Below are 52443 nucleotides of genomic sequence, written 5' to 3'. Positions count from 1 at the left end.
GTTGCAACTGTGACCGTTGGCGGCATGGATGCCGTCGTCGAGCCCTCAGGGACGAGTTTATGGCGAGTCACAGGGGAAACAATGACAATTCATGCTGCAAACTGACAACAAAGTTATCTTGCTTTGGGGCAATAGCTTTTTCGCAGAACGGCAGCGAGAGGGTTGGTTAGGATTGGCATTGTTGCACCTGTGGCCTTCTAAAACAGGATGTTTTAGTTGAGCCCTCAGGGACGCTTTTTGTTAAACAAAGAGGTGGTGAGTCACAGGGAAAACAATGATAATGAATGATGCACAACTGACGATACCATTATCTTGCTTTGGGGAACCCAAATTGCAGGCATAAAAAAACCGCTGGGTAGCGGTTTTTATATTTTGCAATCTTAACGGGTTTTAATCGAAACCGATTATAGACCCGCGTCAGCGCGCAGTGCTTCAGCTTTGTCCGTTGCTTCCCAAGGGAATTCGTTACGACCAAAGTGGCCATAAGCGGCAGTCGCTTGATAAATTGGACGTGCTAAATTTAGCATGGCCGTTAAACCGTATGGACGCAGTTCGAAGTGTTGACGTACTAACTTGATCAGCAAATCTTCAGACACTTTACCCGTACCGAAGGTCTCGATGCTGATAGAAGTCGGCTCTGCCACACCAATAGCGTAAGACACTTGGATTTCACAGCGATCAGCAAGACCTGCTGCAACGATGTTTTTTGCCACATAACGGGCAGCGTAAGCCGCGCTACGGTCCACTTTTGATGGATCTTTACCAGAGAATGCGCCACCACCATGACGGGCCATGCCGCCATAGGTATCAACGATGATCTTACGACCGGTTAAGCCGCAATCGCCTACTGGACCACCGATAACAAAACGGCCAGTTGGGTTGATAAAGAACTTAGTGTCTTTGTTTAGCCATTGAGCCGGTAATACTGGCTTGATGATGGTTTCCATCACGCCTTCAATTAAGTCGGCTTGTGAAACGTCATCTCTGTGCTGAGTCGACAATACTACAGCATCGATACCGACAATTTTGCCATCATCATAGGCAAACGTGACTTGGCTTTTCGCATCTGGGCGTAACCAAGGTAGCGTGCCATTTTTACGCACTTCAGACTGACGCTTCACTAATGCGTGGGCATAAGTGATAGGCGCTGGCATTAGCACGTCGGTTTCGTTGTTGGCATAGCCAAACATTAGCCCTTGGTCGCCAGCACCTTGCTCAGCAGGGTCGGCGCGGTCTACACCTTGATTGATATCAGGTGATTGCTTACCAATGGCGTTTAATACCGCGCACGAGTCTGCATCAAAACCCATATCTGAGTGGGTATAACCAATTTCACGCACGGTTTTACGGGTGATTTCTTCGATATCAACCCAAGCAGAAGTCGTGACTTCGCCACCGACTAATACCATGCCAGTTTTGACATAAGTTTCACACGCCACGCGTGCTTTTGGATCTTGAGCCAGAATTGCATCTAGCACAGCATCAGAAATCTGATCTGCAATCTTATCGGGATGACCTTCTGAGACCGACTCAGAAGTAAACAAGTGCTTTGCCATAGTAGGAAAATCTCGTCGTTAGCATTCAAACGTGTAGAAGCATCTACATCTAGACGGCTATTTTAGTTTAAATCCGATTGCCGATCACCCCCAGTGAGAAAAAATCCTCTCAGATTGTGACCTGAAAACGACTATGTTCAGTCTTGAAGTGGTTATTTTTCTTATATTTCATAGCATTAAGTTTACTCGATTTTTGAGAAATTTATTTCTCCATTACAAGTGATCCTTGTGATGCCCACTCAAGTAAACGCCAGTAAAGTGACTAGCTTGTTTCTGCGAGTTTACGATTCGGCCATCTTTTGCTGAGTGAATGATAATTTTAGTTTGCGTCACACTGGCATGTAGGGGAAAATATGCATCCAAATTGCCCGCTAGACCCCACAAACAAGCAGGAGAGAGCATGTCTTCCCGTAAAGTACTCGCAAACGCAATCCGTGCGTTAAGTATGGATGCAGTTCAAAAAGCAAATTCAGGCCATCCCGGCGCCCCAATGGGTATGGCAGATATTGCTGAAGTGCTGTGGAATGATTTCCTTAAGCACAACCCGACCAATCCTAAATGGGTTGATAGAGACCGTTTCGTCCTTTCTAACGGTCACGGTTCAATGCTGATCTACTCTTTACTTCACCTGACAGGTTATGAATTACCAATTGAAGAGCTGAAACAGTTCCGTCAATTGCATTCAAAAACCCCGGGTCACCCAGAATACGGTTACACCCCAGGTGTTGAAACCACAACGGGTCCACTCGGCGCGGGCATCAGCAATGCTGTCGGTATGGCGATTGCTGAAAAAACCTTAGCGGCACAGTTTAACCGTGATGGTCACGATATCGTTGATCACTACACTTACTGCTTCGTCGGCGACGGCTGTTTGATGGAAGGTATTTCCCACGAAGCCTGTTCATTAGCCGGTACTTTAGGTCTAGGCAAACTGGTCGCATTTTGGGATGACAACGGTATTTCTATCGATGGCCATGTTGAAGGCTGGTTCACCGATGATACGCCAAAGCGTTTTGAAGCTTACGGCTGGCATGTGATTGCCGGTGTTGACGGTCATGATAGCGCGGCAATCCGTGCTGCTATCGAAGCGGCTAAAGCGGTGACCGATAAACCAACCATGATTTGCTGCAAAACCATTATCGGTTTTGGTTCACCCAACAAATCTGGCAGCCACGATTGCCACGGCGCGCCATTAGGCGATGCGGAAATCGCCGCAGCCCGTGAATTCCTTGGCTGGCCATATGCACCATTTGAAATCCCTGCTGACGTTTATGCGGGTTGGGATGCCAAAGAAGCTGGTGCTGCCCGTGAAGCGGCATGGAACGAGAAGTTTGCGGCTTATAGCGCAGCTCACCCAGAACTGGCTGCTGAATACGAGCGCCGTGTACTGAAAGGTGAATTACCTGCTGATTTTGAAGAAAAAGCGCAGGCATTCGTGCAAGCATCACAGGACAAAGCCGAAGGTATTGCGAGCCGTAAAGCCTCACAAAATGCCATCGGTGCTTTCGGTGCTATGTTACCTGAACTGTTAGGCGGCTCTGCTGACTTAGCGGGTTCTAACCTGACACTGTGGTCAGGTTCTAAAGGCATTCAAGACGATCCTGCCGGTAACTACATTTACTACGGCGTGCGTGAATTCGGCATGAGCGGCATTATGAACGGTGCTTCGTTACATGGTGGTTTCATCAACTACGGCGCAACTTTCATGATGTTCATGGAATACGCCCGTAACGCAGTTCGTATGTCGGCGCTGATGGGCATTCAAAACATCTTCGTTTATACCCATGACTCTATCGGTCAAGGTGAAGATGGTCCAACGCATCAGCCAGTTGAGCAATTAGCTAACTTGCGTATGACGCCAAATATGGCCGTATGGCGCCCATGTGATGCGGCAGAAACGGCGGTTTCTTGGAAAGCTGCGATTCAACGTCGCAATGCGCCAACGTCACTGATTTTCAGCCGTCAAAACCTCAAAGCCCAAGCGCGTACCGCTGAGCAATTAGCCAACGTGGCTAAAGGTGCTTATGTACTGCAAGACTGTGCGGGTACACCAGAACTGATCCTGATCGCAACCGGTAGCGAAGTACAATTGGCGATGGATTCTGCGGCTGCATTAACTGAGCAAGGTAAACAAGTTCGCGTAGTCTCTATGCCATCGACAACTGAGTTCGATAAGCAAGATGCAGCGTATAAAGAATCGGTATTACCACGTGCTGTGACTAAACGTGTGGCTATCGAAGCTGCGCATACCGACTTCTGGTACAAGTACGTCGGTTTTGAAGGCACTGTTGTTGGCATGACCACTTTTGGTGAGTCAGCGCCGGGTAACGTGTTATTGAATCACTTCGGTTTCACCGTTGAAAATGTGCTGAATGCTGCAAAATCATTGGGCTAATCGCTCAAGGGATTAGATTCAATACAAAAGGTTAAACTTTTTAAGTGTTAATCTGTATAATGCGGCCTGCAATCTTTTGCAGGCCGTTTTTGTATTTAGAGGAAATTGAGACCTCAATGATCCGAGTCGCTATCAATGGTTATGGCCGTATCGGCCGCTCTATTCTTCGTGCTTTGTACGAGTCTGGAAAACGGCAGCAAATGCAGATTGTCGCGATTAATGAATTAGCTAAACCTGAAGCCATTATTCATCTGACCCAGTACGACACCACCCACGGTCGGTTTGCGCACAAAGTGAAACTCGTCGATGATCACATGCTGATTGGCGACGATGCGATAAAAATTCTCCACGAGCCCGATCCCACAAAACTCCCTTGGCATGAGATGGACATAGACATTGTCTATGAGGCCACAGGTGTATTACTCGATCGTCAAAGCTGCGAAGCCCATATTCATGCCGGCGCTAAACAAGTGCTGATAAGCCATCCATCCTCAGCCGATGTCGATGGCACGATTGTCTATGGTGTGAATCACGATTTACTCCGCGCCGAACACACAGTCGTTTCCAACGCTTCTTGTACAACTAACTGTATCGTACCTGTGATCGACGTACTCGATCGCCACTTCGGCGTTAAAAGCGGTGCCATTACCACTATCCATTCGGCGATGAACGATCAGCAAGTGATTGATGCTTATCATGATGACTTACGTCGTACCCGCGCCGCCGGCCAATCGATTATTCCAGTAGACACTAAGCTTGCCCGCGGTATTGAGCGAATTTTGCCGCACATGAAAGATAAGTTTGAAGCGATTTCGGTGCGCGTGCCCACCATCAACGTGACGGCGATCGATTTGTCTGTGACGCTTGAGAAAACCGTCGATATTGCCACTGTAAACCAGGTGCTGGAATCGGCCGCCAATGGGCGATTTAACGGCATTTTGGGTTATACTGATGAGCCCTTGGTTTCATGTGATTTCAACCATGATCCGCGCTCCAGTATTGTTGACGGTACCCAGACCCGTGTCAGCGCCGGTCAACTGGTGAAGCTGCTGTTGTGGTGCGATAACGAGTGGGGTTTTGCCAATCGTATGTTAGATACGAGTTTGGCGATGATCGCAGCCAAGCGAGGCTGATAAAAAGTAGATTATTCACCGGTGGGTCACTCAGTTATATGCCAATTCGACGGGATGTCGAGCGCCTAGCGGCAGTAAACTGATACCGGCCATGTGTGAAACCAGTTTGTTTTTTGATTATAAAAGGAAGCGTTACTATGGCAATTATCAATATGTCAGATTTGGATCTACAAGGTAAGCGCGTGCTTATTCGTGAAGATCTCAATGTGCCTGTTAGCAACGGCGTCGTCACCAGTGATGCACGTCTGCGCGCCTCTCTACCAACTATTGAGTTGGCCCTTGCTAAAGGCGCCGCTGTGATGGTGATGTCGCACTTAGGTCGTCCGACCGAAGGTGAATACAATCCCGAATATTCTATGCAACCTGTGGTTGACTACTTGGCTAAAGCCTTGTCGTGTCCTGTGCGTTTAGCGACGGATTATTTAGACGGCGTCGACGTTGCCGTCGGTGAAGTGGTTGTGTTCGAAAACGTGCGTTTTAACGTAGGCGAAGGCAAGAACAACGAAGCGCTGTCGCAAAAAATGGCTGCACTGTGTGATGTCTATGTTATGGACGCCTTTGGTACTGCACATCGCGCCCAAGCATCGACTCACGGCGTTGGCATGTTTGCCCCCATCGCTTGTGCCGGTCCATTACTGGCGCAAGAATTAGATGCCTTAGGCAAAGCGTTAGATAATCCTGCGCGTCCTATGGTGGCGATTGTCGGTGGCTCTAAAGTATCAACTAAGCTTACCGTGCTAGAAAGCCTTTCAGGTATCGTTGACCAGTTAGTGGTTGGTGGCGGTATTGCCAATACTTTCATCGCGGCGGCGGGTTACAATGTCGGTAAATCACTATATGAAGCGGATTTGATCGACGAAGCTAAACGTTTAGTGGCCAATGCTAAGAGCCGTGGCGCCGATATTCCTGTGCCGACTGATGTAGTCGTGGCTGGCGAGTTTAGCCCAACGGCTGCGGCAACCTTAAAATCAGTTAGCGAAGTCGCTGATGGCGAAATGATTTTTGATATTGGTCCAGATAGCGCTGAAGCTCTAGCTAAAATCATCGAATCTGCTGGCACTATCGTGTGGAACGGCCCTGTGGGCGTATTCGAATTCGACCAATTCGGTGAAGGTACTAAACGTATCGCCCAAGCGATTGCCGATTCAAAAGCCTTCTCTATCGCCGGCGGTGGTGACACTTTGGCTGCGGTTGATAAGTACGGTATTGCCGATAAAGTGTCTTACATTTCGACTGGCGGCGGCGCTTTCCTCGAGTTCCTCGAAGGTAAAGAGTTACCGGCTGTGGCTATGTTAGAAAAGCGCGGCGCTTAATCATCAAGTTTTAAAATACGCGGCGCATAAGACGCCGCGATAGGCTCTGATAACATCAAAGCTTGATAATAAATAAAAGAATTATAAAAAAACCGCCCGTGTTTATTTTAGATATTTATTTCAGGTACTTATTTTAGGTGCTTGTTTAAGGTATCTAGCTGAATACGGGTATAAAAATCCATCCAAACGATAGTGACCTCGGTGACCAAGCGTTGCAGAATGTGACAGTCACCCTATTATTGGAGTTAAAAAATGGCGTTAATTTCCCTACGACAACTACTCGACCACGCGGCAGAACATGGATACGGTGTGCCTGCGTTCAACGTTAACAACTTAGAGCAGATGCGTGCCATCATGCAGGCCGCTGAAGCAACAGACAGTCCTGTTATTGTGCAAGCTTCTGCTGGCGCGCGTAAATACGCTCGCCCACAGTTCTTAAAATATTTGATGGCAGCGGCTCTTGAGCAGTACCCAGATATTCCTGTGTGTATTCACCAAGACCACGGTACCGATCCTGATATCTGTCAGCGTTCTATCCAATTAGGCATGTCATCAGTGATGATGGATGGCTCTTTGATGGCTGACGGCAAAACACCAGCATCTTATGACTACAACGTCGATGTTACCCGCCGTACAGTGGCATTTGCCCATGCGTGTGGCGTGTCAGTTGAAGGCGAAATCGGCTGTTTAGGCAGTTTAGAAACTGGCCAAGCAGGCGAAGAAGACGGTGTTGGCGCGGCAGGTATTTTAAGCCACGATCAAATGCTGACTACCCCTGATGAAGCGGCGCGTTTTGTTGCCGATACCCATGTCGATGCACTTGCCATCGCAATCGGTACTAGCCACGGTGCTTATAAGTTCAGCCGTAAACCTACGGGCGATGTACTGCGTATTGACCGCATCAAAGAAATCCATGCGCGTATTCCTAACACACACTTAGTGATGCACGGTTCATCTTCTGTGCCACAAGAATGGTTACAGATCATCAACCAATACGGTGGTCAGATCCCAGAAACCTACGGCGTGCCATTAGAGGAAATCGTAGAGGGTATCAAGCACGGTGTGCGTAAGGTGAATATTGATACTGACTTACGTTTAGCATCAACAGGTGCGGTACGTAAGTTCTTAGCAGAACACCCAAGTGAATTTGACCCACGTAAATTCTTGAAAGCGTCAATGGAAGCCATGGCAGACATCTGTACTGTTCGCTACGAAGCTTTCGGTTGTGCTGGTCAAGCATCTAAGATTAAGCCATTGTCTTTACAAGCAATGTATAAAGCGTATCAGTCTGGCGCGTTAGATCCTAAGATCAACATGTAAGCGTTATCGCTAGGACAAAAACCCGCTAATGCGGGTTTTTTTATGCTTAAAATAGATGCAATTTTCATTTTTTAATCGTCAATGCTAATATTGCGCAGATTTTCAGGGGAAAAAACTAACCCATATTAATATGTGCTTATCCAGCTTCGCTGGAAGAACAGATATTTATAGGGATTGGATTTAACGGAACAGGAACGGATAAACATGAAAAAAGTACTGACCGCAGCGATATTAATGACTGCACCTTTTATGGCGACTGCAGGGGCCGATTTTGTAAAAGGCGACAAAACGTTCGCTGGTGAAGCAGAGTTAGGTGCCACCTTAACTACAGGTAACACTGAAACTTCCTCATTTAAGGGACGTTTAAATCTTAAGCATGAGCTAGGCGATTGGGAAAATCAGTACTTACTAGAAGGTTTATACAAAGAAGATACCGGTTCTGTCACCGCGAAACGCTATTTAGCGGGTGCACAGGGTAACTACAAGATGACAGATAGTAGCTACCTGTTTGCGAATGCCAGTTATGAAGTCGACCCGTTTACTGGTTATGACTATACCCTATCTGGCGCAGCGGGTTATGGTCATAGACTGTATGACACCAGCAAGACCTTTTTAGATGTCGAAGTGGGTCCGGGTTATATCTATCAACGTCTGGATACTGAGCAAGCGCTTATCGAAGGTTATGACACCAACGACAGCGTTGTTGCCCACGGCGTGATTAACTTTGAAACTGAAATCACTGAAACTTCTAAATTCCAACAGCGTTTCGTTGCCGATTACGGTGACAAGTTAGATGCCCGTTCTGAAACTTCATTAACGGCAAATATTATTGGCGCATTGGCGATGAAGTTTGCCATTATTGTGCGTTACAACAGCGAGCCGCTGGATGATAAGAAAAGCACAGATACCGAAACCAATATGACCTTGTTGTATGCTTTCTAATGCTGTGACACTGATTTAAAACAAAAAAGCACCTTCGAGGTGCTTTTTTATTGGCTGTTTTTGGACTAAGTTGAATATACGTTAAGCTTTTCTTTATTAGTAACATCTGTAGTTATACAAAAATTAATGTTTTAAATGCCTTTGGTTATAGGGTAATGCATAGAAAGTTGCGTTTTATCAACATTTGCTATGCCGAAGCTATGGTAATTTTCGACTAATTTCCTACGTAGAGATGAACTTTAATGAAATTACAGCGGTTGTTTAAAGGCAGTGGAATGGCGTTGTGGAGTCTATTCTGCGTTGCAATATTGAGCGGATTCTCACCTGCAGCATGGGCTATGACAGAAGGGGCAGATCGGCTTAATTTAACCGCCGCGAGCGTGGGTTATGTCGCTGTCTGTGTGTTTGTGCTGGCTTACGTATTGGTGATGGCTGAGGAGACATTACATTTACGCAAGTCGAAACCTGTGCTCGTTGCGGCAGGGATCATCTGGGGCATGATAGGTTTTGTCTATATGCAAAACGGCATGTCCGAAGTGTCGGAAGCGGCATTCAAGCAAAACTTGCTCGAATACGCCGAGCTACTGCTCTTCTTGCTGGTGGCGATGACGTATATCAATGCCATGGAAGAACGTAATCTGTTCGATGCGATCCGTGGCTGGCTGGTGGGCCGTGGTTTTAGCCTGCGAACCGTGTTTTGGTTAACGGGATTTATGGCGTTTTTCATCTCGCCCGTGGCCGATAACTTAACCACAGCTTTACTTATGTGCGCTGTGGTGATGAAGGTTGGGGCAGGGCAACGCAAGTTTATTACCCTTGCCTGTATCAACATTGTCGTAGCCGCCAACGCGGGTGGCGCGTTTAGCCCCTTTGGTGACATCACGACCTTAATGGTATGGCAAAAGGGCCTAGTGCACTTTGGCGATTTCTTTAATCTGTTCATTCCCGCCCTCGTTAACTTTGCCTTACCCGCCGCCATTATGAGTGTGTTCATCCCGCATTTTGTGCCCGAGCCTGAAAAAGAGCATGTGTACACTAAGCCCGGTGCTAAACGTATTGTAGGGCTGTTTTTACTTACCATTGCTACGGCAGTGTGTGCCCATTCCTTCTTAGGTATGCCGCCAGTACTGGGCATGATGACGGGATTAGGCTTCCTGCAATTCTTTGGTTTTTACCTGCGCAAAACCTTCAATCGTTCCGTTGCCCGCGAACGTGAAAAGGCGGAATTAAGACAAGACAAATTACGCCTGCAGCAACTTGGCAGTGTGGTGCCATTTGATGTGTTCAGCCGCATTTCCCGCGCCGAGTGGGATACTTTGTTGTTCTTTTATGGCGTGGTGTTATGCGTCGGCGGCCTAGGTTTTATGGGATATTTGAGCTTAGTGTCTGAGGCCATGTACTCGCACTGGGATGTCACCTATGCCAACGTTGCCGTGGGTTTACTCTCGTCAGTGATTGATAATATTCCTGTGATGTTTGCGGTATTGACCATGAATCCCGATATGGCATTGGGACAGTGGTTATTAGTTACCCTGACAGCGGGTGTGGGCGGCAGTTTGCTCTCGATTGGCAGTGCGGCAGGAGTTGCCCTGATGGGGCAAGCGCGCGGCATTTACACCTTTGGGGCACATCTGCGGTGGACGCCTGTGATAGCTTTAGGTTATGTGGCGAGCATTTTAGTGCACATGTGGTTAAACGCCGCGATGTTCTAACACTGCGTTAGCTTGATTGTCGTTTATCGAGACATGCCGTTTATCGAGACAGGCTTGCGGCTTGTCTCACGAAAATTAACTATTTGCTGGCTTGGGTTAGCAAGATCACATTAATCATTGGTTGGCTTGCATAGACTTAACTCCGTGTTTTTATGGAGTTGAGTTAATGTGTATGCAATTGGGAGACTGCAGGTTTGATCGAGAACGAGGCATGCTGATTGAGTTGTCTCGCGATGAATCTTGGCATCTTTCTCGGGCCGAGTTACAAGTGCTCACGTTATTGCTTGAACACCAAGGTCAGTTAGTTTCAAAGCACATGCTAAAAACGGGAGATGGACAAGGTCCGCCATTAACCGATGCCTCTGTGTCCCGCGCTATATCCACGCTCCGCTCCTTTCTAGGCCCTCAGCACGAGGGCTTGATCGAAACCGTTAAAGGCCAAGGTTATTTATTGCGGCCATCAAACGGCAGCGAATATCGAGGCGTCAATTACCTCAGACTACACACTGTGCCTTTGTGGAGTGCCTTAGTGTTATTTGGGGTGATGTTGGCGTTTTCGGTGTTTTATCTGAAACACACAGATCACAGCAAGCCGACCCAAGCTTTGATGACGTCGATACTGTCGTTAGCCTCGGGTCAGCAAGTGCGCTTGAACTTATATGCCGACTCCAGTGCGAGTAACACCTTACTGTTCGAAATGGGCGAGCGCTTAAGCGCGGGCCTCATTGCCTGTGGCAAGAGCGATTGGGCGGATGTTTATGCGTCTTTATCCCATGACAAACAAGTGCTTAATATGACGTTTCGCGGTGAAAAACTCGACCAGTCAGTGCTCCGCAATATTAGCATCAGCGATTTTTCTCGCCCCAAAGCATTCATCGACTCTGCCTGGCTGCGCGAGGTGGATATCTGTGGCTAAATGGCTCAAGTGGACCATCAATATTGTTATTTTGTCGGCCTTGATTGCGGCTTGCGGGGTGATTTATAAACAGTCGGCAACGAGCCGGACCATGATGTTGAGTTGCAGTTCAGAACTGTTTGATCGCCACTTGAGTGTGAATCCAAGTGTCAGCGCCAGTGTTGGTATTGCCAGCAGTGACAATAAATTTTACCTGCTTGTGGACGTATTGATTGCCGCCGACAAAGCGCAAATCAACTACCGTTACTTTAATTTTGATGGCACCAGTGCGGGCCATATTTCGATGCGTGGCAAGGTCGACAGCATTGAGGCCAATAGCATGACTTACAGGGTTGCAGTGGAGACGAAAACTGAATCGGAAATGGAAAAGCAAAAAAATTGGCCAGAACACATGAAATATCTATCTAACATCAGTAGTTTACCGTTTCGCGATTCTGGGGTGAATAATTTCAGTATTGAAGTGTTAGATATGGATGACACTAAGGATTATGCCGTAGTGTTATTCCAACCCAGCAATACGATTTGTGGATGCCGAATCGTAAATAGTCGAATTTAATCAGTGAATTTGAGTTTATTTCAGTTAAGATTAGTGCTCATTGATTTATGTCTACTGCGATGAGTCTCTGTGAGGGCTCATGAAAAGGGTGTTGTGTCTAAGATACGTGTAAAGCAAGAAGAATCCCTGTCGATTAAGTTCAGCCATCAGATGGAAAAGGGCGATAATCGTCAGCTTGATCTCTATTTCTTTTTACCAAAGGAAATGGGCATAGGCTCGCACACGCTCAATGAAGAAGAGTACTACTACAGCGCGATTGTCGGTCGTCGTTCTTACTATTCAGAAGGCTTACACTTACCTTTGGTACAGGGCCGCTTTGCCAGTTTAAATCGCCGCACCGTTGAAGAATTCAGATTGTACTTGAATCTGTTCGCCTATCAGTTTGCCGTTGCAGTCGAAAACGACGTTAAAGAACTCAATCAAATCACAGATGTAACCCATTTTTATTTTGCCCTCGACGAATTACGCGAACAAGTTGGCCAGTTGCTGAAAAAGTTTCGCCGTAACGAACCGGGCGATCCTAAATGGAAATCCTACTTCGAAAATGCCGACAACTACCTATCTTGGTTCTGCGAGCAGCAGTTACTAAAAGTGCTCGCCCATGCTACAAGAACCAGTGATTTCAACGATATCCAAGAACGGGTACTAACACTGTGTCGCAATGAGTGCGCCTATCGGGATGAGCATAACTACAACTCGGCGCAAACTAAGCAAGATCCTAACCGCATCTCAAACAAGATGTTGTTGTTACGACGTTTAATCCAACAAGGTGTGGTACTCAAAGAAGAGTTAAAGCCCTTAGGGATTGGCCTTAAAAAGTTCACGACGGGACTGGCGACGGCGTTAGTGATGTTGGTGGTGTCGGCGTTGATAATTCAAGCGCAGGGCGCCTTCAGCGGCTTTACCATTGCCTTAGTGCTGACCTTGGCGGTGATTTACGGCTTCAGGGAAATCTTTAAGGATGACGTGCGTAATGCCATGTGGCGTTTTATTCAGCGGGGCAGGCCACGCTGGAGCCGGATTTTGCGTGATACCACTAGTCAGGCGGTGATTGCTAAGCAGTTAGTATGGCTTGAGTTTATGCGCCAGCAAGATCTGCCCGATAAAGTCAGCGAAATTCTAAAGCACAGGCATAGCCAAAATAAGGTCGATGCGGAAATCCTGCACTATAAAATTGCCACTAAGGTGAATCAGAGTGAGTTCCAAGCGGGATACTCCACCATTCAAGAGCAAGTGAACTTTAGCTTAGTGCCCTTTGCCCGCTACTTAGAGCGGGGTAAGGCGAAGATTTATAAGGAAGTTGAAGGCAAAATCAGTCACGAATCCGTTGAGCGACGCTATCAAGTTAACTTGATTTTAGTGCTGCGCGATGGCCGCGAAGCCCCGCAGTATATTCGCTACAAAATCACCATGAACCGCTCGACGATTATTGAGATTACCCAGAGCCAATTGCCCGATTCGGTCAACATGCCCGAATCTACGATTGATGACGAGTAAAGGCCTGACCGATATTTTGATCGTTATTCTGTTTCGCCCGTTTTAGGGCGACTTCGGCATTATTCAGATACTGCTCAAGTGTCTGGCCTTCTTGATAACCCGCAATACCGATACTGATCCCTTCGCCTAAGCCATTGCCATTGAGCTTTTCCATCATATTGAGGGCAAAGTTGTGCGCATGGGTCGCATCTGTGTCAGGTAACATCACAATCAGTTTCCCGAGTTGCCAATGCAAAATCTGATAATTAGCCGGAATTTCAAGCAGTAATTGAACTTCGACTTCCTGCTGGCGGTTTGCCAGTTGGTCGATGTCACTCATGTGGCTCAGCAAACCTTCGGGGTTGATATCCATTAGCAGTAGGCTTGAACTCAAGCGGCTTGGCGGCGGCAGCGAGTTAAAGTAACGCTCTAAATCAACTAAGCTCAGCAGAATCGTGCTGCGATGGGGCACAAGACTGCGTTTCTCTGTGCCTCGGCCGCGTTCGGCGGCTTGCTCTAAGGTACAGACGATATAATCAATCTCACCATCGGCGGCCACATGGCCCTTCAAGGTGGCTTGTAAACAATTGGAGTGCGCCTGTTTAGGTGAGCACAGAATTTGCCCCTGCCACTGACCTTGCATGGCAATTTGAGCGCTAATTCTTTGCCATTGATTACCTAAATCGTTGGCGAGCAGCGAGGCTAAATCTTGATTTAAATCGCCATTGAGTTGCATTAGCGCATCAAATACGGGGTTGATTTTAATCAGTTTACCATTGGCATCTGTCAGCGCTGTTGCCACTGTGCTATCGCATAAAAGCTCACTGAGAAATGCTTGTTCTTTACTGCTGACTAATTCACTGATGTCTTCAAGGGTGATCAATAGATGCGGTGACCCTCGGCTCGCCCTTGGCGCTTGGCGGATATGTACCCGCAGCGTTGGGCCATTGATACTTTCTAGGCTGATTTCACCAGACCATTGACCGGTTTTATGCACTTGCTCCATCAGCTCGGCATAGGTTCTGTCATCGAGGCATAAGGTGCGTTGTAGGCTGCGGTCCGTGAGTTCATCGAGTGGCACTAAGGTCGCTTCTGCCGCCTTGGTGTTGGCGCTGATCACTCTGGCGTTTTCGTTGACCATCATAAAGCCGATATCACTGTTAAATAAGCCATTGGCGACATCGATACTGTATTGGCGTGAACGCTGTTGTAAGCGATACATGTGGCTGAGTAACACAACCCAAGCGGCGAGTACGGTTAAGATTAGCGATGCCACTATGACAATGTTTTGCCACTGGGAAAAACGTGCGGCTATGTCGGAGTTACGCACATAGGAGAGTAAAAAGTATTCTCTGCGGGTTTCTGGCTGGGCGGTAAGCTCGATCTTAAGGTAAACAAAGGTGGCTTCTTCACCGTGGAATTGACCAAAATTACTCATGGACATATCACGCCACAGAGCGGGATAACTTTGTCTTAAACTTGCCCCTAAGGTTTCTGGCATATTGCTTAACGGGGCGAGATCGCTCGCGCCAGCATAGAGTAATCCCTGGGTGTCGAGCACTAACATAGGCGATTTGTTACTCGAAAAAGCCGGCTTGATGGCTTCGAGCATTTGCACCATAGAGTTGTATGTCACCAGATAACCCATAGAACTCTGATCGGGCTTTTCGAGCCACGCCATTTGATACATATAGGGTTCTAGCATGCCTTCAATCGGAACAAACTCGAGTGGCGAGGTGTAAACCTCTTTACCGCCCATGTTACGACTCGCACCAAGTAAGGTCGGCGGTAAGGCATCTTTGCTGAAATTAGAAGGGGTAGAGAACTTATAATTGCCTTGGGGATCGTATAGCGCAATGCTGAGCAGCTCAGGAATATGCTTCACCAGATCCTGCCAGCTTTCCTGTAATTTGAGTTGTTGCTTGGTGGTCGGATTGCTTAAGTACTGCTTTAGCAGTTCACCATTGGCGAAAATTTGGGTGCGAAATTGCTGAAAAGACACTTTATCAGTGATCAGTGTGCCTATGGTTTGCAGTTCACTGTATCTCTGTGTCGCCCATTCTTCCTGTAGGCGGCGTTCACCTAAGGTAATGATTAAGTTAGTTAAAATGATCATGCCAATCACCAGCATAGAGAGCTGGCTTGCAACGGCTAATAAGCGTTGATGCGACCAATGGATCCCTTGAGTCAAAGAGAGCAGCGGCGCTAGGGGATACGTGCTTGGGTTATTCTTCAGCATGAACCGATAATGAGTGGGTGATCTGTTAATTTCGCTATGTTAACACGAAAGAATTGTTACGACAGTGCCAAGTTACTCAGCAAGATTTCTTGAGTAAAAGTTAAGACGATTCACACATGTACCACTCTCGTCATCGACAGTGTTATTTGCTTGGGTATTTCAGCCGATTTTGGCTTTTTAGAATGCCGTTTAGCCTAAAGCGCCAAGTACCCTATGCTTAAATTCGCAGCCGTAGGACTCCACTTGTTCACGGCAGATATCGATATCGACCCCCGTTAATCCTTCGATGGCGGAGACTTGCACCGTTTCAATATAGTGTGGCGCTAAGGCAATAAAGGCATGCACGGCGGCGTAGGAACCGGCGAGTTTTGGGCGGCAATGTTCAATATAGGCTGCTTCATTATCCGCATTGAGTGAAATCGATAAGCTATCAACGCAGTCGGCAAGCTCTGGTAGAATATTGCGTCTATGGACCAGATTGCCTAAGCCATCGGTATTAATCCGGACTCGTCCGCCCCTGCGTTTGATCTCTTTTGCCACAGTGAGTAGAGTTGGAAGATTTAAAGTGGGCTCGCCATAACCGCAAAACACGTATTCTTCGAAGTCTTTAACATCGCCAAGCAGAGGGATAATTTCCTCTGGCTTAGGTTGATGGCACAGGGCGAGTTGGTATTCGTGGATTTGTTTACTGCCATTATGTTTCGGACAGAAAGCGCAGCGCAGGGTGCAGCGACCAGTGATATTGAGGTAACGACTGCGGCGAATATCATAAACTAGCGTTTCGGTCGCACAGGTTTCATTTGTGCAAACTTCATCTGTGATATGGCCATTTTCTAAGGTTTCAGTGGTGACAACTTGCAGATTATCAAGGTGTTGCTTATGCAGATGCTCAGACATAATGATGGCTTCATTCTAACGATAACTGACGACTTGGGCACAGTGTAGCGAAAGCCCGATGGCATAACTGTCAGCTAGATCGCAACTTGAAAGCTCAAACCCACTCACGGCAAAGTGACTTTGATGCTGATGTGGAATTGAGTGAGCACAGGCAATAAAAAAGAGAGCCTAAGCTCTCTTTTTAAGGATAAGACATTGATTAACTGTCTATTGCTAACTGCCTATCGCTAACTGTCTGTCGTTAACAGCCTATAAATAGTCTTTCTTATAGTCAGTCGTGACAGCTTGCTCAAAATCCGGATGCTTAACGTCATCATCATTGGTTTTTTTAGGCTGCCACCACCAGTTGAAGAAGCGGCTGCTAGAGCGGCTAACATCGTCGAGTATGATGTACAGCAGCGGCACTAAGATCAGCGTCACTACGGTCGAGAACAGGATACCGAAGGCGAGGGACGTCGCCATAGGGATCACAATTTGCGCCTGCAAACTGCGCTCGAGAATAATAGGCACTAAGCCGACAAAGGTAGTGAGTGACGTGAGGATGATCGCCCTAAAGCGATAACAGCCCGAATCCACTGCCGCCTGTCTAACCGATTGACCTTGCTCCCGCGCACGGTTAACAAAGTCGACCAAAATCAAAGAGTCGTTCACCACCACACCCGCGAGTGCCACTATGCCGCAGAGACTTAATACGCTCATCGCGAGTCCCTGAATCAAGTGACCGAACAGGGCGCCGATAATCCCGAAGGGGATCACTGACATGATGATCAACGGCTGACTGTAGGATTTTAGCGGGATTGCCATCAGGGCATAAATGGTAAACAGCGCAAAGAAGAAACCTTGCATCAAACCGACCATAGCATTCTGTTCATCTAAACTGCCGCCATCTAACGCGGTTTGGATTTTAGGATACTTGGCCTGTAATTGTGGCAGGTAATCTTTTTGGATTTCCTGTACCACTTTTGAAGGTTCGACTATGTTTTTGTTGGCATTTGCCGTGATGGTGATCGCCCGCTTACCGTCAACACGGGTAATTGAGGCGTAGGATTCGCCTTTCTCAATTTGTGCCACAGTCGAGAAGGGAACCGAGGTGCCCGTTGGCGTGCGGATCAGCATGTTTTCCAGATAACCCACAGTGCGGCGCTGCTCTAATGGGTAGCGCACCATTACCTTAATTTCTTCTTTATTACGCAAAATACGTTGGGCTTCATAACCATAGAAACCGTAACGCACTTGGCGGGCTAAATCGGAAAGGGTCAGGCCAAGGGCTTCAGCCTCTGGACGTATCTTCAGGCGAATTTCATGGCTGCCCGAGGAGAAGTTGTCGGCAATATCGTACACGCCTTCATAGCTGGCGAGTTTTTGCTTCAACTCTTTAGAGGCAGCGGACAGTTCATCGAGATCGCTTGAGGTCAACCTGAAGGAAATATCGCCACCGGCATCATTGGTGCTCGCGTTAAAGCTGAGTTTTTTGACCGATAAAAGCTCGGGCAATTGTTCACGCCACGCGGCAGCAATCGTCACACCGTCGACTTCGCGGTCTTCGCCTTTCGTCAGTTCGGCAAAAATAAAGGCAGAGGTGCGGGAGCTCATATTGATAAAGCTGTGTTTCACCACTTGATAGCCGTTATCTTGCTCCATTTTGTCGTTCATCTTGTACAGGGCTTCTTCTATGCTCTGCACCACTTTCAAAGTGTTCTCTTCCGAGCTGCCTTCGTCCATCTCAAGCTGAACTTGAATAAAGTCCGATGGAATATCTGGGAAGAATACCCAACGCACTTTGCCACTGGCGACTAAGGCAATGGAGAGGATCAACACACCGATAAAGGCCGCGACCACGTTGTATCTTTGCTTGATACAGCGCTCGAGGAAGTTGCGATAACTGTGGTGAATAAAGTGCTGCACTCTGTCGTTAAAGTTGGCTTTGAGGCGACCAAAGAATCCCCTTGGCGCACCGGGCTTTTTAAACTTCATGTGCGCTAAATGCGCTGGCAGGATGAACTTAGATTCGACCAGCGAGAAGGCCAAACAGAGGATGACCACCATGCCGATGGATTTCCAGATAATTCCCATAGGGCCAGAAACCATCAACATTGGAATAAAGGCCGCAATTGTGGTTAATACTCCGAAGGTCGCGGGCATTGCCACCTTTTGCGCGCCGCGGATCACGTTTTCAACCGAGTGACCGTGGCGTTCGACCTCTGTGTAGGCGCTCTCGCCGATGACAATCGCATCGTCCACCACTATCCCGAGCACTAAAATAAAGGCGAACAAGGTCAACATGTTGATCGTCATCGAGAAAGGTTCGAGCGGCATGATCAGCATAGTGCCGAGGAAACACACCGGCAGACCCATCATGACCCAAAACGCCAACTTAAGATCGAGGAACATAGCTAGGATGATAAACACCAACAAGGCACCGTAAAACATGTTCGACATCATCATGTTTAAGCGGCCCTTGAGGTAGTGAGTCATATCACCCCAAGTATCGAGTTGCGCGTTGGCAGGAAGCGTCGCGCGGCGATCCTCGACGTATTGTTTCACTTGAGCGGCAATGTCTAAGGCATTTTGATCATCAACACTGGTGACTTCGATAATCGCGGCCGGTTTACCGTTAAAGCGGGTATATTCTAACCTTTCTTCAAAGTCATCTTTGATGGTTGCCACTTGCGGCAACATCACGCGGCTACCGTCGGGGCGAGTGGTGACGACGATATTCGCAAAGTCATCACCCGTGTAGGCTTGGCCTTTGGTGCGCAGCAGGATGTCGCCATCTTGGGCGCGAATCGAACCGCCGGGTAAGTCAAAGGAAGAGTTTTGCACTGCTAACGCGACCTGTGTAAATGTTAGGCCGTATTCGCGTAGTTTATCTTCTGATACTTCGATGGCGATTTCATAATCGCGCACCCCAGTCACCTTGGCACGGGTCACGGCTGGCAGTTGGGTTAAATCGTCACGCACTGACTTAGCCAACTCCTTCATATCGTGCAGTGTCATATCGCCATAGACAGACACCCAAATGACGTTATTTTCAGGTTTAATCTGATAGATATTGGGTTTTTCGATGTTCACTGGGAAGGTCGAAATCGCATCTAATCTTAGTTTGGCTTCATCGAGCACGGTTTGTACTTCGTAACCGTCTTCGACTTCAACCGTAATCGAGCCTACCCCTTCGCTAGCCACTGACGTGACCTTCTTGATACCGTTGATATCTTGGATGGCTTCTTCAATCTTGATGTTGATGCCTTCTTCGATTTCCTGCGGCGCCGCGCCCGGATAGGCGACGGAAATATTCAGTAAATTGAGTTCGAAAGAAGGAAAAACCTCTTTATTGATCAAGACAGTGCTGAACAAACCGCCGACGAGCAATGCCCACATTAACAGGTTCGCGGCCACACTGTTGCGGGCGAACCAGGCTAAGATCCCTTTTTGAGTGTCCATTATTTCACTCCAGTGGCCGCAAGACTCGACTCAGGCGTGTCTTCTTTTGGCGTCTCAGTCGGCAATGCCGCTTCACCTAAGACCTTGACCAGTTGACCGTTTGCCATGCTGTTGAAGTGAGTGGTGGCGACGCGCTCGCCCGTTTTTAGACTGTCCTTGATATACACATTGTCGAGATCGCTACGAACGATATTCACATGGCGCATTTCAACAATATTTTTGTCGTCCACTAAGGCGACATGATCGTTACGAACCACATGGCGGGGTAGTTTAACTATGCCATCGACGGTGCGACCTTTAATGACAGCATTGACGAAGCTGCCATATTTAAGCGGTAAGCTGCCAGCAACTTTATTGGCGCGCAGGTATGGGTCTTTGATTTCAGCGACTAAATACACCATGCGATTTTCAGCATCGATCACGCCTTCGCTGCGGATAATATTGCCAACCCAAGTATTTTCTTTACCCGCCAAAGAAGCGCTCAGCGTCACTTGAGTATCGGGATTATCAACCGATTCTAGGTAGGCTAAATCATCATTTGAAATCGGCAAGCGGATCTCAGCCACGCTAGTGTCATAAAGCTCACCTAGGTTTGTTCCTAAGCTAACATACTGACCTAAATCGACATTACGGGCTTTGATTATGCCATCGAACGGCGCGCGAATAACTGTGCGCTCAAGGTTACGTTGGGCACGCGCCAGTGCGGCCTGCGCATATTTAACGTTGGCTTGCTCTTTTTTAAGCTGTGGAATACGCAGACCTAACTCTGGGGGTAAGCCCTTGTCATAGCCTTTGAATTCGATTTTAGCAACTTCACCGCGGGCAATTTCTTCGTTCAGCGCGGCGGTAGCTTGGGCCAGTGTTGCTTCGGCTTGCATTAAATCGGCCTCGTAATCTGAGGGCTCGATTTGTGCGAGTTGGTCGCCTTTTTTGACTATGCCACCCGCCACAAAATCAGCGGAAATACTCAGCATTCTGCCTTGAACTTCGGTCACAAGCTGGGTTTTATATTTTGGGGTAACCACACCGTAGGACGGTAAGTTTAGCGATACCGTTTGCTGAGTCACTTGCGTGACGTCAACGATAGGAATGGGCATCTCTTCCGGTTTTTGTTCTGGGGCCTCCTTGGTTTGCATTAATATTTTAGCGCCTAAGCCAAACAGCAGCAAAATTAATAAAGGAGATGCTCTCCTCAGTAAGGTCTTCATCATATTATTGTTACATCCATGCTAATCGCTTAATGGGGTTAAAGTAGCAGAGTCGGCCGCGCCAATAAATTTATTTTTGTAAATTAAATGTGTCTAAAAGTGATGGTTTGACGCAGTTGCTCACTAGGAACCGATATTTTGGTGGAAATTAGAACAGATAAAGGGTGAAAGGTTCACTTAGGTAATTGGAATATATTGAAATAAGGAACAATTAGCTTGCGGATTGGCAGAGCTAAATAGGCCGTATTCCATGCTCTATATATTATGACTAGCTTTTACTCGCCAGTTGATTTATTGCATTGAGTTAAATTTAGGTAATAAAAAAGCCGCATATAGCGGCTTTAGTTGGATTATTGCAAGCTGGCGTTACTTCTTCTTGCGGGCGATTTTACTCGCTTTCTTTGCCGCTTCTTTCTTGCTGGTTTTCTTCGCTGCTTCTTTCGCTTTCACTTTGGCTTTTTTCTTACCCGGTGTCCGCGCTTCTTTGTTCTTTGGACGCAGCTCTTCGATCACGCGGCGTTTCAACGGTTGCTCGATATAACGCTCGATTTTACCGACGATACGCATGTCGTGTGCTTCGGCCAACGAAATCGCAGTACCTTTTGCGCCAGCGCGGCCAGTACGACCGATACGGTGAATGTAGGTATCGGCAGAGCGTGGCATGTCGAAGTTGATCACATGGGTGATATCGTCGATATCGATACCGCGTGCAGCCACATCGGTTGCCAGCAAGACGTTCACTTCACCTTTGGTAAAGCGGCTCAAAGCTTGGAAACGTTTTTTCTGTTCCATATCGCCACGCATGAAGGCGCAGGCAATACCGACTTTAAGTAACTGGCCTTCTAAGCTAGAAACGATGTCGCGGGTTTTTACGAACACGATAGTCCGTTTCACATCTTCTTGGCGCAGCAGATGACATAACAGGGCAAATTTATGCTCTTTATCATCGGCTAAGTGGATCCATTGGTGGATCTTGGCTTTTTCACTGCGAGGGGCTTCAACATCGATTTCAATCGGGTCGTTTAACACTTCGCGGGCAAAACGTTGCACGCCGCCGCCTTCTAAAGTGGCAGAGAACAGCATGTTCTGTTTGCGGCCTTGGGCTTCGATAGCAATCGCTTGCACTACAGAAGAGAAGCCCATGTCTAGCATGCGGTCGGCTTCGTCGATAATTAAGATATCGACTTCTTGGGCGTTGAAATTGCCTTTGTCTAAATATTCCATCAGGCGGCCAGGGGTCGCGACCAGAATATCGACGTTGCCCGCTAAGGCTTCTTCTTGTGGTCCGTAAGGCACACCACCAGTCACTATCGCTATGTCTAAACCTTGGCCTGTGGCTAAGTGACACGCATAACGGTGGATTTGGCTGGCTAACTCACGGGTTGGTGTGAGGATCAGGATACGTGCTTGCCCAGCGAAACGACGGGGGAAGTCGATTAAATGTTGCAACGATGGCAGTAAAAAACTCGCTGTTTTACCTGTTCCTGTCGGGGCGCGCGCGAGAATATCTCTTTGCTCTAGGGCATAAGGGATAGTTTCTTGCTGAATAGTGGTGGGTGAATGATGCCCCATGGCATTAAGCGACTCTAATAAGCTAGGGTCAAGCTGGAAATCTTCAAATTGCATGCGCAGCGTCTCGACGGATAATAGCGAAGCATTATAAAGGTTATAGCGGTTAACTTAAATAACTTAATCTGAGCGGGGATAAACTTATGTCGCTCAGTAGTCTGTTTCGCTAAAAAATAGTGAGATCTCAGCAGCTTTTGTGCTGGTTGAGTGGTTATGAGTGTTTAGTGCAGCTCATTCGTGCCGCTGTTTTGCAGTTATTCCGCACTTCGCTATCATCAAAGGGGCAGACATTTTTTTAAACTTCTATAAGATACTGCGAATATAATGAAGATAGGCTGTTGTTAAGGTTTATTTCGATGGATTGAGTGATGTGTTTTTAGGAGCCTTGGCATAAATATTTATCCACTTACTAGCGTTATTTAAAGTGGGTTCCTGAGCGTTAGCCCTGCTCGGGAAGATAAGCAAACAGGTTTTGATTGGATTTTATGTTTCTGATAGATGGGCTGAAAACGATATGACATTCGATGGGTTATCACATTTTTTTATCTCGTCTCAAGACAGTCTGTTACTAAACGTCTACTACAATCCCTCGCTGGTTGCTCTGTCTATTTTTATTGCGATTTTTTCAGCCTTTATGACCTTTCAGGTTGCAACGCAAGCGGTCACGAGCCAATCCCATTTCCGTAAACAGATCATGTTGTTCACAGGGAGTCTTGTGTTGGGGGGCGGAGTTTGGTCGATGCATTTTATCGGCATGCTGGCTTTTGATTTGTGTTCGCCCGTGAGTTACAACTTTGCGCTGACAGCCCTATCCTTGTTACCTAGTATCGCTGCTTCATGGGTGGCGTTGAATCTATTAGCTAAACCTAGCTTTCGCTTCTCACAGGTGTTGATCAGTGGCACCCTCGTTGGCGCGGGGATTGGCACTATGCATTACGTTGGCATGGCTGCGATGGACATGGCGCCGCTACTGCGTTACGACCCATTAATATTTGCGCTTTCTATCATAGTGGCTGTATTGCTGGCTATTATTGCATTGTGGGTCAGGACTGGCGTAAATAAATTAATCACGCTAAATATCAATCCGATAACGAGTAACTTTCTCGCCAGTATCTTAATGGGACTGGCGATTTCAGGTATGCACTATACCGGTATGGCGGCTGCGCGTTTTGTTAAGCCTGAAGGGTTGGAGTTAACTCAGCAAACCTCTGAAATCTCTTTCTATCTCGCCATTGGCGTGTCCGTCATTACTGTCACCATTATCAGCCTAGTGTTAATCGTAAACCTGATCTTCAAATATAAAGATCTGACTCAGTTGGCAAAATCCAATGAAGACAGAATGCGCGCCATGATGAATACGGCAATCGATGGGATTATTACTATTGATGGCAAAGGCATTGTTGTCAGTGTGAACAAAGCTGTGACCGTGATTCTAGGTTGGCGAGCCGATGAGCTGATGGGCTTTAACGTGAAGAAAATTGTGCCAGATGCCATTCGTGAAGAGCATGATGGCTATTTAGCTAAATACGTTGAAACACACAAAGCTAAAATTATTGGGCTTGGCAGAGAGGTTGAAGCGCAGCATAAAGATGGCTCCCAAGTGCCGATTAACTTAAGCATTGGCCATGTAATGCAGGGGAAAGATCATTATTTTGTCGGTTTTATCACTGATCTCAGCAAGCGTAATGAAATGGAGCTTGAGCTTAAAAATAATGAAGCCAAGTTTAGATCTTTGATCGGTAATATCCCTGGCATTGCTTATCGTTGTAAAAATACTCAAGGCTGGCCAATGGTTTACATTAGTGATGCGGTATTAAACATCACAGGTTATCCGGCTGCAGATTTCGAGTTGCCTCATCCCCAACGGTTTTTCTCCGATCTTTATCATCCTGATGATCTTGATACTATTTATTACAGTGCACAGCCACCGACGTTTTCAATGGAATATCGCATTATTCGTCGAGATGGTGAAGTGCGTTGGTTATTTGAACATGGCAACTACATAAACGATGAGTCCAATGGTGAGCTTTGGATAGATGGGTTTGTGATGGACATTACCGAACGCAAAAAAATGGAGCAGGACTTAGTTACAGCAAAGAATAATGCTGAGCAAGCCGCTGCTGCACGTTCGGCATTTTTAGCCAATATGAGCCATGAAATTCGCACACCAATGAATGCCATCATAGGCTTTAGCGATATTTTATTAGAATCTAGACTAGAACTTGAGCAGCAAAAACAGTTAACTACCATTAATCGCTCCGCCAAATCCCTGTTACATTTGCTCAATGATGTGTTGGATAGCGCCAAATTAGACAAAGGTAAGCTTGAGCTCGAAAGTCGCGTTTTTTCATTAACCGATGAAATCGACACTGTTATCTCGACACTTTGGTTGCAAGCTAAAAACCAGAACTTGTTTTTAGGCGTGGATATCGCGCCATCTATGGCAAGCAACTATGTCGGCTCACCAGAAAGGATCAGGCAGGTGCTGATTAACTTAGTGGGCAATGCGGTAAAATTCACGTCTGAAGGTGCCGTCACTGTCCGCGTTTATCCTGAACATGACCAACAGGTGACCTTTGAGATTGCGGATACTGGGATTGGTATGTCGCCGGATCAGCTTCAGCATGTATTCGATGCTTTCTCGCAGGCCGATGCGTCCATGAGCCGCAAATACGGCGGCACAGGTTTAGGTACGACTATCAGTAAACAGTTGGTTGAGTTGATGGGCGGACACATTGAAGTTCAAAGTACGTTGGGCAAGGGCAGTACATTCCGTTTTACGATTCCCTTAAAAGTCAGCTGCGAAACCTTATCAAAACAACAATCTGACATCACGGCTTTGCCTCCGTTGACCATATTAGTGGTTGACGATATTCAGCAGAATATTGATTTACTGACGGTACTATTCACCCGTTTGGGGCATAAGGTGATCACTGCTCGTGATGGTCAGCAGGCCTTAGTTCGCATGCAAAAAGGCTCGATTGACATCACCCTGATGGATCTGCAAATGCCGATTATGGATGGATTAACCGCTGCTAAAATACGTCGTCAACAGGAAGCTGAAGAGCAACTGGTGCACATGCCGATTATTGCCTTAACGGCCAGTGTATTAGAGCAAGACCAAAACGCCGCAGTACAAGCAGGTATGGATGGCTTTGCCAATAAACCTATTGATTTTGCGCACTTAAGCCGTGAGATTGCCAGAGTACTTAAACTCGAGCCGCTGACGACTGTGGTGGAATTGCCCCAGTCAAATCGGTATCTCGTGATTGACGAGCAGCATGGCATAAAGCTGTGGGGGAGCTTGTCTATATACATCAAAGAGTTGACCAAGTTTGTTGCCCAGTGGCCTGACAAAAGCCAGCAATTACAAGACGCAATCAATCAAGATGATCTCCAGCGGATAAAGCAGTTGAGCCATGGTTTAAAGGGCATCAGTGGCAACTTAGGTTTGTCAAAATGGATGCAGTTGTTTAGCCAAATGGAAAGTGCCGAACCTGAGTCGATACCGCAGATATTTGATGACGTTTGTGCCTCATTTGGCGAGATAGAAGCCTATATTGCGGGTGCAACATTACCCGAACATTCTGCCTCGAATAACCTATCGAAAAAGGCCGATTACGCGCAGCTTATCTTGCCCCATATCGATGCGCTTCTTGCGGCGATTTCCCATCACTCCTTTGATGAGGCGGAGCTTATCGCGCTACAGAAACTCACTGATGATGCAAATAGAGCCGCGATAACCAGTATTGTTAATGCCTTAGATGACTTTGATTTTGATATCGCCTACAAGGCGTTGATGGCACTCAGGGTCGCTATCTCCATACATGAGGAGTGGTAATGCAGACAGCAACTGAATCGAAACAAACCTTATTGCTAGTGGATGATGAACCGGTCAATTTACGGGTGTTGAAGCAAATACTGCATCAAGACTATCAGCTCATTTTTGCTAAAAATGGCGAGGAGGCACTGCGCTTAGCACAAATCGAAAAACCGTCACTGATACTGCTCGATATAATGATGCCAAATATGACGGGTTTTGAGGTATGTCAAACACTGAAGACTATGACTGAAACCCAGTCTATTCCGGTGATTTTTGTGACGGCACTCAATGACGAACACGACGAGGCTGCAGGCTTTGCCGCGGGAGGTATGGACTATATCGCCAAACCTATTTCAGCGGCGATCGTCAAAGCTAGGGTAAAAACACATTTGTCGCTGGTTCAGGCTGATGAGTTAAAACGAACGCGTCTGCAAGTGATTCAGCGCTTGGGCAGGGCAGCGGAATACAAAGATAATGAAACCGGCACCCATGTGCTTAGAATGAGCCATTATTCGAGAATATTGGCGCTGGCCTACGGCTTAACGGAATCGCAGGCGGATGATTTGTTGCATGCCGCGCCTATGCACGATATTGGCAAAATTGGTATTGCCGACAGCATAATGCTCAAGCCTGGAAAGTTAACCGACGAGGAGTTTGAGATCATGAAAACTCATCCTCAAATTGGTGCTGAAATTATTGGCGAGGTGGATTCTGAGTTATTGCGTTTAGCTAAATCAGTGGCACTTACTCATCATGAGAAATGGAATGGCACGGGTTATCCCCATGGGCTGCAAGGTGAGCAAATCCCCTTAGAGGGCAGAATTGTGGCCTTAGCCGATGTATTTGATGCGTTAACCAGTAAGCGACCATACAAAGAGGCGTGGTCAGTCGACAAAACCATGGACTACATTCAAGCGCAAAGCGGCGTGCATTTTGATCCTGTATTGGTCAGATTATTTGCCGAAAACTTACCGAAAATAATAGAAATCAAAGAGAAGTGGAACGACCGTTAAAGCCCTGTGCTACAAGGCTTTAACCTGATGTCATCTTAAATGCAATGCAGTTTACTGCTTGAAATAAAAGGCTATTTAACTTAACAGCCACTTTAGATAGTGGCCTTTATAGCTTGAGGTAAAAATCTCGAGCGAGTTCGATCATCTGCTCTGTGTACTTGCCTTCACTATTTCGAATCGTCAGCTCCCCGTGTTCAGTAGGAGTTTGCCGATCTTTGCTGACCACAATTAATACCCGATTCGCCTCCTTGGTACTCACACTTTTGGCTGGTACTTGTTTGGCAATAGCGAGTGTCGACGACTCTGCAACATATGCAGCAAAGCGCGGCAGACTTTGCATTGGCAGAATCAAGGTAGCTTGACCTTGGGGCGAGAGGCATAAATCTATGGCATTGAGTAGCGCGGCAAAACTTAAGCTATCTGTGTGACGGGCCATAGCGCGCTGGGATTGTATCGCCTGCGTGCCTTGCTCAAAATAGGGCGGATTACAAATGATGTGATCAAAATACCCTTGGTACTCAACCTGTTGGCAAAAGTCTTGGATACTGCTGTTGACTAAGGTGAGTCGATTCGCCCACGGACTATTGTGGAAGTTATGCTGGCAAGCCTCGGCTGCACTGGCGTCTAACTCGACACTGGTAATGTGTGCTTGGCTGCGCTGCGCTGCCATTAAACTGAGTAAGCCGCTGCCAGCACCAATATCTAAAACTGTTTTTGCTACGGTCAGTTGAGCCCACGCGCCTAGGACGACACTGTCTGTGCCTACGGCCATGCCGCAATTCATATCATTGATATGAAATTGTTTAAAAGTGAATGCCATGGAGAGTTAATTTTTGCCGTTCTAAGGTGGTTAGGCCCAATATTGGGCGGGCAGTATTCTAATTCTAGCCCTCGTTTTTAGCCAATGCTTTTAAACAGAAGATGTTGCCCTAGATGTATGAATTTGTGTCGGCATAAGATTTTTTTTTAAGGCGCAATACAGATTTTACTTAATTAACGCTTTATTTTATTGCCTTAGAAACCTTTTATTAGCAGTTAATTAGCATTATTTCGCTTTTTTTATCCTAATGGTCTTGTTGTCTTGTATTAGCACTTTAAGTCTGGTATTAGTTTCGCCCCCATTTTTAATCACTTTTATGATTAACGGATAGGTAAACGAGTTTAGTGGTGAATTAGTAGTCAGTACGGCTGCGCAAAAGTTCGTCATAGATTATAAACTCGACAGATATCGAACATATTTACCACGGAATTGTGTAAACAAAAATTTGCACTCCGGATGGGCTTTGTTTTAGCTATGGCTAATCGACACATAATCACTTAAGTTTGTAAAAAAACAATAAGACAAGATGGGGCTTCCAGTGCAAGACAATCAGATGAGTATCGCAGATACATTGGGCTTAGGTTTTATGACCTTCGCATTCTTTTTAGGGGCAGGTAACCTAATTTTTCCACCGTTCGCGGGAATGTTAGCGGGCGGTAATATGCCCCTCGCCATGTTGGGTTTTTTGATTACCGCCGTAGGTTTACCTTTAGTTGGACTGATTGCTGTCGCTAAGGCTCAAGGTAAGGTTATGGCTATGCTGCCAGTATTTGCAGCAACGACATTGGCTATCGCGATTTATATCATTATCGGCCCTGCGTTTGCTGCGCCGCGTACCGGTTTAGTGGCTTACGAGATTGGCGCTAAGCCCTTTATCGATGACACCACGGCCACATTTTTACTGGGCAGTTTAGAACTGAATCTGTCGCAACTGCTATTCACCATGTGTTTCTTTACCGTCACTATGTTATTGGCGCTTTTCCCTGGCAAGCTGCTCGATAGCGTAGGTAAAGTATTAACGCCTATTTTATTGATCTTGTTAGTTGGATTGGCTGCATCTGTGATGTTTTTACCTGCCTCCGAAGTGGGCCAAGCCGTAGGCGATTATCAAAACCATCCGCTGACCAAAGGTATTTTGGAAGGCTACAACACTATGGATACGTTAGCGTCCTTGATGTTTGGTATGTTGATTATCGATATCCTGCGCAAAAAGGGGATTGAACAACCGAGTGCTCAAACTAAATATCTGATCCGCGCCGCCTTTATTGCTGCCGCTGGTTTAGCCTTTGTGTATGTGTCGCTGTTCTTTTTAGGTGCGACCGCAGGCGATATCGCCATCGGTGCTAAAAATGGCGGCGAGATTTTAACGAACTATGTGACCCGTGAATTTGGTGATTTAGGCTCAGTCTTGTTGTCATCGGTCGTGACTTTAGCTTGTTTAACCACAGCGGTTGGCCTTGTGAGTGCATGTTCTGAGTTCTTCAATGAGCTGATGCCTAAACTGTCTTACCGTTTCCTGGTGATCTTCTTAAGCGTGATTTGTGCTGTGATCGCTAACGTGGGCCTTACGCAGCTTATCGCCATCAGTATTCCTGTGTTGATGACAATTTATCCTGTGGCAATCGCTTTAGTGGTCATCACTTTCTTGACCGCTTATTTTGCGAATCCGCAGTTTGCACACCGTGCAGTACTGAGTGTGGCACTGTTTTTCGGTATCTTCGATGGTCTTAAAGTGGCAGCGAAAAGTTTGACTGACGCTGATGGTCAAGCGGTGAATGGCTTCGCGCAGGGCTTTATCCATGTCGTGGATGTGATGTCTCCCGTGTTATCTAAGCTGCCACTCTATGAAGAAGGCATGGCTTGGTTACTGCCAACGATTGCAACCATAGTACTGTGTTTAGTGTTTGGTCGTGGTCGTGATCAAACGGCTGCTGCTTAAGCCTTGTACTCGCGTTTTTACGCGGGACTCAGTTAAGCTGATGTAGGCTTAAATCTAGTTAAGTTAATATCAACGGCGTATCATTTGATGACGCCGTTTTTTTATGGAGTTTTTGTGCCTAAGACATATCAGCCCGATCCGCTCATTGATGTTTTTCTTGATGATCTCTGGTCGAGCAAGGGACTGAGTGACAACACCTTATCGGCCTATCGCACCGATCTGCGCCATTTTGATCGTTATCAAGCTCAGCAAGGGGTAACGCTGCTCGCGGTTTCTCAGGCGGATGTCAGAGCGTATTTAGCCTTTAGAGTTGAGCAGGATTTTGCACGCACCAGTAGCGCTCGGCTGCTCAGCAGTTTACGGCGTTTCTATACCTATTTAGTGCAGACCAAGCAGATTTCAGCCGATCCTATGGCCCTCGTCGAGTCGCCTAAATTAACCCGCCATTTACCCGATTCATTGAGTGAATCACAGGTCGATCGCTTGTTGTCTGAGCCCAATGTGGAAGATGCGGTCGAATGTCGCGACAAAGCCATGCTAGAGCTGTTGTATGCGACAGGTTTGAGGGTGAGTGAGCTCATTGGCTTGACGATGGAGCAGATGAGCCTGCGCCAAGGTTTAGTGCGCATTGTGGGTAAGGGCGGTAAAGAGCGTCTTGTGCCGCTGGGTGAATTAGCGATTACCGAGGTTGAGAACTACATGAAGTTTGCGCGCCAAGAGTTGCTCGGCAATAAACAATCCGATGTGGTGTTTCCGTCAAAACGCGGGCAGATGATGACGCGGCAAACCTTTTGGCATCGGATTAAGTTGTATGCCCTGCGTGCTGGGATTGAAACCGCATTATCACCGCACACATTGCGCCATGCTTTTGCTACCCATTTGCTCAATCACGGTGCCGATCTGCGGGTGGTGCAATTGCTGTTAGGCCATAGCGACCTGTCGACCACGCAGATTTATACCCATGTGGCGCGGGCAAGGCTGCAGGAATTGCATCAACAGCATCATCCAAGAGGCTGAAAAAGGATTTAGTTACAGCATAAATTTGCTTTCCGCGCGGCTTGTCTGTAACTTTTTGCCACCATACGGGGTCTATTAAGTATATCGCGTTTGAACGACCTCAAAATCTCCTCGTCGAGACCCAATTTATAGGATGTCCCATGAAGTTAACCCGAGCATTATCTTTAATTTTTGCCCTTGTTGTAGCTCCTCTTGCTCACGCCGCAACAGCGACCTCGCCAGATACCGCTGCTATTAAGCAAAAACTGACTGAGATGTTGGATGTTGAAGTCATTTCTATGCAGGATTCGCCGATTGAGGGTTTGTATCAAGCCATGACCAACCGCGGCGTGCTCTATATTAGTCGTGATGGTTCAAAACTGTTCCACGGCAGTTTGTATGACCTAGATAAAGGCATGAAAAACTTAACGGAAGCGGCATTAGCTGGCCCACGTTTAGAAATGATGAAGCCGCTTGAAGACCATATGTTGGTTTACAAAGCTAAAAATGAAAAACACGTGGTCACTGTATTTACCGACGTCAGTTGTGGTTATTGCCGTAAATTGCATAGCCAAATGGCCGATTACAACAAGCTTGGCATTACCGTGCGTTACTTAGCCTTTCCGCGTGCGGGCGTGCCGTCAGCCAACGCCGACGAAATGCAAGCCATCTGGTGTGCTAAAGATCCATTAAAAGCCATGACAGACGCTAAAGCGGGCAGCAAAGTTGCCGCAGCAACATGCGATGCTAAAATTGCCGAGCAATATGCTTTAGGCACCACCTTTGGTGTGAATGGTACGCCGGCAATCGTGTTAGAAGATGGCAATATGATCCCAGGTTATCAACCCCCTGCGGACTTATTACGCACCTTAGAAGCGCGTCAGTAACAGTCAAAATAGTAAAATTTATCCCACGAAAGGTGAGCTTAAGGCTCACCTTTTTGTTATCTTATCGCCACGATTTCATGAGAGTTTGAGTCCCTTGATCCATAAGATAGTCCGTCGCCCAACCGTTGATGATAGCCATTTACCTGCTCATCTTTCGCCGCTATTGAAGCAGCTTTACGCTCGCCGCGGTGCGCTCAGCCACGAATGCGAACTTGTCCTTAAGGGTCTATTAAGACCTGAAACCATGAAAGGCTTACCCGAAGCTGCGGCGCTTATTGCCGATGCCATGCAGGCGAATAAGTCGATTCTGATCGTCGGTGATTTTGATGCCGATGGTGCGACCTCAACTAGCGTGTGTATGCTGGCGCTACGGATGATGGGCGCGGTGAAAGTGGACTATTTGATCCCCAATCGCTTCGATTACGGCTACGGCTTAAGCCCTGAAATTGTTGCGGTTGCGGCGTCTAAACAGGCTGAAATGCTGATCACTGTCGATAACGGTATTTCATCGATTGATGGCGTTGCTGCGGCCAAAGCCTTTGGTATGCAAGTGGTGATTACTGACCATCATTTACCCGGACACGAGTTGCCTGCTGCTGATGCGATAGTGAATCCGAACCAACCCGGTTGCCCATTCGCGAGTAAATCGATTGCTGGTGTTGGCGTCGCCTTTTATTTGATGACGGCATTAAGGGCTGAACTGCGAACGCGAAACTGGTATCAAACGCGCGGTATTGCTGAGCCCAATTTAGGCACGCTGCTCGACATCGTTGCCCTTGGCACCGTTGCCGATGTGGTATCGCTGGATGCTAATAATCGGATTTTAGTCGAAGCGGGTTTGCAGCGCGTGCGAGCGGGCCGCTGCCGTGTGGGGATTACCGCACTGCTTGAAGTGGCGAAGCGAAATCCTGCGCGTATTGTTGCTTCCGACTTTGGTTTTGCTGTGGGCCCAAGGCTTAATGCCGCAGGCCGGCTCGATGAAATGGCGCTTGGGGTCGAAACCTTACTCTGTGAAGACATGATGTACGCGCGGCGTATGGCGGCCGAGCTCGATGGGTTAAACCAAGAGCGTCGTGAGCTGGAAGTCGGCATGCAGCAGGAAGCCTTAAAAAGCCTTGAGCACTTAAAGCTCAACGAAGACGAGTTACCTTGGGGTATCGCGCTATTTCAAGAAGATTGGCACCAAGGCGTCATTGGTATTTTGGCCTCGCGCATTAAAGACAAATACCACAGACCCGTGATCGCCTTTGCCGATGCCGGCAATGGTCAAATTAAAGGCTCGGCGCGTTCAATCAAAGGCTTGCATATGCGCGACTTGCTCGAGCTGGTCAACACGCGCCACCCAGGACTGATTATCAAATTTGGCGGCCATGCGATGGCGGCGGGCTTATCACTCAAAGCTGGCAGTTTTGCTACGTTTGCCAAAGCCTATGATGATGCGGTGCGCGAACTGCTCAAACCTGAACTGCTAACTGGCGAGCTGTGGTCCGATGGTGAACTCACTCCCACGGAACTGAATCTTGAGATGGCCCAGTTACTGCGCAATGCCGGGCCTTGGGGACAAGCCTTTGAAGAGCCACTGTTTGATGGCTATTTTACGATAGTGCAGCAACGCCTCGTCGGCGAGCGCCATCTTAAGCTTGTACTCGAAACCCAGTGCGGCACTGTGATGCTCGATGCGATTGCTTTTAATGTGGATTTGCACACTTGGCCCGATGCGACCATTCGCCATGCCCGTATTGTTTATAAGCTTGATGTGAATGAGTATCGCGGTAATTTCTCGCTGCAACTCATGGTTGAGCAGATCGAAGCTATGTAGTCGCTGTAATTGATAACGTGGTTATAGCCTAGGTATTGAATGCCAAATGCTGCACTTAATTGGGGATAAAAGGGAGTGGAGTCATGCCGACATATAGTGTGAGTTGTGATCAAGCGGAAATGGATTTTGAGGTTATTCATGGTTTTATCAGTAATAGCTATTGGGCTCAGGGCATGCCAAAGGCATTGTTGCGTAAAGCGTTAGCCAATAGCCTGTGTTTTGCTGTGCTTGATAGTGAAGCTAAACAAGTGGCCTTTGGCCGCTTAATCACAGATAAAGCCACCTTTGCTTACCTTGCCGATGTGTTTGTACTTGAGTCGCACCGTGGCTTAGGCTTAAGCAAGTTGATGATGACATCAATTATGGAACATCCTGATTTACAGGGATTAAGGCGCATAATGCTCGCCACCCGCGATGCCCATGGACTCTATGCCCAGTTTGGTTTCAACGCAGTCGATACGCCTGAAACCTTAATGCAAATTCGGCTTGAGAATCCCTACCTTTAGGCTAGATTTTATTGACGTAAATTCTATAAATATCAAGATAAGGACATCTGTTATGACAGGAAAAACTCAGCCAACGACAGTAGCCGATAGCGTGAAAGTGAAAGGCCCCGCATCATATTTCCCTTCTATCGAGAAAACCTATGGTCAGCCGATCGCCCACTGGCTAACGCTTTTGCAAGGTCTCGAAGGCAAAAAGCATATGGAAATGGTGGCTTGGCTTAAGAGTGATCACCAACTCGGTCATGGGCATGCCAATGCGCTGGTGGCGTATTTTTTAGCCTCTAATCAGTAGATAAATAATATTACTCAACTAGGTATCTTGCTTAACATTTAGATAGTGTTGAATTGCTTAAGGATAGGTATGGCTACTAAAGAAGATTTACCCGACTGGGTTTTAACTGCATTAATCGCTAATGGAGGTAGTTCCCGATTGATAGATGTTGCTAAATATATATGGCTACACCATGAAGTAGAGCTTCGTGGCTCTGGCGATCTTTTTTTAAATGGCAATACGATATGCGCTGGGCCGCTACTCAATTACGTCGTACTGGGAAAATAAAAGCCGCAGATTTATCTCCTTCGGGGATTTGGGAACTTGTATAATTTCGTTTATATACTAAATCGAAGACCAAAATTATTAAGTGTCTTATGACTTAAAAAGCAAATAGCCAGCGAATGCTGGCTATTTTATTGGTATTAACTGTGATGTTGGTTAACTCGTTAAGCTGCTTTGGTTTCGGCGATTTCTTCATCGCTGTGACGAATTAAGTAATCAAATGCGCCCAGTGATGCACTCGCACCGCTGCCCATGGCGATGATAATTTGCTTGAACGGCGTGTCAGTCACATCGCCTGCCGCAAATACTCCAGGGATGGATGTTTGACCGCGGGCATCGACAACGATTTCCCCACGTGGCGTCAGTTCAACCACACCTTTTAGCCACTCGGTATTCGGTACTAGCCCAATCTGTACGAAGATACCTGCAAGTGCGACATGGTGACTCTCGCCTGTTGCTCTGTCTGTGTAGTTTAGGCCATTAACCCGAGTACCATCGCCAGTCACTTCTGTGGTCATGGCTTGGGTAATAATCTTGATGTTACCCATAGACGCTGCTTTACGTTGTAGCACATCGTCGGCGCGTAGGGTTTTATCAAACTCCAGCACAGTCACATGTTCTACTATGTTGGCGAGATCGATAGCCGCTTCGATACCTGAGTTACCGCCGCCAATCACCGCCACACGTTTGCCTTTAAATAACGGGCCATCGCAATGCGGGCAGTATGCGACACCTTTACCACGGTATTCTTTCTCGCCGGGGACATTCATTTCACGCCAGCGCGCACCTGTGGCTAACAATACGGTACGGCTACGTAATTTAGCGCCGCTTGCCAGTTCAAGCTCGAACAAGCCATCTGTGCCTAAAGAAACTGCCTTTTGGTTGTCCATGATGTCGACTTCGTAGTCTCGTACATGGGCCTCAAGGTTTGCCACTAGCTTGGGACCTTCGGTCGCTTTGACCGAAATAAAGTTCTCGATACCAACGGTTTCAGCCACTTGGCCGCCAAACTTATCGGCAACAATACCAGTGCGAAGGCCTTTACGTGCTGCATAAATAGCTGCCGCTGCGCCGGCTGGGCCGCCGCCCACCACTAAGACTTCGAATGGCGCTTTTTCATTAATTTCATCGGCCTTGCGGCTTGCGGCATTGGTATCCAATTTATTGAGGATCTCGCCAATGCTGATACGACCGGCTGCAAACACTTCGCCATTTAAGTAGACAGAAGGCACGGCCATAATGTTACGGCTCGCCACTTCGTCTTGGAACAGGGCGCCGTCGATCATCACGTTGGTGATATTCGGGTTAATCGCCGCCATCATGTTCAGTGCCTGTACTACGTCTGGGCAGTTTTGGCAGGTCAGTGAGACGTAAGTTTCAAAGGCATATTTGCCTGGCAGATTGCGGATCTGCTCGATAATGTCATCGCTGAGTTTGATTGGGTGTCCACCCGTGTGCAGTAAGGCCAACACAAGTGAGGTAAATTCGTGACCCATAGGCAGACCCGCAAAGCTGATTTGCGTATTAAGCTCTGGGTTAATCACTGTCATCGCCGGGGTGCGTTCGCCCTGAGTTTCTTTCAGGCTCACCAGAGAAGATAGGCTGACAATGTCTTGCGCTAAGCTTTTTAATTCTTGAGACTTTTTGCTCTCATCTGCAGACACGACAAGTTCAACTGGTCTCTTGAGGTTTTGCAGATAGGTTTGCAGTTGATTTTTTAAATTCGCATCTAACATGTGATGACTCCAAAATCGCGTAAAAGGGAGAGGTAAGGGGGCCAGTCTAGGCCCTTGCAGGGGCGGGCTTAATCCTTTGCTGCGTGGCGCTACAACTGTGTTGGCTGTAACGCCAATCAGCTTGGGACGCTAGACTGGCGGGGTTGACGCTTTGGGCTAAATTAGATTTTGCCAACTAGGTCTAAAGACGGTGCTAATGTGTCGTCACCTGGCTGCCATTTAGCTGGGCAAACTTCGCCATCGTGAGTTGCAACATATTGAGCAGCTTGAATTTTACGAACAAGCTCTTGAGCGCTACGGCCGATGCCTAAATCGTGAACTTCGCTGACCTTGATTTGGCCTTCTGGGTTAATCACGAAAGTACCACGCAGTGCTAAACCGTCTTCTTCAATCATCACGCCGAAGTTACGGCTGATAGTACCTGTTGGGTCAGCCAGCATTGGGAAGTTGATCTTCTTGATGGTGTCTGACGTGTCATGCCACGCTTTGTGAGTGAAATGAGTGTCAGTTGATACTGAGTAAACTTCAACGCCCATGCCTTTCAGCTGCTCGTAGTAATCCGCCATGTCGCCTAATTCAGTTGGGCAAACAAAGGTGAAGTCAGCAGGGTAGAAGAATACAACTGACCATTTACCTAACAGGTCTTGTTCCGTTACTGGAACGAACTCACCATTGTGATACGCAGTGGCTTTGAATGGTTTGATTGTGCTGTTGATAATTGATTGAGTCATTTTATGCTTCCATTTAGTTGATGATTGCTTAAGTTCATAACAGGACATTTGCTTGCGTCCTGTCGATGTGAAGCATATTACCGACTCGCATAAAATTAAGATAACGGATAAAAACTATTATCCTAATCGGTTTAGTCGAATGCTGGTGCAGTTAGGTAGGACTCAATCGGTTTTTCCACAGCAGCTGGGCTTTGGTGTGCTTGGGATTGGGTCTGGATTGTATGCGATGACCTTTCAGTGGATCGGTTGAGCTAAATTTCAGGCATAAAAAAGGGATATCAATGATATCCCTTAGAATATAAAATCAATTAAAACAATATTCTAGAGAGCCTAGAACCTAGTTTTTCTTAGGCTGAGTTAACCAAGTGCTGAGCAAACGCACGCCGTAACCTGTGGCGCCCGCAGGCACAACGGCGGTATCGGTGGCGGTTAAGGCGTTGCCCGCGATATCGAGATGTGCCCAAGGCTGTTCGCCCGCAAAGCGTTTTAAGAACATGGCCGCAGAGGAAGCGCCCGCGCTACCTTCTTTACCGGTGTTTTTCAGATCCGCGATCGTGGACTTAAGCTCATCATCGTAGGCTTGATCTAAGGGTAGACGCCACACTTTCTCGCCAACCTGTTGTCCCGCATAGGTTAACTGCTGAACCAAGGTTTCTGAGTCGGTAAACAATCCCGCATATACGCTGCCGAGTGCGCCGACTTTAGATCCCGTTAAGGTCGCGACATCCACTATGATGGAAGGCTTATAGTTTTCTCTGGCATACCAGAGGCCATCGGCCAGCACTAAGCGACCTTCGGCATCGGTATTGAGCACTTCAACGGTGAGCCCTTGGGCAGTTTTAATCACGTCCCCAGGGATCATTGCGTGGCCAGAGATCATGTTCTCCGCCATCGGCATAATCGCCACTACGTTGACTGGCGCCTTTTGGAGTGCCATAGCTTTAATGGTGCCAAGCACAGTGGCTGCGCCCGCCATGTCTGACTTCATCCGTGCGATAGAAGTGCCCGTCGCCTTAATGTTGTAACCGCCCGAGTCGAAGGTGATGCCTTTACCGACCAGCGCAATAGGTGCGTCTTTGCTGCCCGGCCAATGGGCCACCACTAACTTAGGTGGGCGTTCGCTGCCTTTACCTACTGCCGCCAAGGCGCCCAGTTGTAGGCGTTCGATATCTTTGGCTTCTAATACTGTGACTTTAACGCCGAGGGATTTGAGTTTTCTCGCCTCATTGGCAAAGCTGTCTGGATACATAATGCCCGCGGGCGCGTTGGTGAGATCGCGGGCTAAAAACACCCCAGCTTCAACCGCTTGCAGATTTTTATGGTGTTTCTGGTTGCCACTTAAATCATCGACGGCGATTTGGTAGTTCTTCTCGGCATGGGTACTCGCCTTGAACTGAGTGTAACGATAGCTGCGCAGTTCAATACCGTGTGCCAGCTCAGAGGCAAATAACGGCGCGGCCGTTAAACCTTGGGTGAGTACGCGTACTGTGGCTTGGGGAACCGTATCGAGTTTGGCTGCAACATTACCACCGATTGTATTGATATCACCGGGCGTTAAGGTTTTAGTATCGCCAATGCCGACCAGTAAGACTCGCTTAGCATCGATTTCGCTCGGTACTAAAATCTCGAGGATTTCACCTTGCTTACCGGAAAAGCTGTTATCTGCCGTCGCTAGGTTTAATTGGTCTTGGGTCGACTGAGGTAAAAAATCGATCCCATAGGTAGTAGCATCAGCGCTTTGGAATAGCACTAATGTATCTGAATTCAGTGAGCTACGAGTGTCAAAACTAAAAATCTCGGCGTTAGCATTGAGAGAGTTAAGGCACGCCAGAGCCATAACGCTTAACATAAATTTGTGCTTATTTTTCATGGTGACAGCTCATATCATAGGAGTGTGAGAAGAATATCAAAGCTCAGCCTTAGGGTTAACTAATTTAAGCTATTTTGCTGATATTAATATTAAATCCAAGGCCCAAAGCGTGTCAGTGATCGCTCAAGGGCAAAACCTAATTGTTGCGACAAAGATTGAGCCTGACTTTTCAGGGCCGACGTGCCTAAAAGCTGTGGCGAATGGCTCGCAAATATCACCCAATTACCGCCGCCAGTGAGGCAAGCATTCACATGGGCAAAGTGTTGTTGTAAGTCGGCTAATAATTCGCGATTTTGGCTATGTTCTTTCCAGCAGTTCAGCACTAAATAACCGTTGGGTTTAATGAGGTTAGTGCATTGCTCAAGGAATACTGGCGAAAGCTGTCCCGTTTCAACGCCTTTGGCTGTGTAGATATCGGCAAAAATCACATCGACTTTTTTATGATCGCCTGCGGCCAAAAAGGCGATGGCATCATCATTGATAAGATTGAGCTTTTTACCTATCGGCAGTTGAAAATAGCGCTTAGCTAATTCAATCACCGCGGGGCGTAACTCTACCGCCGTTAACTTTATTGCCGCGTCGAAATTGCGTAGAGAGTGGATAATCGAGCCGCCGCCTAAACCTAAAACGATGGCGCTCTTAGGCTTACAAAACAGCAAAACCAACAACATGGCTTGCACATAAGTGTGCTGGGGAATATGGGGCGCAGCCTTGAGGATTTTACTCTGCTCGTCGTTATCCCCAAAGGACAGGATCCGTGAGTCGTCGTAATCGATTACGCGGATTGGGCCTAGTGCGTCTTGGGTTTCATGTAAGAGGGTAGAGTCGGCCATATTGGATTTATTACTCGGTTTAGCTGTTTGGCTCGCTTGCACAGGCTATAACTGCTCGCGCAAAAAAGTTAGAATTCAGACAGTTTTAGTTAATTGAGCCGCTATTATGACAAATCAAATCCTGCTTGCCTGTATTTATCTTGCAGTGTTTCTCTTTTTACAGCGCGCCTTAACCCATTGGGTGAGAAAACTGGCGCAAATGAAGCAAGTGAGTGTGGCGCGGACCAGTTTAGTCACCCGTTTTATTTCCTATGTGATGTTTTTTATTACCTTATCACTGATGGCTGTCTCGCTTGGGCTGGGCTATCAGGATGTGTCGCTATTTGTTTCATCCGCCTTTGCTGTGATGGGCGTAGCATTGGTTGCTCAATGGTCGATATTGAGTAATTTAACCGCTGGCGTGCTGATCTTTTTCGTATTTCCTTACCGTATCGGCGAGCGCATTCGAGTCGTGGATAAGGATGAAGATATTAGCGGTGTGATTATCGAAATCGCGTTATTCCATGTGCTAATCCACCGCGATAACGGCGATACCATTACTTATCCCAATAACTTAATGCTGCAAAAGGCAGTGTTAAAGCTCGCCGATCAGACTCCCTTAGCCGAACGTCAGGCTTTACTCGAAGGCAAGAAGAAGTTTGATCCTGAGTAGTTTGGCTAGCTGCGCAGTGCTACATTGATTATCAAACTGTTGTGAGTGATTGCCGGGGCTCTTAATCCTATTATCTTCTCATTATGTTTGCTTGCTTACTGAGTGTTTACTAACAAATACAGGGGGTTTTATTACATGCCACGCTGTTTTTTTACCTCATACTGTGCTTGAACGCACGGTTTAGTTATTCACTCTGCTTAGACTTCGCCCTTTTGTTTTTAAGGGAGAATTCAATGAAATCTAAACTTCTAGCTGTGACTATCGCGGCGGTGTTAACGACTCAATTAACGGCCTGTATGGGGCAAATGGGTTTAAGCCAAATGGTGACTAAGGGAAATTTAAGTGCAGTGGATAACCGTTATGGTCGTGCTGGGCTGTTTATTCTATTGAGCCCGATTTATGGCATTGCGGCTACAGGCGATTTGTTTATCGTGAATACTATCGAGTTTTGGACGGGTAAAAATCCCATTACCGATAAATCTCCTGCTGTGGTAGATATGCCCGTCGATGCTATTTTCAAGCTTAACCCCCATGTAAGTGATGAGCTAAAGTCAGCCCCTGTAAAACTCACACAGGCACAAATTACCTATCCTGATGAACAAACCGTCGCTATGACCTTAGCCTATGAAGACGGCAGCACTCAGTTATTAGCGGGCCGTAAATCCGGTGATGATGTAGATTTTTTTCTTGATAATATTTTTATTACCCGTGTTAGCAATCAAGAATTAGTTGCCTATAGCGAAAGTCGTTTGCTGGATGCTGAGGTAAACCCTGCAGCATAAGGCGATTAGCTGAAGCCCAATTTGTTATTGGGTATCAAAATTAGCGAATTTATTCCAGCCCCTCAATAGGGGCTTTATTCTCCATAGGCCGATGTAAGACCGTATTTAGCCATTTAACCAATACTAATTCGATAGCGCTTGAGTACCAGATTCTCAACAACCCAATACAGGCCAGATAGGGATAGCAACAAGGTCAGTATGCCCAGCAGCCAGCTAAAGGGGTTGTTGAAGCTGCCTTGATTGAGGTAATCCATAAAGTGCAATTTAAACATCAAGTCGGCGATGTCTGTGTGGTCATTTTTATGGCCAACTAATTCACCATTAACCGCATTGATGTAAATCCGCGTCGACAGCTCATCATCCATAGCTATTTGCCACAGTGAATTGCACTGAGTTGGCCACTCGCTAATGGGGGCTGAGATTTGCTTAACTTGGGTAATCTTGCCCGGCCCGGTGTAACTTTCAAGCGCCAGTTGTTGCGCGCTTTGTTTATCAATAAGTAAAACATTGCCTGTATAAGCATCAATCAAGGTTTGCTGTTGGCACTGGTGTGCATAGCGCTGCACCTTTGCATCGAGTACATAAACAGGCTTACCCGCGAGCGCCATTAATGTCAGGCTTTCTACTTGAGTGTGCTTCGCTAGTAAGGGAGTTATATTCACAAGCTTTTGTGGCTCAAACGCTTGCCTTTGCGGCTCAGGGTGATGGCTCTGTTGGTACACCATTCCCTTGAGTTCATCATGGGGCGTCAAATTGAAATAGACCCCAGTAACAAGCCAAAGTAGCAGTTGAATGCTAACTATGGCACCGAGCCAATAGTGAGCGATTTTGACCCAGCGTTTGAAGCGTTTACTTTGAGGCTTAGGCTTAGGTTTAGATTTAAGTTTCGGCATTATTTCAGATACTTCCTTCTGCGCTGCCAAAGTAAAATGAAGCCGGCTAACACAGCCACAATAGAGATTAGAGCCGTGGTCAGCAGCAGAAGATTGTCGATGGCTTCACCTTCGTCGTAATCCATAATGTGCCATTTCCAAAAGAGATCGAATAAACGCCAATAGTCATGTCTGCGCGTGACTAGCTCACCCGTCGTCGCTGACAGGTAAAGGCTTGTGGCAGCGCTATTGTTAAAATCCATTCTCCAAACGGGCAAGTATCGCGGCGCTAATTCCGCAGGGGCGATATCGGCGAGCAGGGTTGCACTAACAAGCTTAGCCTCGACGGCTAAAGACCCGTGATGCTGATAGTTTGAAGCTATCATTCGGGCTTGTTTCTCCGTTATTGAAGGCAATAACTCACCCGAATCTGCGTTCACGAGAATGGACTTATCGCTCAGTTTAATCCGGTAGTAGAGGCTATCAGTAACTGAGGTTAACGTGATTGCTTGAGCCTTGGGGAAACGCTCATAAACCGCTGCGATTGGGTAATGGAGCTGGCTGGGATCGATATGCTTTATGTCTTGCACTTTAATATGATCGCCACGGATAAACCCCAGATCCATTAAGACGAAATAGCTGCCGGTGACTGACCAGATCCCAATCGGCAGTACCAGCAATAGCATCAACCATCTGTGCATAAAGTGCGCCGATGAGACTCGTTTAAGTGTGTTAACCCGCTTCAAGTTGATGACTCACTTTTTATTTAATTAATTTAGCCAGCTTGCTTAAGGGGGGCAGCCCCTTAAGCCCAAAGCACTACAGAGCCCATTTCATCCCGACATAGTAACGACGTCCCATTAGGTCGTACGTCATAGTGTTGGTATTACCGTCGGTAAAGCTTTGATGATATGGCGCTTGCTTGTCGAACAGATTATCGATACCTGCTGTGAACGCAATATTGTTGTCCATTTGATAATGAACCTGTGCGTTATGGTAAGTGAGCGCATCAACTGAGTCCCCTATATCTCCAGCATTGGCATATTGATCATCCGCCGCGCCAATATACTGAATGTTGTAGCTAAAGCGCCAATTGTCATTAGTGACATCAAAATAGAGGTTTGAGCGCCATTTGGTGTAGCTACCATCATAACCAATGGTGCCTGCTCTAGATTCAACGGGGGCACCGGCGTAGGTTTGCAGATCGTATTGATCTAAATAGCTCAGCTCCCAAGTCGTATTAGTCACTAAGCCTGCCATCTCTTTCTGGTAAAACATCGCCATATCAACACCTGAAACCACTTCGTTGGCGGCGTTGCCCAGTTGTGTTTGTAAATAGGTAATGTTGCCTGTCATTGCGTCTCGCACAAAGTGTTCGTCGCTACAGAAAGGATGCGTCATCCCTTTGCTGTCGTAACAGGCGGCTAATTTACTCGAACCATTGACTGAATTAATGGCGTTATTAATCTCTATCTTGTAGTAATCGAGCGTGATATTGAGCTCTTCAATAAACCCCAGATCCCAAACAATACCCGCAGTAAAGGTATTAGCTTCTTCTGGTTCAAGTTCAGCATTGCCACCACGGTCGGTTAATATTGTGCCTTCTTGCTTATAATTCGTTGGCACGTTTGATGCCATACAATTAGCGTATCGATTCGAGCTAGGGTCGAGCTTAACCCACTCGCTACAAGGATCTGTGGTATTCATGGAGCCTTGATCTATGCCGCCAAACAACTCAGGAATATTCGGTACTCTGAATGCCGTGGATTGCGTGGCCCGCAGCGTCACTGCGTCATTGACGACCCACAGCAGCCCCATTTTATAATTGGTATCGCTACCGAAGGTATCAAAATAGGAATATCGCAACGCCGCAGTTAATTCGACTGACTTGGCAAAGGGCAGGCCGCTTAAAATAGGTAACAAGGTTTCAAGATAGATTTCGTCGGCAGTATAACGACCATCAATCGGATCTTGCTGGGCAGTGTTTGCTTCACCACTGATTTTAAGTGGGTCGGGATCATTCCATCCTTTCTCGTTTCTGTGCTCTAGTCCTGCAGCAAAACTCATCATGCCCGCGGGTAACTGCCATAGATCGCCTGTGATATTTGTCGTGAGACTAAACTGCTCATTACCGCCGCTATCACGCATGTTAAACAGGAAATAGTCCAGCATTTCAGGTGTGAGTGAGCCTGCTCCCCAAAAGTCTGCGCAAGGGACATTAGGATCAATATTACAACTGCTATAGTCTGTCGCCTCGGCAAGACGAGCCTTATTAATGACATTGGTCACTTCATAGGAACCACGGTTACTGCCGAAGTTAACTGCGGCATCCCATTGCCAACCGTTGTCTAAATCACCTCTTAATCCTGTCACTAAGCGCCAAGTATCCGCTTGAATATTAAATTTTCTGGGTGCTTCAGCCAGTCTGCGACTCTGGAGCAGAAAGTCTGCATCGATCGGATTTGATTCATGCCAAGCAGGGATGACTATTCCTGACACCGATTGCGGAGTAGCGGGTAATTGTGAACTTCGGTGAGTGTACATGGCCTCAGCAAACACTTGGCTGCTCGCCGTTAAGTCATATTCACCGTAGGCAAACAGATTGACTCGCTCGTTAGGTTGAACCGCATTAAAATACTGATAAGTATTGTCTTTATGGCTGCTTGTGTAAGGGGCACTTCCTGTTGGTAAAAGCATTAACGGATCGCCGATTGAATTACCATTGGCATCAATGAAATGGCCTCTGCCTCCCGGCAGCGCCGAGCTACCGCCACACACTAGCTCCCCATTCACTTCCTCAAGCGGACAAGGTGCGCGACTCAGCATATCGACGGCTTGGGTTTTATCGTAACTCATCGCCACATATGCACTGCCACGCTCACCTATATGACCGATGGCAAGGTCGAGCTTGTACTGTTCACCATCATTTTGCTCGGTTATGCCCGTTCGTGCTTGAAACTCAACCCCTTCGATTTGTTGCCGAGTGATAATATTGACCACGCCTGCAACCGCGTCGGCACCATAAATGGCGGATGCGCCATCTTTTAAGACCTCGATTCGTTCAACCACGCTAATGGGAATAGTATTAAGATCAACGGAGGAGTTTGCCCCAGAGCCACTGTTCAGCATACGTCGACCATTGAGCAGTACGAGTGTGCGATTCACCCCTAATCCACGCAGATTAACTTGGGTTGAACCATAGCCACCTTCAGTCCAATAGGCATTTGTTTGATTACCCGCAAACCCCGCAGAGGCCGTCATTCTTTGCAGCAATACCTCAACTGAGGTGGCACCGGTTTTCTCGATATCTTGCGCGGTAAAAACGGTCATAGGCGCGGTGGAAGCCATCTCTTCCCTTTGAATTCGACTCCCTGTAATGGCTATTCTTTCGATAGCCGTGGGAGTCGATACTTGAGGTTTAATTGCAGATGCTGGCAACATTGCTTCAGTTTCGGCTTCGGCTGCTATCCCTGAAAACGTGGCCATGCTGGCTAGGGTTATTGCCATTGAAGTCATTACTGCGGAGCGGGTCATAATAAGCCTATGAAAGGTCTGTTTAAATAATGGTATGTTTTATATAGGATTAAGTGGGTATCTCAATAAAAACTCAACGACCTGCGACACTGTGTCACACCCCTAATGCGCGGTTTATAATAAAGTGCTGATATAATCGCCGCTCACTAAAGGTTTGGAAGTTCAACCATGTGGGCCCGCAGCGTGTTTTTTGTTTTACAGATATGATGATTCGGCATGGCGTAAATGGGAGGATAAGAGCATGCAAGCGCAAGTACAGAACAAGTTTGAACGCTATCCTGAGCATATAACACCCTTGCTATTACGGATCCGAACTTTGGTTTTTGCGATTGCTGAAGCGCAGGATTTAGGTGCGGTGGAAGAAAGCTTAAAATGGGGCGAGCCGAGTTATTCAGTTAAAAATGGCAGCACAGTAAGATTTGATTGGAAGCCTAAATATCCCGAACAATACTACCTATTCTTTAATTGTAAAACTAAGCTGGTTGATACATTTCGAGAGCTACATTCCCATGCGCTGCAGTTTGAAGGGAATCGAGCCATAGTGTTAAGTATCCATGATCCCTTGCCAATAACCGCAATTTCTCAATGTATTGAATTATCGTTGAAATACAAAAGTATCAAACATCTACCTTTGTTAGGTGCGTAAACCGACTGGGAACCAACTTGACAGAAGCTGTAGCACCTAAATCTTAGTTAAGGTGCTACCTGTTTGCGGTAACGAAGCAGACTTATTTTTTGTCGATTGATTTGACAAAAAATTGCAGTCTTGGATAGTTAAATCCAGCGTTACCTTTGATTGAAAAATATAACAACACAGCACAAATCGCGAAATATATCCCAATATCAATGGCTGAAAGCATCGCAGAATTGATTTGTTGGCCAGTCGCAAGCAACAGGCTTACACTGAGTATTCCAGCTAGTCATCTAAAAATACGCTCTCTCATATTCACTTCCTTGTTGTTTATTTAACTCTTCTATCGCAACACTCGCTGAAAAAATGCCGTCGCTTGTAAGTACATTTGCAGTGCGAGTGCAGGATCGTATCTATCGCCTTCATCACGCATAAAGGCGTGTTGAGCGTTGACTTCAAGCCAAGTGAAATTACGGTTCAGCGCCATTAATTGCTGGTGGATTAACACTCGGCCTTCCGCCGATACATGGGGATCTTGCTTACCAAACACTAACACTAATTCCCCTTGAATATCACCGCTGCGGCTCAGAGAGTCATTGCCGTAGGCGCAGGGCAGGGTGTTGGAGTGAATGTCGGTTGGATAGAGGCAAAATGCACCTAAAATAGCGGGGTTGAGTGCGGCGCGGTAGGCTAAGTGGCCGCCGATACACACGCCCATACTGCCCACTTTGCCATTGCAGTAAGCTTGTTGATGGGCAAAGTCGACTAATGCTTGGGTGTCGCTGTCGTGGTGTTCTAAAGGTTTAGCAAACTTATCGGCGTTGCCTTTGTCTTTACCCGGTTCATCGTAGGCGAGCACTGTGCCTAAAGGATTGAGTTCATGGAATACTTCCGGCACAAATACCACAAAACCGTGGCCAGCAAGAATTGTAGCAGCGCGTGCAATAGGTGCCGTTTGCTGAAATATTTCGGAATAAAAGATGATGCTTGGGAATTGCCCCTGTGCTTCTGGGCGGTAGATATAAGTGCGCATTAGCCCTGAAGGCGTGGAGATATCCTGAGTTTCCTGAGTGGCTAGCATATTGAGGTTCTCTCTGTGAGGCTTCAAACGTTGAAGCCTCACTGTAGCAGTCAGGATTTTATCTGTCAGTTAAAACAATTCGTTACCTGAGAGTTCCCCTGCACATAACGCTTTTACATTGCTCAAGGTTGTTTGGGCGATGGCGCCTAAGGCTTCTTCAGTGAGGAAGGCTTGGTGACCAGTAAAAATCACGTTATGGCAGGCAGATAATCGACGGAATACATCGTCTTGAATGATTTCATTCGATTTGTCTTCGAAAAATAAGCCTTTTTCGTTTTCGTACACATCGAGTCCGAGTGAACCTATTTGGCCGAGTTTTAAGGCCTCCATCGCATCAAAGGCATTGAGTAAACCACCGCGACTGGTGTTGATCACCATGACGCCGGGTTTCATCTTGGCGAAGCTGGCTTGGTTGAGCAAATGGCGGTTATCGGCCGTGAGCGGGCAATGCAAGCTGATGATATCGCTGTTGGCATAAATCGCATCGAGATCTTGATATTCCACATTCAGCGCGACAACCGCTGGATTGATAAAGGGATCGTAGGCGATGACTTTACAGCCAAAACCGAGCAAGACTTTAATGGTGGCCACGCCGATTTTACCTGTACCAATCACGCCAACGGTTTTGCCGAACATGTTAAAACCGACTAAACCTTCGAGGGAGAAATTGGCATCGCGGGTACGTTGGTAGGCTTTGTGGATTTTGCGATTCAGCGTCAACATCAGCGCGACTGTGTGTTCGGCCACGGATTCAGGTGAATAAGCGGGCACATTGACGACTTGCATGCCTAAGCGTTTAGCGGCGACTAAATCGACATTGTTAAAGCCTGCGCAGCGCATGGCGATAATTTTTGTGCCGCCCTTGGCGAGTTCGACTAGGACTTCTTCACAAAGTGAATCGTTAACGAAGGCACAAACGATTTCAAACCCTTCAGCAAGTTTCACTGTTTGCATGCAGAGGCGATAATCGAAATACTCAATTTGTGCACCAAACGCGGCATTTGTGCGGTTAAAATGCTGCATGTCGTAATGTTTTGCGCTAAAGAATCCAATTCTCATTTCAGTCACCTAACGGATTTTGATGTAGTTATCAGCCAAAGAGTGTAAGTGAGTTAGGGCTTTTTGTCCTCAGCCTTAGAAAATTGGCTATTAAAAGAGTGAGCTTTGTCATCAATTGGCTAAAACTGTTGATAAAAAAAGCGAGCCATCAGGGCTCGCTTATGAATCGACTATCTGTGCTTGAGTTGTTCAAACTGGACTCTCGCATTTTAAGACGTGCTTTGAGAGCCAAGGGTTAGTCCGTTAACCCTGATACGGTTTGTGACTAGTGATCTTTAGCGAATTTAGCCGCTTCAGCACCGGCGATACGGCCGTAGGTCACAATGTCAGATACTGCGTTACCGCCAAGACGGTTAGCACCGTGGACCCCGCCAGTCACTTCACCTGCAGCATATAAGCCTTGGATTGGTTTACCGGTTTTTTCGCTCTTCACTTCGGCTTTAGTATCAATCACAACACCACCCATAGTGTGGTGAACAGCAGGTGCGATTTCTAATGCGTAGAAAGGCGCTACTGCTAATTCGCGTGGTAGGTTTGGACGTTCAAATTGCGCATCTTTACCTGATTTCACGAAACCGTTGTATGCCGTGATGGTTTGCGCCAGTTCAGTGGCGGGCACATCGATTTGTTTTGCTAACTCTTCGACGGTTTTGCCTTCTTTAACAATGTTCAGATGCACATATCCTTCAATCGCTTTTAAGCTCTTACGGATTGAGTCATCGAATACCAAATAAGCGCTTTCGCCTTTTTGTTGCAGAATCGCGGCAGACGCTTTATCACGGGTAGTGATTTCGTTCATAAAGCGGTTACCTTCTCGGTTAACCACGATAGCACCGTTACCACGTACCGCTTCGGTGATCATTACGCCACCCGCTGGTGAGTATGTTGGGTGAGCTTGAATGAACTCTAAATCGCGAGTTGCTGCGCCTGCTTGCAGTGCCACGTCTAAGCCGTCACCGGTTGCACCTGGGTGGTTAGTGGCTTTAAAGCCTTTTAACTTAGGATCGTACTTAGCTACGCGGTCGTTGTTTTTCGCAAAACCACCGGCAGCAATAACCACTGCATCGGCTTTAATAATGTAATAACCAGTGTATTCGCCTTTAACGAGTACGCCAGTCACATTGCCTTTCGCATCTTCAAGAATACGGACAACACGGCTGTTTAAGCGGATGTCAGTACCACGCTTTACTGCGTTGTCCCATAGTACTTGCGCAACGTGCGCACCTACACCAGCGCCACCGGTTGGGCGGTGACTACGGTTAACACTTGCACCACCCATACGGCCCACGTCAGTCATGTCGGCACCCATAGAGGTTAACCAATCGATAGAGTCAGATGAGTTATTTGCAAGCACTTTCACTAATTCAGGATCGTTAATGTTACGGCCACCTTTCATGGTGTCGTCGATCATGATTTGTTTCTTATCTTCAATACCTAACTTAGTTTGCGCCTTCGTTTCGGCAGCGTTCATACCGCCAGCGGCCAACTTAGTGTTACCACCTGGGACAGGTTCTTTTTCGAGCAGGATTACTTTTGCGCCGGCATCACGGGCTGATACTGCAGCAGCAAGGCCCGCACCACCTGAACCGATAATAACCACATCAGTGGTTTCTTTTACGCCAGCGGCAATGGCTTTATCTTGTGCCGCTTTGTCAGCATCAACAGGAACAAACTTACGTTCCCACTTGCCGCCATAAGGCATATCGAAGCCGAAGCTGTGGCAAGCATCGCAATAGGCGACTGATTTCTCATGGCCTTTATGGCAGCTTGTACAAGCAATTTCGCCAATCAAGTGAGATTTATGGGGTGAGACTTTGTCTTTAGGTGCGGCGGCGGCCAGTTCTTTTAAATCGCCGTGGCAGCTAACGCATTGGGCATTTTCATGGCTAAGGTTGTCATCGCTGACGCCACCTTTGTCTGAGACGTGGCAGCTGTCGCAACTGCCCATTTCACCGTGAAAATCGGCTAGCACTTCTGGTGCAGCATAGGCAGTTCCTGCCATTGCGCCAGAGATCAGCATGGCTAGTGCTGTTTTTTGAATCTTTCTTGTGAACATGGTAGTTCCTCCGCCGTACATTCATCTACTTAATAAGGGTTATTCATCGTGGCGTGATATTTATTTTTTACGCAGCTCACGCACTGTTAGAGCATTCTCCATTTGCAAATTTAGCACTATCTAAAGAGGTATATGTGTGTTCAGATCACATAACCTTTGTTGCAGCGAAAATAACATATTTAAAATGTGCAATCGGATGGGAAATATTAATGAAGTTGAGACTGGTCACTGATTGAATACGGTATAACTTGCGCGAGTTAACATTTTGAATGGATTGGTTTTAACTTTGTAAAATAAAAAAGCATGAATTATGGTTTTGGTGGTATGATTTATCTATTTGTATTTTATAGAGATTATAATTTAATCTGTATATTGAGGAGATGGCTTATTTATTTTTATATATTCTATAAATAATGTTATTTCACAAGCCTTTATTGTATAAAATTATATTGTCATTTTAATTAAATGTTACGCAATTGATTCTTAAGGGGTTGTAATGCACAAACAAGGCATATCTGAAAAACGTTTTTGGTTTCAACGTTTGAGTAAAACCAGTTTAAGGGCATTGCATATTTTAGGGATCGTCGGTATTGGTGGTGGCATTTTATTAAGCGTAGATAAAACGCAATGGCTGAATTATTGGTATCTCGCTATGACGACGGGCTGCATATTAATGCTGTGGGAAATTGTGCGTGATTGGCGTTGGTTAATTCAGCTTAAGGGTGTGTTAACCTTAGTAAAAGTAGGCTTACTTGGTCTGTTTGTGCCGCTGGCTAATTTCAAGCCTGAGCTGTTAATCGCGATCCTCTTTTTGTCCGTGATTGTGTCCCATGGTCCTGCTGGGCTGAGGCATTATTCTATTGTGCATCGTCGGCAAATCGACTCGAAAAAAGAAATTAAGGGCTAATGCTAATGTCTGTAATCCATGCGCCAATCGTGACTCCCGCAGCCTTAATCACTGAGTTTACTTGGCCTGTTTCTCGCTTTGATGGACTTAAAGTACTCGATCTTGCCTGCGGCTCTGGGCGTAATGGTTTGTGGTTTCTAGCGCAAGGTGCAGAAGTGACGTTTATCGACAGGGATTTGTCTGCCATGTCGCACATTGAGCATGTGAACGCCCGCAAATATCAATGGGATTTAGAAGCCGAGGCTGCGCCATCGCTACCGATTGAAGAGTACGACATAGTGTTAGTATTCAATTATCTGCATCGGCCATTATTGCCGCAAATTGCCAATGCGGTTAAGGCTACAGGCCTCATCGTCTATGAAACTTTTACCACACAGCAGGCTGAGAGTGGGCGGCCGCGTAACCCCAATTTCTTGCTGACTGAAAATGAACTCAAATCAGCATTTGCTAACTGGCAACCTTTACATTACTTTGAAGGTCGATTAAGTGATCCGCAGTCCACTCATAGCAGTTATAAAGCACAGTTGATTGCACAAAAACCTAAAACGTAAGTTTATCGATTGAGACTCAAGAGGTTGTAGGATGTTTCCCTATCCAGAGCAATATCGCATTGCAACACCACCGCTTACGACCGCAGTCATGGTGGCTTGGGCTTTATTCAGTCATA

At 46.9% G+C, this 52443-nt stretch carries 41 protein-coding genes (1 of these 41 cut by a window edge); 24 read left to right on the top strand and 17 right to left on the bottom strand.

Annotation, left to right across the window (positions count from 1 at the left end):
* Window positions 1-404: 404 nt before the first annotated feature.
* The gene (gene metK / locus Q4Q50_RS14115) at window positions 405-1556 is read right to left on the bottom strand and encodes a methionine adenosyltransferase (RefSeq protein ID WP_311889743.1); all 1152 of its coding nucleotides are present in this window, start codon (window positions 1554-1556) and stop codon (window positions 405-407) included.
* A 400-nt stretch (window positions 1557-1956) separates the two neighbouring features.
* On the opposite strand from metK, the gene tkt reads away from it, so the two are divergent.
* From tkt to Q4Q50_RS14070, 9 genes are all read left to right on the top strand, one after another.
* Window positions 1957-3951: a transketolase gene (tkt, locus tag Q4Q50_RS14110; RefSeq protein ID WP_006080334.1), complete on the top strand. Its 1995-nt coding sequence runs from the start codon at window positions 1957-1959 to the stop codon at window positions 3949-3951.
* Between the two features lie 116 nt (window positions 3952-4067).
* Window positions 4068-5084 carry an erythrose-4-phosphate dehydrogenase gene (gene epd / locus Q4Q50_RS14105; RefSeq protein ID WP_006084022.1) on the top strand — a complete coding sequence of 339 codons (1017 nt, stop codon included), beginning with the start codon at window positions 4068-4070 and terminating at the stop codon, window positions 5082-5084.
* Window positions 5085-5221: 137 nt separating this feature from the next.
* Window positions 5222-6397, top strand: a complete 1176-nt coding sequence (locus Q4Q50_RS14100; RefSeq protein WP_006080336.1) for a phosphoglycerate kinase — start codon at window positions 5222-5224, stop codon at window positions 6395-6397.
* A gap of 252 nt (window positions 6398-6649) precedes the next feature.
* Window positions 6650-7717 carry a class II fructose-bisphosphate aldolase gene (fba, locus tag Q4Q50_RS14095; protein ID WP_106651515.1) on the top strand — a complete coding sequence of 356 codons (1068 nt, stop codon included), beginning with the start codon at window positions 6650-6652 and terminating at the stop codon, window positions 7715-7717.
* A gap of 204 nt (window positions 7718-7921) precedes the next feature.
* Window positions 7922-8659, top strand: a complete 738-nt coding sequence (locus Q4Q50_RS14090; RefSeq protein ID WP_283627870.1) for a DUF481 domain-containing protein — start codon at window positions 7922-7924, stop codon at window positions 8657-8659.
* A 242-nt stretch (window positions 8660-8901) separates the two neighbouring features.
* Complete coding sequence (gene nhaD / locus Q4Q50_RS14085) at window positions 8902-10371, top strand: sodium:proton antiporter NhaD (protein ID WP_006080339.1); 1470 nt, start codon at window positions 8902-8904, stop codon at window positions 10369-10371.
* A gap of 166 nt (window positions 10372-10537) precedes the next feature.
* On the top strand, window positions 10538-11287 hold the full coding sequence (locus Q4Q50_RS14080) for a winged helix-turn-helix domain-containing protein (protein WP_011845923.1): 750 nt from the start codon (window positions 10538-10540) through the stop codon (window positions 11285-11287).
* Window positions 11280-11843: a hypothetical protein gene (locus Q4Q50_RS14075; RefSeq protein WP_311899818.1), complete on the top strand. Its 564-nt coding sequence runs from the start codon at window positions 11280-11282 to the stop codon at window positions 11841-11843. Before Q4Q50_RS14080 ends, Q4Q50_RS14075 begins: the two co-directional genes overlap by 8 nt.
* A gap of 93 nt (window positions 11844-11936) precedes the next feature.
* Window positions 11937-13340 carry a hypothetical protein gene (locus Q4Q50_RS14070; RefSeq protein ID WP_012090100.1) on the top strand — a complete coding sequence of 468 codons (1404 nt, stop codon included), beginning with the start codon at window positions 11937-11939 and terminating at the stop codon, window positions 13338-13340.
* On the opposite strand, the gene Q4Q50_RS14065 is transcribed toward Q4Q50_RS14070, so the two are convergent.
* The 5 genes from Q4Q50_RS14065 to srmB form a co-directional block, all read right to left on the bottom strand.
* Complete coding sequence (locus Q4Q50_RS14065) at window positions 13321-15558, bottom strand: PAS domain-containing protein (RefSeq protein ID WP_311899817.1); 2238 nt, start codon at window positions 15556-15558, stop codon at window positions 13321-13323. The two genes, Q4Q50_RS14070 and Q4Q50_RS14065, sit on opposite strands and share 20 nt — an antisense overlap.
* A 189-nt stretch (window positions 15559-15747) precedes the next feature.
* Window positions 15748-16455 (bottom strand): TatD family nuclease-associated radical SAM protein, encoded by a 708-nt coding sequence (locus Q4Q50_RS14060; RefSeq protein WP_311899816.1) that lies wholly within the window; start codon window positions 16453-16455, stop codon window positions 15748-15750.
* A gap of 249 nt (window positions 16456-16704) precedes the next feature.
* Window positions 16705-19896, bottom strand: a complete 3192-nt coding sequence (locus Q4Q50_RS14055) for an efflux RND transporter permease subunit (protein WP_311899815.1) — start codon at window positions 19894-19896, stop codon at window positions 16705-16707.
* Complete coding sequence (locus tag Q4Q50_RS14050; protein ID WP_311899814.1) at window positions 19896-21107, bottom strand: efflux RND transporter periplasmic adaptor subunit; 1212 nt, start codon at window positions 21105-21107, stop codon at window positions 19896-19898. Before Q4Q50_RS14050 ends, Q4Q50_RS14055 begins: the two co-directional genes overlap by 1 nt.
* Before the next feature lie 363 nt (window positions 21108-21470).
* Entirely contained in the window at window positions 21471-22730 is a 1260-nt protein-coding gene (gene srmB, locus Q4Q50_RS14045; protein ID WP_006080348.1) for an ATP-dependent RNA helicase SrmB, read from the bottom strand.
* 457 nt (window positions 22731-23187) lie between these two features.
* On the opposite strand from srmB, the gene Q4Q50_RS14040 reads away from it, so the two are divergent.
* Window positions 23188-26514 carry an MHYT domain-containing protein gene (locus Q4Q50_RS14040; RefSeq protein WP_311899829.1) on the top strand — a complete coding sequence of 1109 codons (3327 nt, stop codon included), beginning with the start codon at window positions 23188-23190 and terminating at the stop codon, window positions 26512-26514.
* On the top strand, window positions 26514-27509 hold the full coding sequence (locus Q4Q50_RS14035; protein WP_311899813.1) for an HD domain-containing phosphohydrolase: 996 nt from the start codon (window positions 26514-26516) through the stop codon (window positions 27507-27509). The genes Q4Q50_RS14040 and Q4Q50_RS14035 overlap by 1 nt, the downstream gene beginning before the upstream one ends.
* 106 nt (window positions 27510-27615) lie before the next feature.
* Here the strand turns inward: Q4Q50_RS14035 and Q4Q50_RS14030 are convergent, their stop codons facing one another.
* On the bottom strand, window positions 27616-28329 hold the full coding sequence (locus tag Q4Q50_RS14030) for a tRNA1(Val) (adenine(37)-N6)-methyltransferase (RefSeq protein ID WP_311899812.1): 714 nt from the start codon (window positions 28327-28329) through the stop codon (window positions 27616-27618).
* Between the two features lie 526 nt (window positions 28330-28855).
* On the opposite strand from Q4Q50_RS14030, the gene brnQ reads away from it, so the two are divergent.
* From brnQ to Q4Q50_RS13995, 7 genes are all read left to right on the top strand, one after another.
* On the top strand, window positions 28856-30268 hold the full coding sequence (gene brnQ / locus Q4Q50_RS14025) for a branched-chain amino acid transport system II carrier protein (RefSeq protein ID WP_311899811.1): 1413 nt from the start codon (window positions 28856-28858) through the stop codon (window positions 30266-30268).
* Between the two features lie 114 nt (window positions 30269-30382).
* Window positions 30383-31285, top strand: coding sequence for a site-specific tyrosine recombinase XerD (gene xerD / locus Q4Q50_RS14020; protein ID WP_311899810.1), 903 nt, complete (start codon window positions 30383-30385; stop codon window positions 31283-31285).
* A gap of 140 nt (window positions 31286-31425) precedes the next feature.
* Window positions 31426-32151 carry a bifunctional protein-disulfide isomerase/oxidoreductase DsbC gene (gene dsbC / locus Q4Q50_RS14015; protein ID WP_006080352.1) on the top strand — a complete coding sequence of 242 codons (726 nt, stop codon included), beginning with the start codon at window positions 31426-31428 and terminating at the stop codon, window positions 32149-32151.
* Between the two features lie 94 nt (window positions 32152-32245).
* A complete protein-coding gene (gene recJ, locus Q4Q50_RS14010; protein ID WP_311899809.1) occupies window positions 32246-33970 on the top strand; it encodes a single-stranded-DNA-specific exonuclease RecJ in 1725 nt (574 codons plus the stop codon).
* A gap of 83 nt (window positions 33971-34053) precedes the next feature.
* Window positions 34054-34476, top strand: a complete 423-nt coding sequence (locus Q4Q50_RS14005) for a GNAT family N-acetyltransferase (protein WP_006080355.1) — start codon at window positions 34054-34056, stop codon at window positions 34474-34476.
* 52 nt (window positions 34477-34528) lie between these two features.
* Window positions 34529-34768, top strand: coding sequence for a DUF4287 domain-containing protein (locus Q4Q50_RS14000; RefSeq protein WP_259576026.1), 240 nt, complete (start codon window positions 34529-34531; stop codon window positions 34766-34768).
* Between the two features lie 69 nt (window positions 34769-34837).
* Complete coding sequence (locus Q4Q50_RS13995; RefSeq protein ID WP_311899807.1) at window positions 34838-35035, top strand: hypothetical protein; 198 nt, start codon at window positions 34838-34840, stop codon at window positions 35033-35035.
* A gap of 161 nt (window positions 35036-35196) precedes the next feature.
* Here the strand turns inward: Q4Q50_RS13995 and ahpF are convergent, their stop codons facing one another.
* From ahpF to Q4Q50_RS13975, 4 genes are all read right to left on the bottom strand, one after another.
* On the bottom strand, window positions 35197-36768 hold the full coding sequence (ahpF, locus tag Q4Q50_RS13990; protein WP_311899806.1) for an alkyl hydroperoxide reductase subunit F: 1572 nt from the start codon (window positions 36766-36768) through the stop codon (window positions 35197-35199).
* Window positions 36769-36929: 161 nt separating this feature from the next.
* On the bottom strand, window positions 36930-37499 hold the full coding sequence (ahpC, locus tag Q4Q50_RS13985; protein ID WP_006080359.1) for an alkyl hydroperoxide reductase subunit C: 570 nt from the start codon (window positions 37497-37499) through the stop codon (window positions 36930-36932).
* A gap of 337 nt (window positions 37500-37836) precedes the next feature.
* On the bottom strand, window positions 37837-39369 hold the full coding sequence (locus tag Q4Q50_RS13980; RefSeq protein ID WP_311899805.1) for a leucyl aminopeptidase: 1533 nt from the start codon (window positions 39367-39369) through the stop codon (window positions 37837-37839).
* An 89-nt stretch (window positions 39370-39458) separates the two neighbouring features.
* Window positions 39459-40202: a spermidine synthase gene (locus Q4Q50_RS13975; RefSeq protein WP_311899827.1), complete on the bottom strand. Its 744-nt coding sequence runs from the start codon at window positions 40200-40202 to the stop codon at window positions 39459-39461.
* 106 nt (window positions 40203-40308) lie between these two features.
* Between Q4Q50_RS13975 and Q4Q50_RS13970 the strand changes: the two genes are divergently transcribed.
* Both Q4Q50_RS13970 and Q4Q50_RS13965 read left to right on the top strand, forming a co-directional pair.
* Window positions 40309-40854: a mechanosensitive ion channel family protein gene (locus Q4Q50_RS13970; RefSeq protein WP_006080363.1), complete on the top strand. Its 546-nt coding sequence runs from the start codon at window positions 40309-40311 to the stop codon at window positions 40852-40854.
* A gap of 233 nt (window positions 40855-41087) precedes the next feature.
* Entirely contained in the window at window positions 41088-41636 is a 549-nt protein-coding gene (locus tag Q4Q50_RS13965; RefSeq protein ID WP_261272210.1) for a DUF3332 domain-containing protein, read from the top strand.
* Between the two features lie 113 nt (window positions 41637-41749).
* On the opposite strand, the gene Q4Q50_RS13960 is transcribed toward Q4Q50_RS13965, so the two are convergent.
* From Q4Q50_RS13960 to Q4Q50_RS13950, 3 genes are all read right to left on the bottom strand, one after another.
* Window positions 41750-42532, bottom strand: coding sequence for a PepSY domain-containing protein (locus Q4Q50_RS13960; protein ID WP_311899825.1), 783 nt, complete (start codon window positions 42530-42532; stop codon window positions 41750-41752).
* Window positions 42529-43194 (bottom strand): peptidase, encoded by a 666-nt coding sequence (locus Q4Q50_RS13955; protein WP_311899824.1) that lies wholly within the window; start codon window positions 43192-43194, stop codon window positions 42529-42531. The genes Q4Q50_RS13960 and Q4Q50_RS13955 overlap by 4 nt, the downstream gene beginning before the upstream one ends.
* A gap of 133 nt (window positions 43195-43327) precedes the next feature.
* Window positions 43328-46042, bottom strand: coding sequence for a TonB-dependent receptor (locus tag Q4Q50_RS13950; RefSeq protein WP_443020119.1), 2715 nt, complete (start codon window positions 46040-46042; stop codon window positions 43328-43330).
* Between the two features lie 241 nt (window positions 46043-46283).
* Between Q4Q50_RS13950 and Q4Q50_RS13945 the strand changes: the two genes are divergently transcribed.
* Window positions 46284-46688 (top strand): DUF1801 domain-containing protein, encoded by a 405-nt coding sequence (locus Q4Q50_RS13945; RefSeq protein ID WP_311899801.1) that lies wholly within the window; start codon window positions 46284-46286, stop codon window positions 46686-46688.
* Between the two features lie 328 nt (window positions 46689-47016).
* Here Q4Q50_RS13945 and Q4Q50_RS13940 read toward each other — a convergent pair whose 3' ends face one another.
* From Q4Q50_RS13940 to fccA, 3 genes are all read right to left on the bottom strand, one after another.
* Window positions 47017-47754 carry a dienelactone hydrolase family protein gene (locus Q4Q50_RS13940; protein ID WP_311899799.1) on the bottom strand — a complete coding sequence of 246 codons (738 nt, stop codon included), beginning with the start codon at window positions 47752-47754 and terminating at the stop codon, window positions 47017-47019.
* A gap of 69 nt (window positions 47755-47823) precedes the next feature.
* On the bottom strand, window positions 47824-48813 hold the full coding sequence (locus Q4Q50_RS13935) for a 2-hydroxyacid dehydrogenase (protein WP_006080371.1): 990 nt from the start codon (window positions 48811-48813) through the stop codon (window positions 47824-47826).
* A 265-nt stretch (window positions 48814-49078) separates the two neighbouring features.
* The gene (gene fccA, locus Q4Q50_RS13930) at window positions 49079-50869 is read right to left on the bottom strand and encodes a fumarate reductase flavoprotein subunit FccA (RefSeq protein ID WP_311899796.1); all 1791 of its coding nucleotides are present in this window, start codon (window positions 50867-50869) and stop codon (window positions 49079-49081) included.
* Window positions 50870-51365: 496 nt separating this feature from the next.
* Here fccA and Q4Q50_RS13925 point away from each other — a divergent pair, with 496 nt between their 5' ends.
* The 3 genes in view from Q4Q50_RS13925 to Q4Q50_RS13915 are tightly spaced (at most 31 nt apart) and all read left to right on the top strand, a layout consistent with a single transcriptional unit that may run on beyond the window.
* Window positions 51366-51776, top strand: coding sequence for a hypothetical protein (locus Q4Q50_RS13925; RefSeq protein WP_311899795.1), 411 nt, complete (start codon window positions 51366-51368; stop codon window positions 51774-51776).
* A 5-nt stretch (window positions 51777-51781) separates the two neighbouring features.
* Window positions 51782-52327, top strand: a complete 546-nt coding sequence (locus tag Q4Q50_RS13920; RefSeq protein WP_311899794.1) for a class I SAM-dependent methyltransferase — start codon at window positions 51782-51784, stop codon at window positions 52325-52327.
* A gap of 31 nt (window positions 52328-52358) precedes the next feature.
* Window positions 52359-52443 carry the 5' portion of a hypothetical protein gene (locus Q4Q50_RS13915; RefSeq protein WP_006083993.1) on the top strand. 206 nt of this gene lie beyond the right edge of the window, so the window shows 85 of its 291 coding nt (coding positions 1-85); its start codon is at window positions 52359-52361; its stop codon lies beyond the right edge, outside the window.

The sequence above is a fragment of the Shewanella scandinavica genome (assembly GCF_031932065.1).
In the GTDB taxonomy this organism is placed as follows: domain Bacteria; phylum Pseudomonadota; class Gammaproteobacteria; order Enterobacterales; family Shewanellaceae; genus Shewanella; species Shewanella baltica.
Note: the sequence above shows the minus strand (reverse complement) of the source record. Positions and strands in the feature narration are given on the sequence as shown.

Excerpts from the sequence above, each read along its gene's own strand:
- ahpF (WP_311899806.1), bottom strand. The coding sequence starts at position 36,768 with ATGTTAGATGCGAATTTAAAAAATCAACTGCAAACCTATCTGCAAAAC.
- Q4Q50_RS13950 (WP_443020119.1), bottom strand. The coding sequence starts at position 46,042 with ATGACCCGCTCCGCAGTAATGACTTCAATGGCAATAACCCTAGCCAGC.
- Q4Q50_RS14090 (WP_283627870.1), top strand. The coding sequence starts at position 7,922 with ATGAAAAAAGTACTGACCGCAGCGATATTAATGACTGCACCTTTTATG.
- Q4Q50_RS14065 (WP_311899817.1), bottom strand. The coding sequence starts at position 15,558 with ATGCTGAAGAATAACCCAAGCACGTATCCCCTAGCGCCGCTGCTCTCT.
- Q4Q50_RS13975 (WP_311899827.1), bottom strand. The coding sequence starts at position 40,202 with ATGGCCGACTCTACCCTCTTACATGAAACCCAAGACGCACTAGGCCCA.
- Q4Q50_RS14000 (WP_259576026.1), top strand. The coding sequence starts at position 34,529 with ATGACAGGAAAAACTCAGCCAACGACAGTAGCCGATAGCGTGAAAGTG.
- Q4Q50_RS14040 (WP_311899829.1), top strand. The coding sequence starts at position 23,188 with ATGACATTCGATGGGTTATCACATTTTTTTATCTCGTCTCAAGACAGT.
- Q4Q50_RS14035 (WP_311899813.1), top strand. The coding sequence starts at position 26,514 with ATGCAGACAGCAACTGAATCGAAACAAACCTTATTGCTAGTGGATGAT.
- nhaD (WP_006080339.1), top strand. The coding sequence starts at position 8,902 with ATGAAATTACAGCGGTTGTTTAAAGGCAGTGGAATGGCGTTGTGGAGT.
- Q4Q50_RS13995 (WP_311899807.1), top strand. The coding sequence starts at position 34,838 with ATGGCTACTAAAGAAGATTTACCCGACTGGGTTTTAACTGCATTAATC.
- Q4Q50_RS13970 (WP_006080363.1), top strand. The coding sequence starts at position 40,309 with ATGACAAATCAAATCCTGCTTGCCTGTATTTATCTTGCAGTGTTTCTC.
- Q4Q50_RS14050 (WP_311899814.1), bottom strand. The coding sequence starts at position 21,107 with ATGATGAAGACCTTACTGAGGAGAGCATCTCCTTTATTAATTTTGCTG.
- brnQ (WP_311899811.1), top strand. The coding sequence starts at position 28,856 with ATGGGGCTTCCAGTGCAAGACAATCAGATGAGTATCGCAGATACATTG.
- Q4Q50_RS13980 (WP_311899805.1), bottom strand. The coding sequence starts at position 39,369 with ATGAAAAATAAGCACAAATTTATGTTAAGCGTTATGGCTCTGGCGTGC.
- tkt (WP_006080334.1), top strand. The coding sequence starts at position 1,957 with ATGTCTTCCCGTAAAGTACTCGCAAACGCAATCCGTGCGTTAAGTATG.
- ahpC (WP_006080359.1), bottom strand. The coding sequence starts at position 37,499 with ATGACTCAATCAATTATCAACAGCACAATCAAACCATTCAAAGCCACT.
- Q4Q50_RS14055 (WP_311899815.1), bottom strand. The coding sequence starts at position 19,896 with ATGGACACTCAAAAAGGGATCTTAGCCTGGTTCGCCCGCAACAGTGTG.
- Q4Q50_RS13935 (WP_006080371.1), bottom strand. The coding sequence starts at position 48,813 with ATGAGAATTGGATTCTTTAGCGCAAAACATTACGACATGCAGCATTTT.
- epd (WP_006084022.1), top strand. The coding sequence starts at position 4,068 with ATGATCCGAGTCGCTATCAATGGTTATGGCCGTATCGGCCGCTCTATT.
- fccA (WP_311899796.1), bottom strand. The coding sequence starts at position 50,869 with ATGTTCACAAGAAAGATTCAAAAAACAGCACTAGCCATGCTGATCTCT.
- Q4Q50_RS14100 (WP_006080336.1), top strand. The coding sequence starts at position 5,222 with ATGGCAATTATCAATATGTCAGATTTGGATCTACAAGGTAAGCGCGTG.
- Q4Q50_RS14005 (WP_006080355.1), top strand. The coding sequence starts at position 34,054 with ATGCCGACATATAGTGTGAGTTGTGATCAAGCGGAAATGGATTTTGAG.
- Q4Q50_RS13940 (WP_311899799.1), bottom strand. The coding sequence starts at position 47,754 with ATGCTAGCCACTCAGGAAACTCAGGATATCTCCACGCCTTCAGGGCTA.
- srmB (WP_006080348.1), bottom strand. The coding sequence starts at position 22,730 with ATGCAATTTGAAGATTTCCAGCTTGACCCTAGCTTATTAGAGTCGCTT.
- Q4Q50_RS14060 (WP_311899816.1), bottom strand. The coding sequence starts at position 16,455 with ATGTCTGAGCATCTGCATAAGCAACACCTTGATAATCTGCAAGTTGTC.
- Q4Q50_RS13965 (WP_261272210.1), top strand. The coding sequence starts at position 41,088 with ATGAAATCTAAACTTCTAGCTGTGACTATCGCGGCGGTGTTAACGACT.
- Q4Q50_RS14030 (WP_311899812.1), bottom strand. The coding sequence starts at position 28,329 with ATGGCATTCACTTTTAAACAATTTCATATCAATGATATGAATTGCGGC.
- dsbC (WP_006080352.1), top strand. The coding sequence starts at position 31,426 with ATGAAGTTAACCCGAGCATTATCTTTAATTTTTGCCCTTGTTGTAGCT.
- Q4Q50_RS14080 (WP_011845923.1), top strand. The coding sequence starts at position 10,538 with ATGTGTATGCAATTGGGAGACTGCAGGTTTGATCGAGAACGAGGCATG.
- fba (WP_106651515.1), top strand. The coding sequence starts at position 6,650 with ATGGCGTTAATTTCCCTACGACAACTACTCGACCACGCGGCAGAACAT.
- Q4Q50_RS13925 (WP_311899795.1), top strand. The coding sequence starts at position 51,366 with ATGCACAAACAAGGCATATCTGAAAAACGTTTTTGGTTTCAACGTTTG.
- Q4Q50_RS13945 (WP_311899801.1), top strand. The coding sequence starts at position 46,284 with ATGCAAGCGCAAGTACAGAACAAGTTTGAACGCTATCCTGAGCATATA.
- Q4Q50_RS13955 (WP_311899824.1), bottom strand. The coding sequence starts at position 43,194 with ATGCTATTGCTGGTACTGCCGATTGGGATCTGGTCAGTCACCGGCAGC.
- metK (WP_311889743.1), bottom strand. The coding sequence starts at position 1,556 with ATGGCAAAGCACTTGTTTACTTCTGAGTCGGTCTCAGAAGGTCATCCC.
- Q4Q50_RS13920 (WP_311899794.1), top strand. The coding sequence starts at position 51,782 with ATGTCTGTAATCCATGCGCCAATCGTGACTCCCGCAGCCTTAATCACT.